This window comes from Amycolatopsis vastitatis (assembly GCF_002234595.1).
Classification (GTDB): Bacteria; Actinomycetota; Actinomycetes; order Mycobacteriales; family Pseudonocardiaceae; genus Amycolatopsis; species Amycolatopsis vastitatis.
The window spans coordinates 57,672-102,491 of the sequence record NZ_NMUL01000011.1 but is presented as its reverse complement, the minus strand read 5'-3'; the positions used below and the strand labels follow the sequence as shown (position 1 = coordinate 102,491).

The 44,820-nt window shown below is 65.9% G+C and carries 42 protein-coding genes and 7 pseudogenes; 18 read left to right on the top strand and 31 right to left on the bottom strand.

The window, feature by feature from the left end:
• The 4 genes and pseudogenes from CF165_RS52060 to CF165_RS14150 form a co-directional block, all read right to left on the bottom strand.
• Nucleotides 1-223: pseudogene (locus CF165_RS52060) on the bottom strand (hypothetical protein); the annotation flags it as partial.
• A 639-nt stretch (nucleotides 224-862) separates the two neighbouring features.
• Nucleotides 863-1,501: a hypothetical protein gene (locus tag CF165_RS14160; protein WP_093947962.1), complete on the bottom strand. Its 639-nt coding sequence runs from the start codon at nucleotides 1,499-1,501 to the stop codon at nucleotides 863-865.
• Nucleotides 1,502-1,589: 88 nt separating this feature from the next.
• A protein-coding gene (locus CF165_RS14155) for an IS5 family transposase (protein WP_093947961.1) occupies nucleotides 1,590-2,392 on the bottom strand; the annotation gives its coding sequence in 2 pieces (ribosomal slippage) (nucleotides 1,590-2,056 and nucleotides 2,056-2,392; 804 coding nt in all).
• A 351-nt stretch (nucleotides 2,393-2,743) separates the two neighbouring features.
• Nucleotides 2,744-5,020, bottom strand: a complete 2,277-nt coding sequence (locus tag CF165_RS14150; protein ID WP_093947960.1) for a tetratricopeptide repeat protein — start codon at nucleotides 5,018-5,020, stop codon at nucleotides 2,744-2,746.
• A 125-nt stretch (nucleotides 5,021-5,145) separates the two neighbouring features.
• Here CF165_RS14150 and CF165_RS14145 point away from each other — a divergent pair, with 125 nt between their 5' ends.
• A complete protein-coding gene (locus CF165_RS14145) occupies nucleotides 5,146-5,604 on the top strand; it encodes a DUF2690 domain-containing protein (RefSeq protein ID WP_093947959.1) in 459 nt (152 codons plus the stop codon).
• A gap of 424 nt (nucleotides 5,605-6,028) precedes the next feature.
• Here CF165_RS14145 and CF165_RS14140 read toward each other — a convergent pair.
• From CF165_RS14140 to CF165_RS14090, 9 genes and pseudogenes are all read right to left on the bottom strand, one after another.
• Nucleotides 6,029-6,442 (bottom strand): annotated as a pseudogene (locus CF165_RS14140) (dual-specificity RNA methyltransferase RlmN); the annotation flags it as partial.
• Between the two features lie 84 nt (nucleotides 6,443-6,526).
• Nucleotides 6,527-7,024: a hypothetical protein gene (locus tag CF165_RS14135; RefSeq protein WP_093947958.1), complete on the bottom strand. Its 498-nt coding sequence runs from the start codon at nucleotides 7,022-7,024 to the stop codon at nucleotides 6,527-6,529.
• 822 nt (nucleotides 7,025-7,846) lie between these two features.
• On the bottom strand, nucleotides 7,847-8,101 hold the full coding sequence (locus CF165_RS52625) for a hypothetical protein (RefSeq protein ID WP_240521588.1): 255 nt from the start codon (nucleotides 8,099-8,101) through the stop codon (nucleotides 7,847-7,849).
• Between the two features lie 699 nt (nucleotides 8,102-8,800).
• Nucleotides 8,801-9,646 carry a recombinase family protein gene (locus tag CF165_RS14115; protein WP_240521587.1) on the bottom strand — a complete coding sequence of 282 codons (846 nt, stop codon included), beginning with the start codon at nucleotides 9,644-9,646 and terminating at the stop codon, nucleotides 8,801-8,803.
• Nucleotides 9,647-9,797: 151 nt separating this feature from the next.
• Entirely contained in the window at nucleotides 9,798-11,921 is a 2,124-nt protein-coding gene (locus CF165_RS51740; protein ID WP_093947957.1) for an FtsK/SpoIIIE domain-containing protein, read from the bottom strand.
• Nucleotides 11,914-12,606 carry a hypothetical protein gene (locus CF165_RS14105; protein ID WP_093947956.1) on the bottom strand — a complete coding sequence of 231 codons (693 nt, stop codon included), beginning with the start codon at nucleotides 12,604-12,606 and terminating at the stop codon, nucleotides 11,914-11,916. The genes CF165_RS51740 and CF165_RS14105 overlap by 8 nt, the downstream gene beginning before the upstream one ends.
• A complete protein-coding gene (locus CF165_RS14100; RefSeq protein ID WP_093947955.1) occupies nucleotides 12,603-12,932 on the bottom strand; it encodes a hypothetical protein in 330 nt (109 codons plus the stop codon). The genes CF165_RS14105 and CF165_RS14100 overlap by 4 nt, the downstream gene beginning before the upstream one ends.
• Nucleotides 12,929-13,261 carry a WhiB family transcriptional regulator gene (locus CF165_RS14095; protein ID WP_093947954.1) on the bottom strand — a complete coding sequence of 111 codons (333 nt, stop codon included), beginning with the start codon at nucleotides 13,259-13,261 and terminating at the stop codon, nucleotides 12,929-12,931. The genes CF165_RS14100 and CF165_RS14095 overlap by 4 nt, the downstream gene beginning before the upstream one ends.
• Nucleotides 13,237-13,437 (bottom strand): helix-turn-helix domain-containing protein, encoded by a 201-nt coding sequence (locus CF165_RS14090; RefSeq protein ID WP_093947953.1) that lies wholly within the window; start codon nucleotides 13,435-13,437, stop codon nucleotides 13,237-13,239. Before CF165_RS14090 ends, CF165_RS14095 begins: the two co-directional genes overlap by 25 nt.
• Before the next feature lie 155 nt (nucleotides 13,438-13,592).
• On the opposite strand from CF165_RS14090, the gene CF165_RS14085 reads away from it, so the two are divergent.
• The 3 genes from CF165_RS14085 to CF165_RS14075 all read left to right on the top strand — a co-directional run bounded on the left by CF165_RS14085 (nucleotide 13,593) and on the right by CF165_RS14075 (nucleotide 15,991).
• On the top strand, nucleotides 13,593-13,973 hold the full coding sequence (locus CF165_RS14085; RefSeq protein ID WP_093947952.1) for a helix-turn-helix domain-containing protein: 381 nt from the start codon (nucleotides 13,593-13,595) through the stop codon (nucleotides 13,971-13,973).
• A gap of 123 nt (nucleotides 13,974-14,096) precedes the next feature.
• Nucleotides 14,097-15,644, top strand: coding sequence for a helix-turn-helix domain-containing protein (locus CF165_RS14080; RefSeq protein WP_093947951.1), 1,548 nt, complete (start codon nucleotides 14,097-14,099; stop codon nucleotides 15,642-15,644).
• Nucleotides 15,641-15,991: a cupin domain-containing protein gene (locus tag CF165_RS14075; RefSeq protein ID WP_093947950.1), complete on the top strand. Its 351-nt coding sequence runs from the start codon at nucleotides 15,641-15,643 to the stop codon at nucleotides 15,989-15,991. Before CF165_RS14080 ends, CF165_RS14075 begins: the two co-directional genes overlap by 4 nt.
• Here CF165_RS14075 and CF165_RS14070 read toward each other — a convergent pair.
• The gene (locus tag CF165_RS14070) at nucleotides 15,980-17,368 is read right to left on the bottom strand and encodes a helix-turn-helix domain-containing protein (RefSeq protein WP_240521591.1); all 1,389 of its coding nucleotides are present in this window, start codon (nucleotides 17,366-17,368) and stop codon (nucleotides 15,980-15,982) included. The genes CF165_RS14075 and CF165_RS14070 overlap by 12 nt on opposite strands.
• Before the next feature lie 249 nt (nucleotides 17,369-17,617).
• Here CF165_RS14070 and CF165_RS14065 point away from each other — a divergent pair, with 249 nt between their 5' ends.
• The 9 genes and pseudogenes from CF165_RS14065 (at nucleotide 17,618) to CF165_RS50210 (ending at nucleotide 27,333) form a co-directional block, all read left to right on the top strand.
• A complete protein-coding gene (locus tag CF165_RS14065) occupies nucleotides 17,618-18,067 on the top strand; it encodes a hypothetical protein (RefSeq protein ID WP_093947948.1) in 450 nt (149 codons plus the stop codon).
• A gap of 238 nt (nucleotides 18,068-18,305) precedes the next feature.
• A complete protein-coding gene (locus tag CF165_RS14055; RefSeq protein WP_093947947.1) occupies nucleotides 18,306-18,671 on the top strand; it encodes a helix-turn-helix domain-containing protein in 366 nt (121 codons plus the stop codon).
• A gap of 1,238 nt (nucleotides 18,672-19,909) precedes the next feature.
• Nucleotides 19,910-20,287, top strand: a complete 378-nt coding sequence (locus CF165_RS14050; protein WP_205660855.1) for a TIR domain-containing protein — start codon at nucleotides 19,910-19,912, stop codon at nucleotides 20,285-20,287.
• 2 nt (nucleotides 20,288-20,289) lie between these two features.
• A complete protein-coding gene (locus CF165_RS14045) occupies nucleotides 20,290-21,240 on the top strand; it encodes a caspase family protein (protein WP_093947968.1) in 951 nt (316 codons plus the stop codon).
• Entirely contained in the window at nucleotides 21,237-21,713 is a 477-nt protein-coding gene (locus CF165_RS14040; protein ID WP_093947946.1) for a hypothetical protein, read from the top strand. Before CF165_RS14045 ends, CF165_RS14040 begins: the two co-directional genes overlap by 4 nt.
• Nucleotides 21,710-22,360, top strand: a complete 651-nt coding sequence (locus CF165_RS14035) for a DUF6338 family protein (protein WP_093947945.1) — start codon at nucleotides 21,710-21,712, stop codon at nucleotides 22,358-22,360. The genes CF165_RS14040 and CF165_RS14035 overlap by 4 nt, the downstream gene beginning before the upstream one ends.
• A gap of 562 nt (nucleotides 22,361-22,922) precedes the next feature.
• Nucleotides 22,923-23,474, top strand: a pseudogene (locus tag CF165_RS54080) (NACHT N-terminal Helical domain 1-containing protein); the annotation flags it as partial.
• Nucleotides 23,475-23,480: 6 nt separating this feature from the next.
• The gene (locus tag CF165_RS14030; protein WP_439098505.1) at nucleotides 23,481-26,438 is read left to right on the top strand and encodes an NACHT domain-containing protein; all 2,958 of its coding nucleotides are present in this window, start codon (nucleotides 23,481-23,483) and stop codon (nucleotides 26,436-26,438) included.
• A 43-nt stretch (nucleotides 26,439-26,481) separates the two neighbouring features.
• Complete coding sequence (locus CF165_RS50210) at nucleotides 26,482-27,333, top strand: DUF4062 domain-containing protein (protein WP_143268585.1); 852 nt, start codon at nucleotides 26,482-26,484, stop codon at nucleotides 27,331-27,333.
• Between the two features lie 95 nt (nucleotides 27,334-27,428).
• Here the strand turns inward: CF165_RS50210 and CF165_RS52615 are convergent.
• Together CF165_RS52615 and CF165_RS14025 are read right to left on the bottom strand one after the other, a co-directional pair.
• Nucleotides 27,429-27,603, bottom strand: a pseudogene (locus tag CF165_RS52615) (transposase); the annotation flags it as partial.
• Nucleotides 27,604-27,801: 198 nt separating this feature from the next.
• Nucleotides 27,802-28,329: a hypothetical protein gene (locus tag CF165_RS14025; RefSeq protein ID WP_093947944.1), complete on the bottom strand. Its 528-nt coding sequence runs from the start codon at nucleotides 28,327-28,329 to the stop codon at nucleotides 27,802-27,804.
• Between the two features lie 34 nt (nucleotides 28,330-28,363).
• On the opposite strand from CF165_RS14025, the gene CF165_RS14020 reads away from it, so the two are divergent.
• Both CF165_RS14020 and CF165_RS50205 read left to right on the top strand, forming a co-directional pair.
• Nucleotides 28,364-28,924 carry a hypothetical protein gene (locus CF165_RS14020; protein WP_240521586.1) on the top strand — a complete coding sequence of 187 codons (561 nt, stop codon included), beginning with the start codon at nucleotides 28,364-28,366 and terminating at the stop codon, nucleotides 28,922-28,924.
• 392 nt (nucleotides 28,925-29,316) lie between these two features.
• Nucleotides 29,317-29,517 (top strand): hypothetical protein, encoded by a 201-nt coding sequence (locus tag CF165_RS50205; protein ID WP_143268583.1) that lies wholly within the window; start codon nucleotides 29,317-29,319, stop codon nucleotides 29,515-29,517.
• 158 nt (nucleotides 29,518-29,675) lie between these two features.
• Here CF165_RS50205 and CF165_RS14010 read toward each other — a convergent pair whose 3' ends face one another.
• Entirely contained in the window at nucleotides 29,676-29,924 is a 249-nt protein-coding gene (locus CF165_RS14010) for a hypothetical protein (RefSeq protein ID WP_093947941.1), read from the bottom strand.
• A gap of 825 nt (nucleotides 29,925-30,749) precedes the next feature.
• On the opposite strand from CF165_RS14010, the pseudogene CF165_RS52610 reads away from it, so the two are divergent.
• Nucleotides 30,750-31,175: pseudogene (locus CF165_RS52610) on the top strand (GGDEF domain-containing protein); the annotation flags it as partial.
• A 13-nt stretch (nucleotides 31,176-31,188) separates the two neighbouring features.
• Nucleotides 31,189-31,464: a GGDEF domain-containing protein gene (locus CF165_RS52605; protein ID WP_240521593.1), complete on the top strand. Its 276-nt coding sequence runs from the start codon at nucleotides 31,189-31,191 to the stop codon at nucleotides 31,462-31,464.
• Between the two features lie 139 nt (nucleotides 31,465-31,603).
• On the opposite strand, the gene CF165_RS14000 is transcribed toward CF165_RS52605, so the two are convergent.
• From CF165_RS14000 to CF165_RS13965, 10 genes and pseudogenes are all read right to left on the bottom strand, one after another.
• Nucleotides 31,604-32,122 (bottom strand): hypothetical protein, encoded by a 519-nt coding sequence (locus CF165_RS14000; protein WP_093947940.1) that lies wholly within the window; start codon nucleotides 32,120-32,122, stop codon nucleotides 31,604-31,606.
• Nucleotides 32,123-32,251: 129 nt separating this feature from the next.
• Entirely contained in the window at nucleotides 32,252-33,505 is a 1,254-nt protein-coding gene (locus tag CF165_RS13995; protein ID WP_205660854.1) for a sialidase family protein, read from the bottom strand.
• Nucleotides 33,506-34,017: 512 nt separating this feature from the next.
• On the bottom strand, nucleotides 34,018-34,395 hold the full coding sequence (locus CF165_RS13990; protein ID WP_143268579.1) for a hypothetical protein: 378 nt from the start codon (nucleotides 34,393-34,395) through the stop codon (nucleotides 34,018-34,020).
• A 126-nt stretch (nucleotides 34,396-34,521) separates the two neighbouring features.
• On the bottom strand, nucleotides 34,522-34,704 hold the full coding sequence (locus tag CF165_RS50200; protein ID WP_143268577.1) for a hypothetical protein: 183 nt from the start codon (nucleotides 34,702-34,704) through the stop codon (nucleotides 34,522-34,524).
• Nucleotides 34,705-35,110: 406 nt separating this feature from the next.
• Nucleotides 35,111-36,270, bottom strand: a protein-coding gene (locus CF165_RS13985) for an IS3 family transposase (RefSeq protein WP_093947937.1) whose coding sequence is annotated in 2 segments (ribosomal slippage) — nucleotides 35,111-36,001 and nucleotides 36,004-36,270 — 1,158 coding nt in all. Because the reading frame shifts where the segments join, the coding sequence is not laid out codon by codon here.
• 158 nt (nucleotides 36,271-36,428) lie between these two features.
• Complete coding sequence (locus CF165_RS50190) at nucleotides 36,429-36,584, bottom strand: hypothetical protein (RefSeq protein ID WP_205660853.1); 156 nt, start codon at nucleotides 36,582-36,584, stop codon at nucleotides 36,429-36,431.
• 165 nt (nucleotides 36,585-36,749) lie between these two features.
• Nucleotides 36,750-37,430, bottom strand: coding sequence for an AAA family ATPase (locus CF165_RS52600; protein ID WP_240521585.1), 681 nt, complete (start codon nucleotides 37,428-37,430; stop codon nucleotides 36,750-36,752).
• 185 nt (nucleotides 37,431-37,615) lie between these two features.
• Nucleotides 37,616-38,050 (bottom strand): annotated as a pseudogene (locus CF165_RS52595) (AAA family ATPase); the annotation flags it as partial.
• 35 nt (nucleotides 38,051-38,085) lie between these two features.
• Nucleotides 38,086-38,454 carry an MmcQ/YjbR family DNA-binding protein gene (locus CF165_RS13970; protein WP_093947935.1) on the bottom strand — a complete coding sequence of 123 codons (369 nt, stop codon included), beginning with the start codon at nucleotides 38,452-38,454 and terminating at the stop codon, nucleotides 38,086-38,088.
• A complete protein-coding gene (locus CF165_RS13965) occupies nucleotides 38,451-38,846 on the bottom strand; it encodes an MmcQ/YjbR family DNA-binding protein (protein WP_093947934.1) in 396 nt (131 codons plus the stop codon). The genes CF165_RS13970 and CF165_RS13965 overlap by 4 nt, the downstream gene beginning before the upstream one ends.
• A gap of 224 nt (nucleotides 38,847-39,070) precedes the next feature.
• On the opposite strand from CF165_RS13965, the gene CF165_RS13960 reads away from it, so the two are divergent.
• The gene (locus CF165_RS13960) at nucleotides 39,071-39,901 is read left to right on the top strand and encodes a helix-turn-helix domain-containing protein (RefSeq protein WP_240521584.1); all 831 of its coding nucleotides are present in this window, start codon (nucleotides 39,071-39,073) and stop codon (nucleotides 39,899-39,901) included.
• A gap of 65 nt (nucleotides 39,902-39,966) precedes the next feature.
• Here the strand turns inward: CF165_RS13960 and CF165_RS13955 are convergent, their stop codons facing one another.
• The 4 genes and pseudogenes from CF165_RS13955 to CF165_RS13940 all read right to left on the bottom strand — a co-directional run bounded on the left by CF165_RS13955 (nucleotide 39,967) and on the right by CF165_RS13940 (nucleotide 44,383).
• Nucleotides 39,967-40,971 carry an alpha/beta hydrolase fold domain-containing protein gene (locus CF165_RS13955; RefSeq protein WP_093947932.1) on the bottom strand — a complete coding sequence of 335 codons (1,005 nt, stop codon included), beginning with the start codon at nucleotides 40,969-40,971 and terminating at the stop codon, nucleotides 39,967-39,969.
• 51 nt (nucleotides 40,972-41,022) lie between these two features.
• Entirely contained in the window at nucleotides 41,023-42,045 is a 1,023-nt protein-coding gene (locus CF165_RS13950) for an alcohol dehydrogenase catalytic domain-containing protein (protein ID WP_093947931.1), read from the bottom strand.
• Nucleotides 42,046-42,104: 59 nt separating this feature from the next.
• Nucleotides 42,105-43,547, bottom strand: a pseudogene (locus CF165_RS13945) (carboxylesterase family protein); the annotation flags it as partial.
• A 263-nt stretch (nucleotides 43,548-43,810) separates the two neighbouring features.
• A complete protein-coding gene (locus CF165_RS13940) occupies nucleotides 43,811-44,383 on the bottom strand; it encodes a TetR/AcrR family transcriptional regulator (protein WP_093947929.1) in 573 nt (190 codons plus the stop codon).
• Nucleotides 44,384-44,820: the final 437 nt, after the last annotated feature.

Here is a 44,820-nt window from a genome sequence, read left to right as displayed (position 1 = left end):
TGCCCGGCAGCCAGCCGAGAGCGGCAAAGACCGCGCGATCAGCCACGCGGCCCCGGCAGTCCACAGCAGCCAGCCCGTACACGGTGCTGCACGTGCGCGGCACCGGAACGACCGGCAGTGGCAACGTCCGGCGACCTGCCACCGGGCCAGAAGGTGCGCCCGTGGCATGACCGTCGTCAGGAAGAGCCGGAAGGACCAGCGGCTTGATCACGGCGCCGGTCACAACGACCACCCCGACCGAAGACGGCGGGATGGCCAGGAAAACGCTTGATCAGCGTGTTGAAGTGCGTTCAAGCACTGATACGTCAGATGTGGCAGGCTTGCCACGAAAGTGTGTCCGAGGGGGGACTTGAACCCCCATACGTGGGATATCTCCCGTGTTTGGGGAGATCATGCACTCACTGTAGCTCAGAGTTACTACACATGCATCCCAGGAATCGAGCCACCAACGGACAAGCGGACACCCCCGTGGGCGGGGCGTCAGGTGCGTCCCGGCAACTGACCTCGACGGCTCCAGCGACGAGTTGAACACGCTCCGGACAGCCGTTCTGCCCGACCGCAATCGTCGGGTCCGAAAGTGTCGCCCACCAGGCCATTGATCCGCCAATTCGTCGCCGAGATGCGCTCTACCTGGCTAGCGCGGCGGAGGCCGGGAGCGCCCCGAGCATGTCGATCAGGCCCGGTTGCCGAGCCTGGATCGGGCATCGGCGTCGCGCGCAGGCGAGCTGATCCTGCTGGCCGAGACGTTCACGTCGGCGGAGGCGCACGCTGGGACGTCGTCGGGCGGCTCGCGCCGGCCGACGAGTCGCACGCGACGGCGCAAAAGTCGCCTCGCGACTCACGACCGGGCACGTCTTCGCTATCACCGGCTTGTAGGCGCAGCAAGCACTGAACTGCTCGGCGCTGACTCCACACGAGTCCTCAGATGATCCTTGAGCTGATCCATCAGGTAGACGGCGTCGAAAACGGCGCGCTGTTGCATGGCCAGACACCAACGGAGTTCGAGTTCGTTCCAATCCTGGTCGCCTACCAGACTGATGACCTGCATCCATTCACCACCGCCGGTCTGGTAGTCGACCCAGCTGTAGCCGACCCTCGCCGTGTCGTGGACGGCCTTGTTCCTCGCCTTGATCGCTCTAGCGATGTCGTCGAGATCGGCGTCGTGGTACTCGTGGAGGAAATCAACGGGAATCAGCAACTTCCGGAGCTTGTTCAGCAACACACCAGCCGCGACGTCGACCTTGGAGTTCGGGTCGAGCATCCGGACCATGACGCCCAGGACAGCTTCGACCTCCGCGGCCTGCGTCATCACCAGGCCACGCAACCGATTCAGCTCGGCTTCGGCCCGTTCCTCGTCGGGACCTTCATCGTAAGGGTCCTCGGCCGTTGCGTCTGCGGAGCGGTATTCGCCGTCAAGTCTGTGCCAGGCGACGACACGCTCACCGAACCGTGGATGCTGCCGTTCGTGCTTCGAGAACTGGAACTCCGCAGGATCTCCCATGCCGGCCAGTATCGCGGGACCGATGTTCTCCGCGCCACACCTTTGCCAGCCCGGTTGGGACCGCCCGTACTCAGCTGCGGCTAAGAGGTCAGTTCAGAATGAGTTTGCGGAGGCAGATCACGGAGCCGGCCAGGCTAAGGATGCCTTGGTGCACGTCGGCTCGTCGTTCTGTGCGGATGCGCAGGCGGCGGAAGTTCTTGAGCCAGGCGAAGGTGCGTTCCACTGGCCAGCGGATGGTGCCGAGGCCGGAGCCGTGGTCGGTGCCGCGGCGGGCGATGAGCGGGCTGATGCCATGAGCGCGGACCAGGCGGCGGTACTTGTCGTGGTTGTAGCCGCGGTCGGCGTAGAGCCGGCGCGGCAGCTGGAGTGGCTTGCCGACTACGCCTCGGATCGGCGGAATGGCGTCGAGCAGCGGGATCAGCTGCGTGACGTCATTGCGGTGGCCGCCGGTCAGTGTGACGGCGAGCGGGATGCCGGCGGCGCCGGTGATCAGGTGGTGCTTCGAGCCAAGCTTGCGGCGGTCGACCGGGCTGGGCCCGGTGTGGTCCCCCCTTTGAGGGCACGCAGGTGAGTGGAGTCGACCAGCGCGGCCGACAGGTCCAGCATCCCGGCAGCGCGCAGCTCGGCGAGCAGGCGTTCGTGCAGCTGCTGCCAGACGCCGGCCTCGTGCCATTCGGTCAGCCGCCGCCAGCAGGTGGCCCCGGAAGCGCCGAACAACGCGGTCGGCAGGCGGTTCCAGCCGATGCCGGTACCGATGACGTACAGAATGCCTTTCAGCGCGGCGCGGTCATCGGCACGCTTGCGGCCCGGATAGCGGAACCGCCGCGGATGCACCGGAAGGAGTGGCTCCAGCCGCTCCCACAGCTGATCGGTCAGAACCTCCTCACGCATACCAACATTCTGGAAACCCTGGCAGCGCACACAAGACGACACGCCGACTCATTCTGAACTGACCTCCAAGCCCTCAACCGAAGTCAGCGCCACCTCGGGGAGGGCATCCGTAGACGGGAACCAAATTCGGACGACGCCGGAGACGTCCGTCTCTCTGCGCGAGGTGCGCGCTTCGCGGCCGGCTGGGAGGCACCGTTCCGGCCCGGCTCGACCAGCCGTGGTGCGGAGCGACGGGCGTTGATCGCGTCGATCGTGGACAGCATGGGCGCCTCGTTTCTGTGTCAGGAGCCGTCAGAACGTGGCGGTGCGTGGCCGCCTCGAGACGTCACCCGGTCAGCGACCGGTACCGGATCAAGGCGCCCCTTGCGCCAACCGTGCATCCACCTGGGCATATTCGGCCGTGCGAGCTTGGGAACGCAGCAAATCGGCCGCCGCCTGCCAAGTCTTGCGCGCGCGGTCGGGTTGCTCCAGCGCGGCGTAGGCGTCACCCAGCTGGACCAGATTTGTCGCCTCGGCGTAGCTGTGGCCTGCTTTCCGGCACAAGTCGACAGCTTGCCGGAAGTGCTCACGCGCCTCGGTGTGTTGCCCCAAGGACTGCGAGACGTACCCGAGCGTGTGCAGGGCATCTATCTGCCCGTACTCGTCGCCCAGGCTGCGATGCGCGGTCAGCGCGGATTCAGACGCCGCCACCGCCTGCTTGTGCTGACCAAGGCGAGCATGATCCCAGCCCACCTTGGTCAGCAACCTGGCTTCCCACGTGGGATCCCCCAGATCGCGAAAGAGCCGTAGCGCGCGGGTCGAGTGCAGCAACGCGAGTTCGTCATCGCCGCCGAGTTCGAACACCCATCCCATCGAATAGTGGACATGAGCCTGTCCGTAGCGGTCTTCGGTCTGCTCCGTGTACGCCAATGCCCGGCGCAAGTGCTCGACCGCCTCGGCTGTATAGCCTGCCCGGGCCAACGCACGGCCGAAATATCGCTCGGCGACGGCGATCGCGGCAGGCTCCGCGAGGCGGCCGGCGGACTCGAGCGCTCGCCCCCAGCACGAAACGTTGCTCAGCAGGTGACCCTGGCGGTAGTGGAAACTGTCGAACGTCCAAGCCAGCTGCCAGGTCAGATCGTGCCAGCCGCGACTCTGGGCCAGACACTGTGCGGCCAGCAGGTTCCGATGTTCGGTGGTGAACCAGGTCTGCGCGTCGTTCCGGTCCGTGATCAGCAGAGCGCGATCCGGCCCCGACAAGGCGATCTGCTGCATCTGCGGATCCAGCAGGTCGTCGGCGCGATCGGCGGTATGCAGGTAGAAGCAGATCAGGCGGTACAGCGCAGCGGCGGTGTCCATCCGATCGCCGAACTCCTGCGCATAGGCCCGGACCAGGTCGTGCATCCGGTACCGCCCTGGCAGGTGCTGTTGCACGAGATGGCTGCGGTCCAGCTCGTCGAGCAGCACCTGGATCCGCTCGACGGGCGAGTCCATGAGCGCGGCCGCTGCCGGAAGGCCGATGTCGACACCGGGTGTCAGGCTCAGCAGGGTGAGCAACGTGGCCGCCTCGGCGCTCTGGTCGTCGTAGGACCACGAGAACACCGCCCGCAGGTTGACCGCCAGCTCGCCGGCGTCCAGCGTATTCAGGCGCGAAGACGCCGCCATCAGGTCGCTGCTCATCGTGGCAAGCGGGAAGCTCGGATGAGCCGCCACACGGGCGGCGATGATGACCAGCGCCAGCGGAAGTCCTCCGCAGTGTTCGAGCAGCTGCTCCGCCGCCGCGGCCTCGGTGCTCACCCGCGTGCTCCCGATGTGCCGCCCCAGCAGCACGCGTGCCTGCTCCGGGTCGAGCGCGTCGAGCACGATGGGCACCGTCTCGTGATTGGCGATCAGGTTGCTGAGCCGGTTGCGGCTGGTGACCAGCACGACGCACGAACGGTCTCCGGGCAGCAGGGGCTCAACCGTGGCCGAGTCGCGTACGTTGTCGAGAAGGATCAGCAGGCGTTTGCCTGCCACGCTGCTGCGCAGCAGGTTGAACAGCGACTGCTGATCAGTCTGCAGCGAGCGCAGGTCGACGTCGAGGGCGTCAAGCAGGCACCTCGCGGCGTCGCCTGCGGACAGCGGGGCGCCCGTCGGACCGAATCCACGCATGTCCACATACAGCTGGCCATCGGGGAAGTCGTCAACGTTCTCTTGAGCCCACCGAAGGGCAAGACTGGTCTTGCCCGTACCGGCCAACCCGGTGATCAAGAAGATCGACGAGACGGCGGTATCGATCAGACCGAGTTCCACGTCCCGATTGGTGAACAACCTCGAGGCGAGTGGCAGCTGGCAAGGCGACCGACGCACGTCACCACCGATCCGGCCTGCCGCCTCTTCATAGGCCGAACGCCAGTGCGCCAACGCCAGCATGTCCTGCGGCAGTTTCAGCCCCAGCAGCTTGGCGTGATGCAGGCAGGCCCGCACGAACGATTCCACCGTCGGCCATCGAGGCAGGCGGCTTCCGGAAACCAGATCGTGGGCCGTCGAGGTCGGAAGGTGACGTCCCAGCAGCGCGGCGTGCCTGTGCAGGATCTCCAACGCCGGCTCACCGGCAGCAGTCCTCAGACTTCTCAGCTGCGCCCGCAACCCCGGGATCGGATCCTTCATCGCCCAGCCTCCGTCCTGCCGAGCTCGGCCGTTCCATCCGATTTCCGATCCGCTGGACCGGACGGAACCGGACGAGCGACCCCGGATGGTGGGGAGACCCGAAACTCCCGACGGAAGGCCTCCCGATGTCTCGACGCTCTCTTGCCATCCTCGCCGCACTCGCCATGTCGCTGGTACCTGCAACCGTGGCACAGGCGGCGCCCGCACACGTCGAAGTCACTTGCTCCGGATACGGCTGTGACCACCTGGACCCGGTGGCGACCGGCTGCAGCGCCGGATCCACCACCGTCGCGAGCGCCGCCATCGGCAGCGTCGGCACCGTCGAACTCCGCTGGTCACCCACCTGCCAGACCAACTGGTCGCGGGTCACCGTCGCCGCCGGCGGCGCCAACCCCAGCAGCTTCTGGCGGTACGCCGACATCTACCGGCAGAGCCCGGCATCCCACGACTACTTCGACTTCAACGGCAACGGCAGCCCCGTCTACGGGAACATGCTCTACGCACCCGGCTGCGCCTGGGCGTCGGGCACGATCCAGTATTCGGGCGGCTGGAGCACCGGCACAGCAGTTCAGCCTGGCTGCTGAACAACCGGCTCCCGCGAGTCGCGGCCACTGTACCGGCCGCGACCCGCCTCGGGTGAACTACCGGCCGACCTTGCGATCAGCCCGCTCGACCACAGCCCGGAAGTAGTTCGGAGCGTTGGACGCCACACAGCAGATCCGGGCCATGCGCCCAGCTGGCGACGGTCAGACTCGCCGGTTCACTCTCGCCGACCTGATCCGCTGTGGTATCTGCGACCGCCGGCTGCACCCTGTGGCTCGGCTCCACCTGGTGGCTGCTCGTCCGCGACGCCGGCCGGACACCCGTCTGCCCGGTCGCGGTCACCGCGCCGTCGTAGGACCGCGTGTGTTGGTCCGGCCGGACCTGGCGCTGTTCAGCGCTGTCGCCGGGACCGGACTGCTGATGTTGGAATGGCCAGGGCTGGCGTCGGGCCTTGCTGTGGACGCTCTGGCCCGTCGCGCAGAACGGCCACGGCATGCCGCAGTCCGCCTGGCTCGAGATGCACAGCGTCGCGCGGTCCGGGTAGCGCATCAGGACGCTCTCCAGCAGCGTGCCGTCGTGGGCCCGCCACAGCGTCTTGCGCGTCGCGCCGTCGTCGGCCGCCAGCGCGCGGACCTCGGTCAGCAACGTCGGCATCAGGTCGGCGACCAGCCGGTCCCGCGAAGCCGCCGGGATGTCGGTCATCTCCGCCGGGTCCACCGTCAGGCGCGAGAAGTAGTGGTTCGACAGCTGCTTCGCGCGGAACGGCTTCTCCCCCAGCTCGACCACGGCGGCGGCGCGCTCGGCCACCGAGAGGTCGGCGAGGTGGCGCGGCGGCAGGCCACGCTTGGGGGCGTCGAAGACGAGCGGGAGCGCAGTCACAACCGGACCAGTCCTCCACGCGCCCGGAACCGCCGACCCGGCCGCCTGTACGTGTGTAGGCCAGGTCACGAACCTGTCGAGCCTTTACATCCCACGCGACCGGAAGAAGGCGTCTTCAGCAGCCGCGAACTGATCGATTTCGCTACGCTGCTCGGTCCCGATGCGCTCATGGAGCCAATGGTCGAGGTTGCCGGCCCGGCGCGCGTAGGCACCGAGGAGTTCGCCGATGTCGACCACGTCGCTTGGCAGCTCGGCAAGCCAGGTGATGATCTCGGTGTTCCAGTCTGTCCAGTTCAGCAAGGCGTCGCACGGGAGCACGATCGCGACGGTGGCCGAACCGGCGCTGATGGTCTCTGTGCTCGAGACGATCGGCAGCTGAGCATGCGCGAGTTCGTTGCGCATCTTTTGCAGGAAGGCTGCGGTGACGTCGCTGGCGAACAACTCGGTGACTCGTTCGCTGTACTCGGTGGCGATCGGAGAGCCGGCCTCGAAGTTGTGCTTGATGAACCGGCGGAGTTGCGCGACACGCGTCGCCACCGCGGCGAGCACGTTGTGCAACAGCCGTTGGCTCTCGTCGAGCACCTGGTCGAGAACGTCGGCGTTAGCGACATCTCTGACCGGCGGGCGGCTCCCCTGCCATTGCAGCAGCCCCTTCCACCACCCTCCCACCGGATGGCATCGCGGGCCTGGGTGGCCTTTCCTCTGGCGGTGGACTCGCCGACATGTCCTCGCCGAGGAGCACGCATGGCGTCTGGATACGCCGGGCGGCAAGGCTGCGGGCTGGAAGACACACCCGCTAACCGATCAACCGGCCGAGATGGCGGCGCCACGGCTGGCAGTGTTGTACCGATCGCTGCGGAAAGCTCTAGAGGACGGCAAGGACGAGGCCGGTGCGGGCGACTTTTACTACGGAGAGATGGAAGCCCGCCGGCACGCTGGTTCGAGGCGCGACAAGATCGTCCTCGGCTTGTACTGGCTGGTTTCTGGCTATGGTCAGCGCGCTCTGCGCGCTGTTGCGGGCCTCGCTGCACTCGTGACGGTCCTCACCGTGCTACTGCTGGGCTGGGGTCTGCCCGCCGACAGTCCTCCACAACTGGCCACCGGAACGCTCTCTGCGGCGCCAGCTCGTGCACCGCAGTCTGTCACCTTGCAGCTGAGTGATACCCCTGTCGCTCTACCGCCACCAGCGCAGCGCTGGACGGCAGCCCGAGCTGAGAAAGCAGTCCAACTGGCATTGGGGTCAGTGGTGTTCCGGGACGCTGGCCAAAAGCTCACTCCCACCGGCACGTGGACGACCATGGCTGGACGATTCCTTGGCCCGCTCCTTCTCGCCCTGGCGGTGCTGGCCGTCCGCGCCCGAGTCAAGCGGTGACGCCCGCCGCATCGACTCGGCGCAGCGCCTGCTCAGCTTGGCCTCATGTTCTCGCTGTCTTCGTCGTCGTCCAGGAGCAGGCCCAGGATGCGAGCGATCTTGCCCAGCGATTCCTCTTCGAGCCCGGCCAGGACCTTGGCGTATACCTCGTGCAGGACGGCCACCGAGTGTCCCGCCCACAGCGGCCCCGCCGTCACGGCGGCGAGTTCGTTTTCGGCGACCCGGATACCTGGGGTGAACCGGATGTCGACACCCGAACCGAGACCCGCCTCTACGGTCCGGCCCACGCCAGGGCATGGGATCGTCCGCACCCGAGACTGCCCCATCGCATCGCGTGGGCCGGCCACGCCGGGAATTTGCCGATTCTGGAAGGCACCGTGATCCGCTTGCAGGTCGAGCGGCTGCCGTCCGGGGCGACCCGAAACCGGTGTGGCTGTGGCATTCCGGCATTGGTCTCGATTCGGCGATGGTTGATCTGTTGTGGCAGGCGTTCCTGCGCCGGTTCGACATTGAGCACACCTTCCGCATGCTCAAGCAGACCCTTGGCTGGACCGCCCCGAAACTGCGGTCTCCCGAGGCCGCTGACCGGTGGACCTGGCCGCTGCTGGTCGCCTACACCCAACTGCGCCTCGCCCGCGGCCTGGCAGCCGACCTGCGACGTCCGTGGGAGAAAACCATCGCACCACAAAGGCTGTCCCCGGCCCGAGTCCGGCGAGGTTTTCGGCACCTGCGTGCGCATACCGCTCGTCCGGCCGGTGGCCCGAAACCCTCCCGGCCTGGCCCTGGCCGCCCACCCGGGACACCCAACCGACAGCCCGCATCACGCCATGACGTGCATATCGTGACCAGCCCAAACAAACGGAAACCCAGTCACGGCAAGACACCAAAGTCCAACAACCCACATCCCCGCCGAACAGGTTAAAACTCAAGTTAGGCCCCGAACAACTCGGCACGCCCGAGTTCATACCTACTTGGCGGACACCAGCTCAGCCCGCCACGCATCCGCCAGAATCAACCGGACAGGACACCAGATGCCCTGTTCGGAGCGAGTTGGCGGTGTCCGGGGAACTTGGCGGGGTCAAGTGAAGAGCGGCCGGAAGGCCGCAGCGATCGCCGACCCCTTCCAGGTACTCGGCGAAGATCCGGCGCACGACGTCGGCCGCTTCCTTGTCGATCGCCAGCACGCGCAGCCGGAAGCCCTCGGCCGCCTTTCGCGGGTTCGGGTGCGGGCCGCCGTCGACCACGACGTACCCGTACGGTGCCCGGCCGCCCTGGTGTCGCCCTTCGTTGACAACCTGCGCGTCCATCGCCGCGCGGACACGTGCCTGGACATGCTGACGCTCCGACTCGCTCATCCCACCGAGCACGCTCATGAGCATCTTGTGCGAAGGATTCCGCGGGTCGTACTTGCCGCCCAGTTCGGGCACCCAGAGATCCACGCCATAAGCCGCGAACCTTGGCGCGATCAGTGAGAACTGGTTGCCGAACCAGCATCGGGTGCCCTCGCCGACCACGACGGCGTTCCACGTCCGCCGTGGGTTCTTCAGCTCGGCGAGCAGCCGCGCGGCCTCGTTGCGCCGCTCCCAGGGGACTGACCGCGACTGACCGACGTCGAAGAACTCCTCGACGATCCGGCCGCCGAGCGGCTCGACGAACTTCCGCGCGTTCCCGAACTGCCAGCCGCGGGACGTCTCCGGATCTTGGTTGTCCTCAGTCGAGCACCGGCCGTAGCCCGCCAGTTCCCCGATCCCGTTGTCCACGGGATCGGCCACCTCAAGGCCCAGAATCTCGTCCAACGTCGACCACGGGTCGTTGCTGATTTCAGCCGTCATGGTCCACCCCCTCTGTCGGTCCGTCCAGCACCGGCACCTCGGTAAGCTCGATCAGAATGGCCAGTAAGCCACGCGCGACAGCTGGCGTCAGCTTGGGCAATTCCGCAGGTAGAAATAACCCGAATCGGTCGATATTCGGAGTGCTCGGTGCTCATGGCCGGTCCTCCTGGTCGACCAGTTCGTCGTCGCTCGTCGCGCGGTCGATGGCGCTCCTGATTTCAGCCGTCAGATACCCGCGCACCTGCCGTGTCTCGCCGTCCTCGCCGGTCACACGGTCTCGCGTCGGCCGGCATCCCCGATCGGTCATCTCCTGCGCGAACGTCTTCCGGTCGATCTCCAGGGCGCCCAGCAACTCAGCCGTGGGCACGAACTCCCTGCCATCCGGGCCCAGGTCGTCGCCCAGGTACTCGACGAGCGACGCGAGCAACTCAGGCAGCTGAACCGCGTCAACCGGCTGACCTGCACCGATCGCCTTGACTGCCGCAGCGTGGTCGAGCGCCGGCGTCGTGTCCTGGCCGGCCGCGTGTCCGGTGAGCGTCCCGGCCGCCTCGCGCAGCGCCCGGCCCTGCTCACAGATGGTCCGCCAATCCTCGTTCGGCATGTAGTAGGTCCGGACCGTCATAGCCAGCACGTCCGCCCCGGCCGCCGTGTCGCCGTCCGGCCGCAGGATGCCCACGCCCTTATGTGAGGGCAGCAGCCTGGACGAGTCGAACCCGCGCGTGTTCATCTGCTCGCCGAGCACGATGTTGGAGTCGCGCCAGTCCATCACCCGCAGGGCGAACCGCGACCCGAGGACCGCCCGCAGCCCGGACGGGATCGTCTTGGAGTCCGGTCGCTGCGTGGCGAGCACGAGCACGATCCCTGCGGCCGGTCCCTTCTTCGCCAGCCACGTCAGCAGTTCGCCGACGTACTCACCCGCGGGAAGTTTCTTTCCTTGCACGTCAACGGGTGTGCGGTCTTCCAAGGGAACTTGGACCTCATCGATGAAGATCGCCGTAATCGGCATGTCCAGCGCCTTGTCGCGGGACATCTCCGGCGTGACCTTCGACTCCGGGCACGTCAGGTCGTCCAGGTCGCGCATCCGCCGGAACCGCGTCTGAACTTCGCCTACCAGCTCGATCAGCCAGTCCACGAGCGCCAGGACGTGTTCGGGCTCGTCGCCGGACATGAAACGGTGAGCCACCAGGCCGGCCGCGTCCCAGTCTTTCCCGGCCTTGAAGTCCGCCACATACAACCGCACCCACGCGTCCAAGATGAGACCAGCCGCGGCGAGCCGTGCGGCAAACGTCTTACCCTGCCTCGGAATCGCGCCCACGAGCAGCGACGTCCACACCAGCGGAAGGTCGATCCGCCGGTCTCGCGCGTCCCGTCCGAACGGGATCGGCCGCCAGGCGTCCCACTGCGTCACGCCGAGCAGCGGCGTCCGCAACGGTGGCGAGCTGTACGGGTCTTCGTCGGCTACCCACATCGATACCCGGCCGGCGTGTCCGCCATTGCCCCGGACACGCTCCACGATGAGCTGTACTTCATCGACGGCAAGTGCCGACGCGAGCGCGTCCCTGTTCTTGACCACGTCGGCCGCCTTGCGGGTGGCAGGGAGATCGACGGTGACGGCCCAGCCATCTCCGACGCGCGTCGCACGTTCGACGAGCCGCAACGTCTCGTCCTTGCCGATCAGCTTCGCGTCACGGAACGCGTCCACCAGGACCTGCGGGTCCATCGTCCAAGCCAACGTGCGCGGACCGGCGAGCGCTGGCTTGCGGCCGGGACTGCCGTCCTTCCTGCGCCCGAGGACCGCGAGCGCTACTGAGGCAGCGGCTCCGCCGATCCACAAAGGATCGGTTCCGTACACGAGATCGGCGACAGCGACCGCCACGGCCGTACCGACCAGGACAGCACCGGTCACCTTCCACCGGAACAGCGTGAGTGCCCTGATCTCGGTGAACTTGTCGGCGAGCTTCTCCGACTCCTCGGCGGCCGTCCGGTAGTCCCGGACAGTCACCCACCCACGCCACCACCGCGCGCCGACCACGGCGCCACGCACAACCGCACCGAGGAACCGCAGCGGCGAGAGGACCAGCCACACCACGGCATCCTTAAGTGCTTGCCTCGCCTGCGGCTTGCTCTTGAGCCACAACGGAACTCGCGGCGAGTGCAGCCACCACAACACGAAGCGATTCCTCTTCGGTGCGCGCGGGCGCGGCTGCGGCAATGTGTCGTCGATCAGCTCGCCGTCGAGCACAGAATCGGCTTTGACCGGCAACGAGTCAGTCATGGGCCACCTCCGCCCGCAGCGCCCGAGCCAGCCGGGGCGACAGACCGCGCGAGCAGCCGGTAGCCCGCCGCACCCACGCCGGCGTGATCTCGACGTCCGGCGTCCACATTTCCCGAGCGATAGCGAGGTAATCGGCGAACAGCACCCGCCGCCCGCCGGTCTCCTGCTGAACGGGACGCCGTTCAGCCGCAACCAGCACAGCATCGGTCAGCTTGTCCCGCAGGTCGGTGATCGCCTCGACGGCGACAAACACGACGAGCGGCGGCACCGAATGCAGCACGATCGCCGCAGCCTCTCCGGCGGCGAACGACGTCCAGGTGTTCATGACGTACGTAGCCGCGAGCGTGAACCACTTCGCCCGTCGTACCCAGATGCCCGTCCGGACCTGGTATCGCGCGGTGACCTGCTCGGCCCGCAGGATCGCCAGCAGAACGAGCGAGACGGTCGGGTCCAGCACCCACGCGGCCAGCCACGGCAGCGACCCCGGCCGCGTCCCGGACGCCGCGAAGCCCTGGACGTTCGTCATCGTGAAGGCCAGCCCGAGCACGATCCCGGACCAGCACATCCAGTCGACCTGCCGCCGCACCCGCTCGATCCGCAGAGCGACGACGTCCGGATCGGTCTGGTAGGCGCGTACCTCCGCGGCTTCGGCCGCGTCCTGCGCAAGCCGTTGCGCCCGGTTCATCGCCGACCACCCCGCTTCGACGTGTCGACGGTGGTCACGGTCATCGCGCGAGTCAGCGCGTAGGACGCGAACAGGGCTGGCAACCCGAGCACGGCGAGCAGCAGCCACGGGCTGCCCGGATGAGCGATCACGACCCACTGAACAGCGACGATCAGCCCAGCATTGAACAGCACCCGCCCGGCGAGCGACACGAACCGTGCCCCGCTCCGGGCAGCTTCGGCAGCGGCTTTCGCCCGACGGGAACCCGCCCGCCAGACCCAGAACAACACGAGCAGCACGCCGACACCGGCGAGAATCTGCGTGGGCGTCACGGTGAGTCCGTTCATCGCGCACCCCGATCGGTCCGCTCGCCGCGGCGCAGCCAGTGCGGGTGCAGCGCGCGCCGGTCATCGTCGGTCATCGCGCCCCAGACGCCGACCGTGTCGACGCCGGCCGTCCGAAGCTCCAGTTCAAGGCACTCGTCCTGGACCGGGCAGCCGCCGCACAACAGCTTGGCGAACTCGCGGTCATCGCGAGCGTCCGGCGGGCCGGCCTCCGACGGCGTCATACAGGCTCCATCGCTGGTCACGACGTCGCGCAGGACATCGGTGGGCACCCACCGCAGGCGATCGAGTCGCCATGCGATGCCGATCAGCCAGAGGTCGTCGGCTTCCATGCCGCCCCTCCGTCCTGAAGGGCCCTGATCAGTTCGGCGGACGACACGCGCAGCCCGGAGCGGCAGAGGGTGGCGCGGAGCATGCCAGTCCGGATTGCCCGGCTGACGGTGTTGCGGGAGACGCCGAGAATCCACGCGGACTCGGGAATGGTGTGAAAGGTCGTTTTGGCGTTCATGGGAGAACCATTCTGTTGATTTCAAGACTATGTTGTTGATTTCAGCTCTTCGTCGGACGTGTTTGTCCGACGCGCCGCAGGCAATGCGCTAGGCGGCGCGGAGAAAGCTCAACGAACCGCTAATCTCGGCGCTGAGGCGGAGCGCGGAGGAATACGTGACGGAGGACTGGGCGGCAGTCGCCAAGGCGATCAACATGCGCGTGAACGAACTCGGCTGGCGACAACGCGAGCTGGCCGAGCGGTCGCACGTGTCGCAGGCGATCGTCCGCGAGCTCCAGCACCACACGGTGGAACGTCGCCGAAGCGCGCGGACGCTCGAAGCCTTGTCCACGACCTTGGGCTGGCACCCGCAACATCTGCTGGCCGTGCTGCAGAACCGCACGCCGCCGCACCCGGACGAGCCGGCAGACGACGGTCATGAACTGTGGTCTCGGTTGGACGCACTCGAACAGCGCCTGGCCGAGATCACCGACCGGCTGGAGGACGTCCAAACGAGCCTTGCGACCGTGGTCGAGCACGTGAAGCCGAAGGGTTAGCGACTTGGTGAGTGAGGTGTTTTCCATGCCTCTAATTCAAGGCTGGAACGGCCTCGCATCCCATGCACAAGCACCGCAGGACCACTGCACAACCACCGCAGGTCAGCGACATTCGGGAGCGCAATGAGTCCGGCCGGGGGATGGACGGGACGAACAGCGGTCGCATTGCAGTCGGCATTACGGCTCAGCCAGGAGCGGTTCGCCGAACACCTCGGAATCAGCGCGCGTACGGTCGCGTCCTGGCACAAGAAACCGGATCTCCGCCCGCAGTCGGAGATGCAACAGGTCCTGGACACCGCCCATGAACGGGCATCGGAAGCCGAGCGCGCCCGCTTCGCCGAGCTGATCGGCGAGGGGCCGGCCGTCGACACGACGGACGCCGACGGGCGGCTCGCCGCGGACCCCCACATCGGCGCGGCTCTCGAATGGCTCGACCGGCACGCCCACTGGACGCCCGGCACCGCGCGCCGCGCCGTCGCCGAGCGAGTCGCGAGCGTCGACGTCCAAGACCTCCACGACCGCGGCACGCGACGCGGTTGGGTCAGCCAGCGCGACGTCGCGGAAGCACTGGCCACCTACTACGGCAGCCGACTCGACGACCACGGCCTGTACACCGCGCGGTGCGGCGAGCTGGCCATGAACACCAGCGTCCTGACATGCGCAGACTGGCTGGACCTGGACTGCGAACTGCGCCCGCCGCACGACCGGTTCCGCGTTCCGAGCGCGCAGCCTGAAGCCGACTTGGACCTGGACGACCACGCCGCCGGCCGCGCTGTTCAGCGGCTCGCCGAGACGCTGTCCATGAACACCCGGCTGACGGATAGCCCGATCTACCGGCTGACGAGCACGGACATCCGTGAACACCAGCTTGGCGGGACGTTCGGCATGTCCCAGTTCGTGCACTACGCGCTGACGGTCGACCTGCTCGAAGGCGAGCTGGTGGACGCCGTCGCCACCGGCTCGACCGCCATGCCGCTCCGAGACCGCTACTTGCCGGATCTCCGGTCGGTGCTCGATGTCGGCGACCGCCTGTGCGCGGGTGGCGTGCTCGCGCTCACCGCGATTGCCCGGCCTGCCGACCCGTACCGCGGCGAGGCGGACTACCTGCTCCTGGTCCTGGAGCGGTCCGGCCACGTACTCAACGCCGCGCGTCGGCTCGCGGTGATCCCGAAGGGTTTCCACCAACCGTTCACCGACATCCGCCGGGACGCCCAGGTCGGCATGACGCTCCGCCGCGAGATGGAAGAGGAGCTGTTCGGTCGCCCGGACATCGACAACACCCTGGGCGACATGCTGGCGGCCGACCCACTCCACCCAACCAAGCTCACCGAGCCGATGAGCTGGCTCATGGCGGAGGCAGGCCGCTTGCGGATGGAGTGCACCGGGTTCGGCCTGAACCTCGTGAGCGGGAACTACGAGTTCGCCAGCCTGATCGTCATCGACGACGAAGAATTCTGGGCACGGTACGGAGGAGTGGTGGAAGCAAACTGGGAATCCGCGACTCTTCGTCAGTATTCGACTACCGACGCGGAACTCGTCACCGAGTTGCTGGGTGATGTAGCGTGGAGCAACGAAGGATTGTTCGCCATGACGCAAGGGCTCCGGCGCCTCGCGGAAATCGGCGGAGAGCGTGTGAAACTGCCCGAGATCGAATGGGAGATCAGCCAGTGAGCGACGGTTGGACCGCCGGCAACGCCAACGACGACGCGGCCGAGACGCGCGGCTGGCTGGTTGGCCACTTCATCGACCCATCACAGGGTGTTCGCGCCTCCAAGAACGTAGAAGTCAAGTGGGCAAACCACCCTGCCGGCGATAAGCGTCCTGAGTGGACGTCCGACGATCAACGGACCACACTGGTGATGCTCGTCTCCGGGGAATTCCGCGTCGAGGTCACCGGCGGCGGCAAGGTCATGAATCGACAGGGCGATTACGTGATGTGGGGTCCAGGGGTCGACCATTCCTGGGAAGCATTGGCGGATTCGGTAGTCCTCACCGTCCGCTGGCCGTCAGCAACCTAATTCAACGCCGGGAATCCTCACTCGATCGCCGTCGATCTCGGCGAGCCGCCGCAAGCCCTGGAGAAATGCGAACAACCCCTCATTGCTCCAGGTTTCGTCGCCGATCAGCTCGCTGATCAAGTCGCCGTCGAGCGTCGAGTACTGCCGCAGCCCGGCGGCCTCCCAGTTCGCTTCGACGTCGCCACCGAACCGCGGCCAGAACTCCTCATCCTCGATCACGACCAGGCTGGCGAACTCGTAGTTCCCGCTGACTAGGTTGAATCCGAACCCTGTGCACTCCATCCGCAGCCGGCCAGGCTGCTCGCTCAGCCACCGCATCGGAGCAGACAGCCTGCTCGGGTGCATCGGGTCGGCGGCGCGCTGTGTTCCGGCCGTTCGGTCGACGTCGAGCCGTCCGAACAGCTCCTCTTCCAGTTCGCGCCGCAGCGTGGCACCGATCCGCGCGTCGGCACGGTGATTGGCAAGGGGTGCGTGGAAGCTCTTCGGGATCACGGCTAGCCTGTGCGCAGCGTTCAGTACGTGTCCCGACCGCTCCTGGATCAACAGGAGGTAGTCCGCCTCACCGCGGTACGGGTCGGCCGGCCGGGCGATCGCCATCAATGCGAGGACTCCACCGGCGCAAAGCCTTCCCTGAAGGTCGAGCACAGCAGGTAGATCGGGCAGGTACCGGTCCCGGAGGGGCATCCGGTTGCGACCGGCCGCCAGGCTCTCGTGCAGCTCGCGTTCGAGAAGGTCAACGCTCAGCGCGTACTCGACGAACGGCACCACGCTGACCTTGCCGCCGACCGTCCCTGGTCGAACCTGCACGTCCGTGAGCCGGTAGAGCGGCACGTCGGCGATACGGACGTCGTGGGTAGCGGCTTCAGCCAGCCTGCGAACCGCGGCGGCTGCGTCGACCTGCTCGCGCGACGCCTCGCCGTCGGTCGACAACGCCAGCTGGTCGCCTTCAAACGTCAAGGGGCAACCCAAATCCAGCCACTCCGGCCGTGTCAGGACGCTGGTCGCTATCCGAACTGGACCGCACCGCGCGGAGTACTGCGCGTGACCAGGAACCGAATCGCCGTAGTAGCTTGCCAGGGCCTCAGCCACGAGACTTCGCCCGGCTGTAGCTCCACCATGCGATCTCGCCGGCGCCGCCGCTGTGACTCGCGTGCGCGTAGTTCCCGGGGGCCACCCGACGTGCCGATCCAGCCAACCGAACGCGGGTTCAAGCCCCGACCGGAGCACCGGCGCTTCCTGCGGCAGACGGAGGCCGATCAGCTCGCGCAGCTCGTCGGCTGAGCGGCCGAGCACCTTGGCCAGCTTCGGCCACTGGTAGGGCAGGGGCGCGTACTCGCCGGCTTCCCACCGGATGACGGTTGATCGGTCGACGCACATTACTTCGGCGAGCTTCTCCTGAGTCAGCCCGGCCGCCTTGCGAGCTGAAACAAGCTCTTTGCGCCGACGAACGCCGACCACCCGACCACCTCGCTTTGCTGACAGTGATCACATCCTAGCAGGCATATCACCTGGTAGAATTGGTGACTGCCGCATCTCCGCCCCGAAACTCCGACGTTTGCGCTATGGGCTCAGCCGAGCACTCGGGCTTGGATGATTTCAACACATCCGGCGACCAGGGGAGCGAACGTGACCAGCGGCGAAAGCGGCTCGCGGCCTTCGCGCTTGTACGTGACCTGGCACCGCAGCGTGGCCGACAACCTGGACCACGCTGTCACCGACGAAGACCTTGCCGACAGCATCGCGCTCCAGACGGGCCGCTACGACTCGCTGTGCGGCCGCGAAGTGCCGTTCGACTCGTGCCTGGTGCCTCCGGGCCGTCGGTGCGGCGCGTGCAACGTGCTGGTCCGGCTTCGCTCGACCCCGCCGACGACCGAACGCACGTGCCACAGGAAGCCGTCGCGCTGGCGTCGCCTGTTCGGCCGCCTCCAGTCTCCGGCCGCCCTGCCGCCGCGCCCGCCGCAGCGCGTGCGGCTCATTCCTGAGCAGGGCGGCCGGACCACGACGTCGGCGGGAACGGGCGGCGCCCCGACCGCGCCCGCTCCCGCCGATCACCAGGTCCGGCGGTGCGCCCGATGACGGTTCGCCTAGTCATCGCGCGCCCGTTGCCCGGCACTGTTGGCGAATCCCGCCGGGTCGTCCACGTCTTCCCGGTGCCGGCGGAGGAGACTACGCCGGAGCGGCTGACCGCGTACTGCGGCGCTGCGTTCGGGCCCGGCGAGCTTGAGTTGCTGGAGCGTCCAGTCGGGATGCCCTGCGTGACCTGCCTCCACCGTGCACCCACCCCGGGAAGCGCCGATTATCCGGCGATCGACCAATGACGTGGGATCCGCGGCCGATCATGCCGGCTTTCCAACGCGAGCTTGACCCGCTGCTGCTCCTGCCGGTGCGGCTGTTCATCGCGTGCCTGCTGGCCGACATGCGCTGGTGCGATGACGTCACTGTCCAGGGTGTGTTGCGTCTGAGCGAGCGAAAGTTCGCCCCGCATGTCGAGCGACTGCGCGCCGCTGGGTATCTGGAGACTCGTACCGAAGGACGTCGCGTAAAGCTCCGTCTTACGGTGCTGGGGATCGACCGGCTGACCGAGCACGTGAAGGCGCTCGACAGGGTCGCGAACACGGCTGCTGAGATCGTCATCGCACAGCGCGCGGCACTCCGGCCATCGATGGGTCCGGAATCATGAGCGTCGCTGTCGTCTTCGCGCTGCTGGCGGTGCTCGGTGGTCGACGTGAGCGAACCAGTTACGTCGGCGTTGCCACGGACATGGATCAGCTGGTCGGGACGGCGCTGAGCCGGTGACCGATGACGATCGAGACGTGCGTCCGCCTGATCCCGTGCCCACCGAGATCCCCGTCGACGTTGTGCGGACGCGCGTGGCCAGCTACACCGCCGGGGAGAGAATCTCGAAAGCCTGGTTGCGCGCTATTCCTACAGCTATCGCAAGATCTGCGCCAGCCTGATCGACGCTGGTGTAACTCGGCGTCCTCCACGGAGACTGCTGCCGCCAACTCCACCCGGGCTTGTAAACGCGTGCCTCGACGGGCGCTCGATCCGCCAACTCGCGGCCACCCATGACATGTCCTACAACCAGACCCGCAACATCCTGCTCGCCGAAGGCGTCGAACTCCGCCCGCCGCGGCCGGCCATGACCGAGCATGGCGCCGTGGCCACACTGCTTGGTGGAGTTTCCGTCACTGTATTAGCACACGAATAGCTGTCACAACCCGTCCTGCGAGGCGTCCAGCTGTCACATTGTCCGTGACGGCCGCGAACGTCTGTCAACCTCCGAAAACATCGGCTGTGACGGCTGTGACGGGTCAGCTGAGACCCGTCACAGCCGTCACGAGGCACCCTTGCTGAACGGGGTTAAGGCGTCAGTAGGCCACACGCGACAGTAAGTCAAGCGCAGAGAATGGAGCCGGAGTGAAGCCCGCGGGTGCCGATCGGGTCGGCGGTGCGGCGCGGCGGCCGGGTCACCTCCAGCTTCTCGGTCGACCGGGTAGCACTCGCCCGGACGAGCGGCCGCTGCGCTGATCCAACCAGCAGGGCCCGGTCGGCAGTGAATCCGTGCACGGTGACCGGTGCTCACGGGTCTCGGTGTCGTGCTGGACAGCTTCGAGGTTTTGACGACGGGATCGCCTTGTAGCGTCGAAGTTCTTCGGGGTGGCAACCTCCACTTGAACACGGTCGATTTGTCACGACTTCGTGGTCACCGAACAGCTCCTCACGGGTATGGGTTGCAGGCGACGAAGTTCAACGGCGTCGTTGCCCGGTTGGTTCCCCTGCCGGGCAACGACGCCCCAGTCGGGTGTTCACGGTCCGAATTTGTCGGTTCCCTCGGGTACGGTGTCTCTCCATCGGAGTCGCCGCGCGGCGTGGGGATGTCGGCGCCTCGCGGGAAGGGCATGAGAGGGGTTCGCGATGGTGGATCAAAAGACGGTGTTCATCGCCTTCGCCAAGGAGGACGAGGCGAGCCGGAACCTGTTCAACGGGCAGCGGTTGTTGGTGCGGTCGCCCTACGGGTACACGGACATGTCGGTGAAGGAGCCCTACAAGACCGAGTGGAAGACCAAAGTCCGAACCCGGATCCGCCGCTCAGACGGGGTAATTGCACTGATCAGCTCGAGCACGCCGAAGGCAGACGGGCAGCTGTGGGAGATCAAGTGCGCGGTAGAGGAGGACAAACCGCTGCTGGGCATCTGGCTGGGACAGTATCGGGTCAAGCCGACGGAGATGGGGTCCGCGCGGTGCACGGCGTGGGCGTGGGACACGATCGGCGCGTTCATCGATGGGCTGTGACCGTGCGGCGCGCTCTGTTGGTCGGGATCGACGACTACGAGCACCAGCGGTCGCTGGCCGGGTGCGTCAACGACGCGACGGCGCTGCAGCCGCTGCTGGTCCGCAATGAGGACTCCACCAAGAACCTCGACTGTCGGCTGCTGACCGGTACGGTGACCCGCAACGACCTGATGAGCGGCGTGCGGGCCCTGCTGGCAGGCGGTGCGGATTTCGCGCTGCTGTACTTCGCCGGCCACGGCACTCCCGTCGACGGCGACGTCGCCCTGGTCACCAGCGACGGCCAGGGTGAGACGCCCGGGGTCCTGTTCGCCGAGGTTCTGACGATCGCCCGGAAATCGGAGGTCAAGGAGATCGTGGTGATCCTGGACTGCTGCTTCTCTGGCGGCGCCGGAACCGTCGCCGCGCTCACCGACGCGGCCGTGCTGCGCAGCGGGATGTCCATCCTGACCGCCAGCCGCGGCGACCAGTACTCCGCCGAGGCCGGCGGCCGCGGCCTGTTCTCCGCCCACCTGGAGGGCGCGCTCGACGGCGGCGCCGCGGACGTCCTGGGCCACGTCACCGTCGCTGGTCTCTACGCCTACCTGTCGGAATGTTTCGACGCCTGGGAGCAGCGGCCGACGTTCAAGGCCAACGTCGACCGGCTGCACGACCTGCGCAGCTGCGCCCCGTCGGTGCCGCTGCCCACGCTGCACAACCTGCTGAAGTGGTTCCCCGAGCCGGGGCATCACTACCAGCTCGATCCCAGTTACGAGCCGGACAAGTCGCAGTCCGGTCTGGACGCGCATCCCGAGCACGAGGAGATTTTCGACCAGTTGCAGAAGTGTCGAGCGAACAAGCTGGTCGAACCGGTGGATCATCAGCACATGTACTTCGCAGCGATGGAGAGCGGCAGCTGTCGGCTGACCCCGCTCGGGCGGCACTATTGGCAGATGGCCAAGCGAGGGACCCTGTGACGACGATCGGGATCAGCGGGCACCAAAACCTGCCCGACATCGCCCGACGTCAAGCCAAACGCGACATCCGCGCGCTCCTCGCCACGCAAGCCAGCCCGGTGACCGGACTGTCCAGCCTCGCCGCCGGCGCGGACCACCTGTTCGCGCAGCTGCTACTCGCAGCAGGACACCGACTACACGCGGTGATCCCATGCCGCGGCTACGCCGACACCTTCAATCCCAGCGACCTCGCGACCTACCAGAAACTGCGGGCCGCGGCCGCCGAGGTCACCGAGCTGGACTTCGCCGAGCCCAGCGAGACCGCGTTTGACGCCGCCGGCAAGTACGTGGTCGAGCACTGCGACCTGCTGGTCGCGGTGTGGGATGGGCAGCCCGCCCACGGCCTCGGCGGCACCGGCGACGCAGTCAACCACGCCCGCGAGCTCGGCCGCGACGTGTTGATCTCCTGGCCCGAGGGGGTCCGGCGGACGTGATCGCCACCTTCCAGGGACTGCTGGTGGCCGTGCTAGCCCTGTTGCCCGGCGCGGCCTACACCTTCGCGCTGGAACGGGTCACCACCGGCTACGGGGTTAGCTTCTCCGACCGGCTCGTGCGGTTCCTCGCTGCCTCCGCGCTGATGCACGCAGTCCTGGCGGTCGGTGAGTACTGGGTCTACCGGTACTTGATTGTCGAGCGGCGGCTGGTCAACGGCACAGCCAGCCCGTGGCTGCTGGAGATCTTGGCGATCGGGTACGTCTTGGCGCCGATTGCAGTCGGCAGTGTCATCGGCTGGGGGCACAGGAACCACAAGCGGTGGGGGAAGTTGCTGGTCGGCGCGGCCGTCGAGCCACGGGCGTGGGACTACCTGTGGCGACACGCTGACCGCGCGATTGTCCGGATCAAGCTCAAATCCGGGATCTGGTTGGCTGGCTATTACGGGACCAGCCGCGACGGACGGTCGGCCTACGCGTCGTCCCACCCCGAGGAAGGCGACCTTTACCTGCCGCTCAGCTACACCATCGATCCCGACAGCGGCATGCTATCGCGGGACGAGAAGAACCTGCCGGTACCTGTGCCCGGTGAAACCGGACTGCTGGTGCGGTGGACCGAAATCGAATACATCGACATCAAGGAACCCTAATGACTGAACGCGTTACCCGCCAAGGTGAGGTTCACTACCGAGTGGTCCCTGACGGATCTGACCACACCATCGAAAAGCGCGGCGGCTATGAGGCGCCGAAGACGCCGTACGCGCCGCCACAAGCGCCGTCCGGTCCTGCTCAGGGGGCGGCATCGGGCGGCTCGGGTACGGCGACCACATCGACCAGCGACGACTGACCCGCGCATCCCACCTCCCTCGCGGTGGCCAGGCGACGCTGGCCACCGCGAGCGAGCTCCGCGGAGGACCACTGGCAAGATATTCGGGAGGACGGCTCCACCCACGCTCATGAGAATCAGGATTCCGACAGCGCTGCTGCCGACCATGATGACCTCGATCATGCGTTCGCATCGACGGCCGCTGTCTATAGGCCTCATCCAGCCATCGAAGCTGTGATCTTCTTACCCACGACACGCCGGTATCCCACAGTGGACGACGACCCGTCAAAAGATCACATTCGGGCAACGATCACGGATACGGTGCAAGCTCAGGTAACATCAGTCAAGATCGCATCGATCTCAAGCTAAACTTGCGTTCCACCGTTGTGAGGCAGGCATCTGTGACCGCTCCCCACGTGCTGGCGACCGCAACATTGCGCCTTGCGATATGCTGGGTTTACGGCAGTCTCGCCGACACTCTTGGCGATGACGTTTCAACATGGTCGGGTGCCATTTTGCCCGGCGCCGACGGCACGCTCGCGGGTCGGGAACTACAACGACAGATCGAAAGCATAGTAGATCGCGTAGCCGACGAGTTAACGTTAATTCACGCTAGCGGTGCAGACGGTCTGCCTGAAGACAAGTACTTTGAGGCAATCGACATCATGTCCAGCGTACTTGAGGGGAGTATGTACACTCTCGTCACTGACCGGGACATTGAAGAAAAGCCTCCAAGTGATATCCATCGTGATTTTTTGAAAAAAATTGAGCCGGAATGGGAAGCAGATGATATCGGCGAGTTGGCGCGAGGCTACGGGAGGTCAGCGCTGACATTATGCTGTCACGCACTCTCTGCCTGGGTTCGCATCTTCCCTTCCGAGCGAGCTCCGGCAGCGTGGACCTCACTTGTCAACTCAACTCGTTTAATCGATAGCTGCAGAAGTATGCTCCTGGCGGTGCGCAAGGCAGGGGTGCCGGGCTCAATCGGGGCAATGCGGGTTGTTGGCACGCAGCGGCGAGATATATCTTCCTGCCTCAGTCATATGGAACTATTCGGACTTCCTGTCGAGAAACGGTTTCGTCGAGTCCCAATTGCAGTGTCGTATCTGGCTGGCAAACTAAGCTCTCAAGCCAATCTGGAACACGGCAGATCGATCGCGATTAACAAGTTGATCATTTCGCTGGCCAACGAACAGACGCGCAGCAAATCAAATAAGGGAATTCGGCTAATTATCACCGGCAAGGCCGGATGTGGAAAAACAACCGCAGTGCAATGGTTAGCTTTCACTGCATCTCAGCAAGGATTACAAGGACTCGCCCTACCAAATCGACCACTTCTCCCGTTGTTCGTCAGACTGCGCGAGACGATCATGTCTAACCGCGCACCGAGCGACCGGATGCTGTTGTACTCGGCACAACTGCAGGACGAAGTTGCGTCAGGATGGCTGCAGGACTGCCACGCTTCGGTCACTCCTCTCATTTTGCTCGACGGCTGGGACGAGATTTCACCTAGCAAGAGATCTGGCGCCGAAGAATGGGTAGGCTCACTAACGGAGAGGTTTCCTGACGCACACATCATCGCAACCTCACGTCCGGAGGGAATCAATAATACCCGCTTTGACCTTCTGCAGTTCAAGCAGGTGTCTATTCTTCCCCTGCGGCGAAACGACTCGGCCGAACTTGCAGAGCGTTGGTTCAATGGCCTATTAGACCAACACTACGCAAGCGCAGAACTCAAACACACAGAAGTCGAACGCGCAAGGCGAGATCTGCTCAGCGACTTAGGTACCCCTGCGATCAGCGATATGGCAGATAGCCCCTTGCTCGTATCCATGCTTTGCTGCCTCTATGCGACAGGAAAGACCACTGCACCAGATAAGCGTGGAAAACTTTACGACCTCGTAGTATCGACACTCCTAGACACTCGTGAACGTGACAGAGGGTCCAATTCTTCGGATTGGAACAATCTCGATCTTGGAAAAAAGGAAACCCTCGTCGGCGCGATTGCCATGGAAATGACTAAGCTTGGCGCCATGACCCTGCCAATCACCGGCAGAAAATATTCTCGAGTATCTAGCCTGACGCAGATCATTTCGGACGTGCTAGTCAAAATAGGTCGCTCCTCGGCGGAGACACCACGGTGGGTCGAAACCGTGCTTTCTCGCAGCATCGTTCTCCAGAGGGTCGCGAACAACGAGGCCGAATTCGCGCACCGCAGCATTCAAGACTATTTGGCTGCGAAGTCTCTTCGTCAATCAGGACAGCTCGGAGTCATATATGACCTCGCCGACGCCGGACAATGGGCGACGCTGCCTTTTGCTTGCTATTCAGCTGATCTCGAAACCGCCGACAAGACAATCAACTGGATCTTGGACCGCCTTTCGGCTTGCCTCGACTCGGAGCGGCGAATCTTACTTACAACTCTTGTAGAATGCCTTGGAGCATCTACTGTTGTATCGCCCAAAATCCGCAGGCAAGCCGAAGCTGCGATTTCGGAGATCCTTCCGCCGGCCGACGAAACCGAGTCCAAAGCTTTAGCTAGCCTAGGAAACGCAGCGATCCCCTACCTGGCAAGCTCCAGAGTCATAGATGAGCAGTCGCGGCGCCTATCGATCAATGTGCTAGCCCGAATAGGCACCGTCGAAGCCATGAATGAACTAACCAACTACGCGCGAGATGCGCGCGATAGCGACCTAAAAGCATTGACGACAGCCCTTGAGCGATTTGACCCAGAAGCATACAGTAAGCGAGTACTTGCGGAAATTAATGCAGACTTTGGTATCACGCTCACTGAGACGAATAGAATCAGTGCGATAAGTGATATTGAAAGGCTAACGCGACTCACGGTACAAAATGCGCGACTGGATGACGGCGCACTTAATAGTGCCCGCCACATACCAAGACTTAGACAGTTAGATATTAGGGACTCTGAGAATATTGGATCAATCGAATGGACGGCAAGCGTCCGCTCCTTGAGGTCTTTGTCGATATCAAGAAGCTCTGGCTTATCGCCTTTGAAGTCAGTGGGACCCCCAGAATTGTGGGCCCTTCACTTGGCTGATGTCGAAATAGAAATTACAGACTGGAAAGAAATCCTGCAAGACAAACAAGATCTTCGGATTTTGTCTTTGAAACAAATAACTGGACAAATTGCCGTTCTTGGCGCCCAAGACTTGAGAACATTGAAGAATCTTACAACTCTGGCAGTTGCAGGCGACCTCCGTATCGATTCACTTGATTTTGTAGGCAGTCTTACTATGCTCTCCCGCTTGGTGCTCGAGAGAAGAATCTCTAATCAGGACCTCAAAATGCTGTCCGAATGTGCGAATATCCGCAACCTGGACATCAGCTTCGAAGAGCATCTAAAGCCGATTAGCCTCACTGCTCGATTCAATCGACTGCAAAGTCTAACCGTTCATTCCGCGCCGGCGGTACTGTTGGATGCAGTGCCAGCTATGCCCAATCTGACATCCCTGTCAATTGAGGATAGCAACCTAGGTTCTGACGAGTTCTTCTCGGTTGGGCCAGAAGTTAAGAAACTCACGCTCGTGCGGTGTACGTTGGAAAATAATTACGAGACTCTCAGTCATAGCTCGAATACCGATAGATTTCCGGCAGTACGGGAACTTATCTGGCGTGATGGCCATGTCGCCGACCTCAGGTTCCTGCGTGACATGCCAACCCTGCGCTCTTTGGAAATTGAAGATAACGGCTCCATTCAGTCGCTGGACGGACTTGAATATTTGAAGGCGGGCTGCAAGGTTCGCATTGCGGGTACGCGTTGGGGGCTAGATGACGAGCCAGTCCAGAAACTTCGACGTCGCTGCGAGGTCGTCTATGAGCCAGAATACGACTCGGAATCATTTACGAAAAACTTCTGGGTGGACTACGGTGGTTCATGAGTCTGCGTTAACCTAGCTCGTCAAGTCCCAGAGGGATGTAACCGTGACGTTCAATGCCACTGCTGTTGCAGTATTTATTGCCTCGCCCGACGACGCGGCAGAGGCGCGAGATGCCGTGGAAAGAGTTATCCGGAGGTGGAATTCCGATCACGCCGTATCTCGCGGAGTAGTTCTCCTGCCCATTCGCTGGGAATACGACTCGGTCGCCGTGCTAGGGCGAGATCCTCAAATTATTACAAACCAGCAGTTGGTCAGTCAGGCTGACATTATGATTGGCATTTTCAATGCGCGGCTCGGCACGAGAACGCCACGATCGATCTCAGGAACCGCCGAGGAGTTGAGATTAGGGGCATCGAGGGGAATACCCGTTCATGTTTACTTCTCGAGCGGTCCTCTCGATCGCCGCCTGGATATCGATCAACTTCGCTCATTGCTCGAGTATAAGGCGAGCCTTCAATCGAACGGCATACTCGGCGAGTACGGGTCGATATCCGAACTAGAGACACAAGTTCGGTCAGCTCTAGAAAAAGATGTACGGGAATTGTTGACACTAGACATCGACCGCCAAGGGGAGCAGCCCTTGGCGAGTATAAGAGTTACGACTGAATTCGACCAGGTGTCGGCTGGAGAAAAAATCCCAGGAAAAATTCTGCTAGAGGCGGTAAATATTGGATCTGTCACGGCTGAAGACCTCCGACTCGATCTTGAAGCAATCGACGGTGGAGAGGTGCCTATCAGTCGACTTGACGAGATCGATTCGATCTCACTTGCGCCGACGGAAGTGTTCCGATTTCCCGTTTATTCGGTCACGGGCATGTCGAAAATATGGAAGGTTACGGCTCGCTGGCGGGAAGGTGAAAGTGAATTCAGTGGAACCTACAATCTAAATATTTGATACTTGAAAGCTCGACTTATGTGGCATGTTGGCGGAGTTTCTTATGGAAGGTGGGCGGCTTCGAAGATGAGAAAAGAGGGAGTGGCGACTTTACGTTTGAGCGCATAGGAATCATTCGCGTTCGCAGCGGAGATCGCGACGGCGAGCGGAAGCTCGGCGCGATCGGACAGGGTGTGGATCTTCGAGCCAGGCTTGCCGCGGTCGATAGAGTTGGGATCGGTCAGAGATCCCCTTGGCTCGCACGCAGGTTCCGTCTACGATCGCGTGGCTTCAGCCGAGAGTGATCGATTGGAAGCTGAAGCTTCCTTGACGACGTTGTTCAGGTCCGTGTGGGGCGATGGTTACGTTGCGGGTCGATGATCGGATCATCCGACCTGGGACAAGTCGGGATTGGCCTTTTGGCCCTTCCGGTCGCGGCGCAATTCGGCAACTGGGCACGACTGGGTGCGGCCCCTCGGGACGGTCTGATCAGCTGAGTGTGAGCGTTGTGGTTAGCGAGCAAGATCGTCCTCGGACACACACGTTACCCACACGGGGAGAGGCAGTCACAGCGACTGCCTCTTTTTTGTTGTCGTAGACCACCTGCAGGCCCAGGTCGCGGTAGACCTGCGTGATCCTCTCCGGGTTCCGCGAGTTGAGGTGCCTCGCGACGTCGCCGAGCGAGTCGAGCATGGCGTAGACCTCGGCAACGTCGACTGTCTGTGCTTCCGGCAGGTGCTGAAGCTCTTCCTTGGCGGCTTGCCGCTCAGCCTGCGCGATGTTCATCGCGTCGACCAGCGCCGCCGGGTCTACCCCTGCCTCGATCGCCGCCTGATGCCTCCGCAACCGCGCCTCGGCGTCCTTCAACCGCCTCTCGACCGCCTCCCGGCCTGTGCCCGGCTGGCCAGTCTGTGTCCCGATCAGCGCAGCCACCGTCTCGTCCCGGTTAGCCGGGTCGAAGACCTGGCACAGCCATTCGTTAATCGGCGGGGTCACAACGTCCTCGCGAAGGTTCACCGTCTTCGGTTGTGGACTGCTTATGCTCGGTGTTGTGAAGCATGGACAGCTTCCGCGCGGCGGGAAGCCAGCCGTCGCCCTGGACGAGATCGAGGCCGGCATCGAGGCTGCCTGGCAGGCGTTCCAGGCGGGCTTTGACGTCGTGGCCGGCAGCTCGGACGAGACATCACTGGCCGAGGCGGTGCTGCTAGACCCATCGGAGTTCGAGTGGCGTGTCGTGGATGGCGCCTTGAACCGTCTCACCTGCCAGGATTGTCACAGCACCCTGGGCGCCGGTCCGGTGGGATGTCATCGATGCGACCAAGCGAACGGGTACCGGTTTGCCGCCAAGGAGATCGACCGCCCGCACGTACCCCCGGGCAATGAGCACGCGCTCCGCGTCGCATCCGCAGTAGCGCGAACCAGACACCGATACAGCCCTCAGGCGCGGTGCGGCTATGAACTGGCCCTCCCGAGCCTGCTCGACGGGGACCTGCCGACGACCGCCGAGGCTCAAGCGAGCAAGGCCGCGATCAACAAACTCACTGACGCCGAACTGGACTCGGTCACGTCGCTATCCGACGTAGTGGCCCGGAGCACCACCGCGACAGGATGACCGGCGAACCCGACTAACACCTCGTTCAACGCCGACACCACGACCACTCTCGCCTGAGAAGCAGTCCTCGGCGACGCCGCTGCGCAGCCACCGGACATGGAAGGGTCGGCTACCACCCACCGGCGAACGACCAGCCCTGTCACACGAGCGACCACGCAGGCGCTACACGAGAACGGCTACGCTCGACGAAGCGCCAACACCACCGCGAAGCCCGGAACCGGACCCACCCCCACGGAATCCGCCAACTAGGTCCGGACATCGCAACCCACCGTCGTTCGCACCTAGTTGGCGGACCGCAGGTCAGCAGCCTCGTTCTCCGCCAACTTCACCCGGACGGGACACCAGCAAACGTACTGGCGATCGATGACCGCGTCCAGGCACTGCAGTGCTTGGTGGCCGAGCGAGCTAATCTGCTTTCCGCGCTGCAACAGGCCGTACTGCATGAATTCTGGAATCTTGCCATTCATCTCGCCGACAGCACCGCTTTCCTTAGCGCTCGCGGCAGCCGAATTGAGTGGCTCAAGGCAATCCTGGCAGACCTGACCGCGGCATGCTCGGTCCAAATTGTCGCGTTGAGTTCTTCAGATGAATAGTACTCAGACATGCAGTCAAACTCGGGGGTCCCCTAACCTTCAGGAGGCACGTCGCCTCGTCTCGGTCCATTAGGCAGACGACGGCGCACTTTTGCCTGACAACATTCGACGCCGAATCCACTGGCTATTTGCGCCACACCTCGCCCGCCACCGAAACCTCATTCAAGTTTCTCGTCGACGCTCGCGCTCGTTGACGAGGTGGAGACCGGACTCCGTGCCGCGACACAGGAACTGCGGGAGCTGGCGACGGTCAACACGGCCTCACCAGTGGCGCCGTCCCCGATCAGGCAGGTGACGGCGACGGGATCCGCGTCGAGCACGACCAGCCAGCCGCCGGTGACGTCGAAGTCGACCCGGACCTCGGTGGCGCGGGCGTGGCGGATCGTGTTGGTGAGGGACTCGCTCACCGCGAAGTAGGCGGTCCTGAACCTTTCTTGGGAGAAGACTATGAACTGCGAACTTCCCGTTTTAGCACGGCGCTACAGCACCTTGGGTGCCCACTGGACACCAGCCTGGGTGTTCTCGCAACCATTTCTGTCGAGCTGATTCGACGCTGTTCTTCGTCAAACCACGGGCAGCGTTGACACAGCCGCCGGTCTGGCACTTGATGTTCGTACCGGGCTCGTAGCACTGGTTCTCATCTTTCAAACAGGCCGCTCTGCTGTGCACTTTCGGAGTGATCTTCGGCTTGGATGTTGTGGTCGCCGCCGTGGCTATTGACGTAGGCGTGGTCTGGGTCGGGCCGGGAGGAGAGGTTGTCGATGGCTGCGCAACCGTTGTTACGGCTGTAGTGGTCGAAACCACCAACGGAGCAGGTTGGTTTGCAACAGGTGAGGCGCAAGCTGTCGACATGGCCAGCAGAAAGGCCGAGGAGATCAGCAGCGAAGTGCGCGACATTAGTCCTCCTCGGATGAAGCTCATGGGCTGTCTCGTCAGCAACGTAGTCGTGGAATCGTTGTTGAGCGTTACGCTACCGTTGGATAGCCACACTGCGCAGGTCGCCCACCTGGAGTTCACCCGGGGAATCGAGCGGATCCGCGAGCTGCCCGAGGGCACGCCCTGCACCCACCTGCAGGCCACCTGGTACATCGCCAGACTCCTCCTACTGCCCCGGCCACTGCAGGTCATCACCATCACCTACGAGTGGTTCGGCGGTTCGCCCGCCGCGCATCGCGCTGGCCGGGGCGATCTACCGGCTGGCCAACTACGGCCTGGTCGTCATCGCGATCATCATGGACCACCCCGACCTGCCCGCCCACCGCGCGCTCGGCCCGGCCAGCGACCAGCTGATCATCGCCGCCGCGATCGGCCTCGGCTACGTCTACGCCCTCGTCACTGTCACCCGGCCGTGGACGCTGGTGTTCGTGCTCGTCCTCGTCATCGGCCTCCACCTGGGCCTGCTGCTGCCCCAATTCCAGCACGCCGCGCGCACCGACCGGCGAACCCAGCTCGCCGATGCCACCTGGTGGCACGAGGTGGCCGAACGGGAACTCGACCGCGCCCGCCGCCTCGGCGACCACGTCGGAATCCTGCTGCTGGACCTGGACCACTTCAAGCAGATCAACGACCGGTTCGGGCACCTCGCCGGCGACGCCGTGCTGCGCGCCGTGGCCGACGCGCTCCGCCACTGCGTCCGGGGCCACGGCCGGGACCTGGTCGGCCGCTGGGGCGGTGAGGAGTTCGTCGTTCTGCTGCCGGGGGCTCGACCCCGCCGCGCTGACCACGGTCGCCGAGCGGATCCGGGCCACGATCGCCGCGGTCACCGTGGATGCCACCGACCGCCGCACCGGCGAGCATGCAGTGATCACCCTGACTGCATCGATCGGCGCCGCGGTGTTCCCCGACCACGGCGGCAACCTCACCGACCTGCTGTTGGCCGTCGACGGCGCCGTCTACCGCGCGAAGGACAGCGGCCGCGACCGGACCGTCACCGCCGGGTCCCAGTGAGGAAGCAGTCTGTTGCGGCGTAGACCGCGATCATCATCCAGCGGACGCGGGACCGCTACCGCGACGGCGGGCTGCGCGGCCTGGTCGGCGAGCGGTCACGCTGACGAGCGCGTCGTCGAACGGCATCGAACGCCGGTGCCTACCGGACCACCAAGATACGGACACACGGTTGGTGGTCCTGCCAAGGTTGGAGCCGGACATAGCCTGTGACAGCGCGCTGGTTAGTCACACCGGCGACGTCGACTTCTATCACGGGGTCGCGGAAGCGCACCTCGCCCTGCGTCGGAATCGCAAGCTGCGTGGGCGGCGCTACGGCGAGCAGTGTGCCGCCGAGCAGGGACTCCGAACCGGGGCACCCCATGGCCTTCGCGCCGCCCGGGCCGTCGATCGCGTTGGCATTAAGGCAACACAGGAACTCCTCGGTTACCTGCCGAGCAGCCTGCAGCTGCCCGGGGTCGCTCCGGGAGAACGGTGTCCTCGACGTCGTCGGCCCGCCGGTGGACGGGACCTGCGAGCTCGCCGCCGCAGTGCCGGGCGACCGATCGTGACGCAGGAAGAAGCCCGGCACCACGAAACCGGTCACCAGCACCACCGCCACGGACACCCCGGCCGCGACCAGCGAAACCCAGAGCGCGGTGCGCCGCCGCCGCGGTGACACCGGGCCACCACCTGGATACGGCGAACCGTATCCCGGGCCGACAGCGCCGGGCCAACGGCCGGGTCCACCGGCCGCAGATGCGGTTGGGGGGTGCTGAGCAGGCCGCGATCGACTTAGCAGGCGGTATCGCTATTGCCGTCGGTGGCCCGCGTTCTCGCAGCCGCCTACCGAGATGATGCCCGCCTCGACTGGGGCGGACTTTCCGTACTGTGCTCCCGTGATGACGAAGACCAGGCCACGCTTCAGAGGGCTCCCGGGACCACCGAGGGGAATGGTGAACCGGCTGTACCCAGCCGGCATCGGCGAGGACAGCCGCGTCCACTTCTTGGCGTTGCCAAGGTCGCGGTTGATGAAGAAATCCTGATCGTCGTTATCCGTGACGATGATCGTTCCGTTCGGCCCACCCGAGTCCGTCCACGACACCACGGGCGCTCCGTTCGGCGCATAACCGTTCTGGTCGAGGAGCGGGGTGTCCCTGGAGAACCGAAACGACTCCGGGTCCTTCGCGATCCGGTAGTGCACGTGGTAGGTGTAGTTGTTTTGGTCGGGGTTACCGGGGTCGTCGGGCGCCCCGAATTCGTAGGTCATGATCCACAGGTCCCTTTTCAGCCTGGCTACGGTGGTCATGCCCGGCCGTTCGGCGTACGTCGTTCCGGTCGCATCGTCGACCACGGGACCCCACGTGCGCAGGTCCGTGCTGGTCTGGTGGGCGAGCTTCTGACCGAAGTTCGGGTCCCGCTGGTCGGAGTAGTAGCAGATCAGCCTGTTGTTGTGCAGCAGCAGGAAAGGCTCCCACACCGGCGTCGCGCCGTTCGTCGTGTTGGGCGGTCCGCCCTGGGCAACCGTACTCAGGAACTGCCAGGTGAGGCCGCCATCTGTGCTGGCATAAAGCTGGATGTTGGTGCTGGTGAAGCTGTCCAGCCAGTTGCAGGCGAAGAGCAATGCGCCCTTGGGCAGGCCCGCGAACGCCCGAGGCAGTTCGTAGAGGAACGGCTGAAGAGAGAATCCGGTGGCCTCATCGGCGTTGGGCACACTGCCCTGCTTGTCCCAGGTGCGGCCATCGTCGTCGCTCCGGTACAGCGGGAAACCCGGACCGCCCCCACCTTGAAACGTTGCGAGCAGAGTCCGCGACGTCCCAGCAGGCTGCCCGGCGGTAAGACGCGCGGCCCGGGCGTAGGACGTACGTCCGCCCGGGTTCGCCACAACAACGGGCCCGAACGGAGTTTCTCCACTCAGCTTGCCCGTGTCCGCGAACGCCGGCCCGGCCAGTCCCAACGTCGCCCCAGCAGCAACGACTGCGCCTGCGCCGAGGAACGTCCGGCGTGAGAACTGCGAACGGCGAACGATCGGATCATCTGCGTGGGATGGGTGGCGATCCTGCACGATTGCCTCCTCAGTGACGCCCCGCCCACCACACACACCCGTGTGCATGACCTCATTTGGGGAGAAGGTGCGGGTTCGGCAGCGCCTCGCTGGACCACTTCGTCTAGATAGTGAACTAAACTCGCCGGCCTGGCCACAGTCAAGGGCAGGGCACCGTATCTACGGCGCGTCCGGTCCGGGGCGGCGATGCAACTGCAGAACGCGTTGGGCAGTGAGGCGGACCTCGCGTTCCTGCAACAGAGCCTCGCGGCCGCCATCGCGGGCCGGCGTAGGCGCAGAGCGGGCGGCGGTGGCTGATCGGAGCAGGGGTCGTCGGATGCCCAGCGGGTGGGGTCGGCCGGTCTCTGGGGGCGGGTCGCAGGGGTTGCGGAGGTAGGCGGAGATCATGTTGACCACCGTCTGCCGCTGAGGCGGGTTGTCCTGCGCGACCCGTTCGAGGGCGTAGAGGCCGCCATGGCGGATCGCGGCCTGCGGCGAGCCGGGCTGCTCCACGGCCTTGAGATACAGCTCGGTCAGCCGCCGCTCAGCCGCGTCGTGCTCCTGGTGGGCGAGGGCGCGCGTTCGCGGTTGTCCAGGTCAGCCTCGGTGGAGTGCTGGCGTCGCCAGGACAGGTACAGCGCGACCACACCGCCACTGCCGACCGCGACGCTCAAGCCGACCTTCAGCGCATCCAACCGTGCGGACACCACCTCGGCGCCGTTGAGCCCGGCCGTCGCCGGCCACCACAACACCACCACCGCGGCCGCTGTCAGCACCGCGATCACGACTGCGGTCAGCCACATCGTCCTCGGCGACAGCTCCCGCAGCCGCGGCCGCGCCACCGCAGGAGGAGAGGGAGGCGTGGTGGGCACACCGGTTCCCGGCTGTGATGGTGTGTCGTCGTCGGTCATGCTCACCTATGTCGTCAGGGCGGCCCAAGTTGTTGCAGACCGCCTTGGTGGCATGGACTGCTGCTCGATCTGCACGTCGAGCCTCGTCACCGTCGCAGCGATCTACGGTGGTCTGCCCTGCACGCGTCACGGGGTGTGGGCCACCGTCAGCACGCAGATGGGGTCAAGGCCCACGACGTCGTACTCGTCGTCGTTGTCCAGGTCGCAGCCGACCAGGTCGACGCGCTCGTGCCGCGGGACGGCGTAGACGGCGATCGGTGAGCCGGCATCGGTGTAGTGCGGGCACACCGCGGTGGTGAAGCTCCTCAAGTCCGCTTCTGCGTCAGAAGACCCCTGGACGGCTTCCGAGGCCGCCAGCACGCTTGCGCGGCTAAATGCGAGTTCACGCAGCCGGCGCGACCAGCCGCCGCCCCCGAAAAGCACTAGCGTCCCCTGAATCGCGCCAGCGGAGTTCGGCGTGGACGGACCGCTCGAGCTCCGACGTTGGCATCATGCGGCTGCTCGGGCGCAGGTAGCGGTCGGTGAACTCGGCAGGACCGCACTGGTCGACCCGCTGCCAGCCGTATTCGGTGAGGAACGCGCCGAATACCTCCGAGGCGGGCCCGAAAACGCCAGCGGCGGCGCTCTTCGACGCTGCCGTGGCCGAACCCTTGATCGCCCTGCACGACAGATGGGTCTGCCCAGACTTCGGTTGACACCGGGGGCTGACTGTTTCTCAGGCCGCTGTTGCGGTGGTGTAGATGGTCTCAACCTCGACTGGGGTGAGCTTGCCCAGGGCGCGTTGGCGGCGTTTGCGGTGGTACTTCGTCTCGATCCAGGACACGATCGCCAACCGCAGTTCCTCCCGGGTACGCCACCGTCGGGTGTCGAGAACATTCTTTTGCAGCAACGAGAAGAACGATTCCATCGCGGCGTTGTCCCCGCACGCGCCGCCCCGGCCCATCGACCCGTTCAGCCCGTGAGCGCCCAGCAGGCGACGGTAGGTGGCCGACCGGAACTGGGCGCCGCGATCGGAGTGGACCACGACACCGGCTGGGTTGCGCAGTGCGATCGCGTTGCGCAGCGCGCTGACGGCGAGTGAGGCCCGCATGTGCGAGGCGATGGAGTATCCGACGATCTTGTTGGAGTAGCAGTCCTCGACCGCACACAAGTACAGCTTGCCCTCGCCGATGGGATGTTCGGTGATATCGGTCAACCACTTGGTATCCGGCGCGGTAGCGGTGAAGTCGCGGCGCACGAGGTCGTCGTGCACCGGTGGCCCGGCCTTACGGAAACAGCCTTTCTTCTTGGCGTGCAACGAGAAGATCTGCTGCGTGGAGCAGATCCGCCACACCCGGTTCTCCGGGGCGGTGAAGCCGCGGCAGGCGAGTTCCTCGGCGATGAACCGGTATCCGTCGGCCGGGTCGTCGGCGTGGATCTCGAGCGCAGCGTCGATCAGATGCGCGTCGCCCCAGTCCCGCTGCGAGACCGGGGACGAACGCCACTGGCAGTAGGCCTGCTGGGAGATCCCCAGCACCCTGCACGTCACCGCCACCGGCACCCGCACGGAGGCGCCGGCCGCGGCCAGTTCACGGACGAGCGGGAACGCTATTTTCCCAGCAGGTTGCCCTGCGCCAAATAGGCCGCGGCTTCGCGCAGGACCTCCTTCTCCTGCTCCAGCAGCCGGTTGCGTTTGCGCAATTCTCGCAGCTCAGTGGACTCGTCCCGCGTTACTCCGGGGCGGGCGCCGTCCTCGACATCGGCGCCGCGCAGCCAGTTGGCCAGACACGACTCGGAGATCCCGAAATCCTTCGCGACCCGCTTCAACGGGGCCTCACCACGACGGGCCACAGCGATCACGACGTCACGGAACTCACGGGGATAGGGCTTGGGCACGATGGCATCCTCTCAAGCAAGGCCGAAGGCCTCACACGTGAGGTGTCAACCAGACCCTGATTTCGGATGCGGCTTCGGTAATTCTCCTCGGTGTGGACCTCCACATCAAGGGCGTCCGCCCGCAACACCGTCCGGGCCGAGACGCTGATCTTGGCCGCTTACGGATCCAACCAGGTACCACGGCGCTGGTCAGTCTCGACCGGTCGCCGGCCGGTGGCGACGACCCGGCGGCCGGCCGCGAGGGCCTCGCGGGCGATGTCCGTGCCCAGGCAGCGGCCGGCACCGGTGATGAACCAAACCTTCTTCTCAGTCATGCCACCAGGCAACCAGTCGAGGTCGCCGTTGGCCGTCATGGCGCGGGTTGGGGACAGCTTTGGCGCGGTGCGGTCCCCAGTGGGAGCCGGTGATGTGATGTCGAGGTGGTCGGCGATCAGGTGTCGGCGGGCCTATTCGACCCGCTCCGGCGGCAGTCGGCCCGGTCATTCGTGTTGTCGGCGAGCACGCGAGGCAGCCCAGTGGCGCAGGCGCTCGGCGATCTCGATCTCGTAGCCGTTTTGGGTGGGCTGGTAATACGTCTCGCGGTCCATGCCGCCGGGGAAGTAGTCGGCACCGGAGAAGCCGTCGGCGGTGTCCGGGTCGTACTGGTAGTCCTTGCCGTAGCCGAGGTCCTTCATCAGCCGGGTCGGGGCGTTGAGGATGTGGGCGGGCGGCATGAGCGAGCCGGTGCGTCGGGCGGCGCGGTGTGCCGCGTTGAAGCCGCGGTAGACGGCGATGGACTTCGGCGCGGTGGCGAGGTAGACGACGGCCTGGGCGATCGCCAATTCGCCCTCGGGGGAGCCGAGCCGCTCGTACACGTCCCAGGCGGCGAGCGTCTGCTGGACCGCCTGCGGGTCGGCCATGCCGATGTCCTCGCTGGCGAAGCGGACCAGGCGGCGAGCCACGTACAGCGGATCCTCGCCACCGTCGAGCATGCGGGCGAACCAGTACAGAGCCGCGTCCGGGTCGGAGCCGCGCATCGACTTGTGCAGTGCGGAGATCAGGTTGTAGTGGCTCTCCTGCGCCTTGTCGTAGAGCGGGGCGCGCTGCTGGATGTGGTGGGCGAGCGCGGTGGTGTCCAGGGGTGTCTCGCTGTCCGGGAGGGCCTGGAGCTGTTCGGCCATGTTGAGGAGGTAGCGGCCGTCGCCATCAGGGCGCGGCGGGCGTCGTCGTCCAGGGGCAGCCGGTGGCCGGTGAGCTGCTCGGCGCGGTCGAGCAGCGTGGACAGCGCGGCTTCGTCGAGGCGTTTGAGGACGAAGACCTGGGTGCGGGAGAGGAGGGCGCCGTTGAGTTCGAAGCTCGGGTTCTCCGTGGTGGCGCCGATCAGGGCGATCGTGCCGTCCTCGACGTAGGGAAGGAAGCTGTCCTGCTGGGCGCGGTTGAAGCGGTGGATCTCGTCGACGAACAGCAGGGTGCCCTGGCCGACACTGCGCCGGTTTCGTGCGGCGGCGAAGACCTTCCGCAGATCGGCCACGCCGGAGAAGGTGGCCGACACCGACTCGAAGGTCAGGTTGCTGCCGTCCGCGAGGAGCCGGGCGATGGTCGTTTTCCCGACGCCGGGCGGCCCCCACAGGATGGCGGAGCCGAGGCGCTGCTGGGCGACCATGCGGCCCAGCGGGGCGTCCGGGGCCAGGAGGTGGTCCTGCCCGACGACATCGTTCAGCTGCGTCGGGCGCAGGCGGTCGGCGAGTGGCCGGGCGGGCTCCTCGTCGAAGAGCGGCAGGGGCGGTTCGATCGGTTCCATCGGACTCTCGGGTCGAAGGCGGGAACTCGCGGCGCTCATCGAGCACCAGGGCGGTCGCGTCGAGGCAGCCGCTCGACGACCAGGTCGTAGGAATTCTCGACGGCGTCAGTGATCAGTCGCTTGGTGATGCCCGGGCCGGGCCCCAGTGAGATCCAATGCCGTTTGTCGAGATAGCGGCCCGGGGTGATCGAGGCGTGGTCACGTTCTTGCGCGCGGGCGTGTTCGGGTTCGCACTTGACCGTGATGATCTGGTCGTCCGGGTCGTCGGTGACGATCAGGAACACCTTGCCTGCCACTTTGTACACGTCCAGGTGCTCGGTGAACGGGTAACCGTGGTCCGTCCCGGGCAGCGCGAGCGCCGTGGCGCGCGCGGTGTCTTGGAGCCGGTCTCCGGCCGCGCTCACCGGGTCGCCCGCGTGGCGCTGCCGTAGATGTGCGGGTCGACGGGCTGCTCGGCTTTGGGCAGGTGGGAGACCACGAGCAAGTAGGAGTCGGTGACGAGTTCCTCGACCAGCTTTTCGTCGACGTCTTCCCCGTCCTCCAGTGTGATCCAGTGCTTTTTGTTCATGTGGTAGCCGGGGGTGATGTGGCTGTTGCGCTCCCGCAAGGCGAGGGCCTCGCCGGGGTCCGCCTTGAGGATCACGACGGGGCGCCCCGGAACCTCGGTCATCAGCATGAAGACCTTGCCGCGGACCTTGAAGACCTCCCAGTCGGGGCCGAAGGGATGCTCCAACTGCGCTCCGGGAAGTTCCTCCGCGCAGTCGGCGGCGGTCTTCTGCAGGGTCGATCCGTTCATGGGTGGTGGACCTCCTCAGGTGGTGACGGGCTGTGGCAGCGAAGGACGCGGAGGCGCGACACGCGGTCGCAGCGGCAGGTCCCATCCTTCCCTCGAAATCGGCAAACAGAGCAGTAGACTGCGGACACGTGATGGTCGATAAGCGACACCTCAGGCCGAGCGAACCGGTCGCGGTTCCGTTGTACGGTTTCCAGCCCCGGGTCGGTACTCCGTACGGCCTTGAGGTGAGTACCGTCGAGGATTTTTTCGCCCAGCACGACGGCTGGCCGTGGAATCCACCCCGTCCGGTCCGCGTCACCTTCTACTACCTGATCCTGGTCACCGAGGGTGAGTTGCGGCACGACGTCGACCACGTCACGCGAATCATCGCGCCCGGCCAGTGGCTGTGGGTGCGTCCCGGGCACGCACTGTGCTTCCATCCGCCCGGCACGGCCCGCGGCCCGTTCATCCTGTTCGAACCGGACGTGCTGACGCCCGGCACCGCCGGTCTCCTGGCCCCGCTCATCGCGCACGAGGCGCCTGCCGTGCTCAGCCCGCACCCCGATGACACCGTCTGGCTCCAGCAGACGGCGTTCCAGCTCCTGGATGAACACCGCGCGCTGGGGCGCCGCCCCCTCGCCATCCACCACGCCCTGCGGCGCAGCCTGCTCGAATCGCTGCTGCTGCGCCTGGCCAACTCCCCCGGCATCGCCCCCATCGGCACGGCCACGGCCGGCAGGGGCCGCGCCGACTGGTACGGACGCTTCCTGGACGCCCTGGAGCTGCACTTTCGCGAACTGCACCACGCCGCCGACTACGCTGAGTTGCTAGGCTGCTCGGTCCGCACCCTCAGCCGCGCCGCCCAGGACGTCACCGGCAAGGGAGTACGCGAACTCATCGACGAGCGGCGCCTCCTCGAAGCCCGGCGCCTGCTGGGAGATGCCCGGTGGGACGCCAGGGTTGTGGCCGTCCACCTCGGCTTCACCGACCCCGCGAACTTCGGCCGCTTCTTCCGCGACCGCACCGGCCTCACCCCGGCCGCCTTCGCGGCCCGCGACACCACGACCGATCCGTGAGCAGAGCGCGGCGGCGGCCCGCGGCCCTTGACCGTACGGGACAGCCAATCGATTCGGAGCTCCGCTCAAGGAGCGAGAGCCCGCCGGATGAACTCCTCACGGGTCGCATTGGAAGCGCGCGACACAGCCGCCTGATCCACGGTCAGGTCGGACGAGTGGAAGCCGCCGCCCCACATGTGGAGATCGACGCTCACGCCCGCCTCGCACAGGCGGCCGGCGTAGCTCAGGATCTCGTCGCGGAACCCCTCGGCCGAGCCGGTGTCGATGTAGGTGCGCGGCAGCCGGCTGAGGTCCTCGGCGCGGGCCGGCGCGGCGTACTGCGACACGTCCGGGCCGCCGCGCCGCTCGCCCAGCACGGAGGTCCACGCGTACAGGTTGCTGTAGCGGTCCCATACGCCTTCGCGGTCCACCATGCGACTGCTGTGCGTCTCGAAGCGGTCGTCGAGCATGGGGCAGATCAGAATCTGATGGCTGAGCTCGGGAAAGGCACGGTCGCGGGCGAGCAGCGCGGTCCCCGCCGCGAGGCCGCCACCGCCACTGACTCCGGCGATCAGGAGCCGCTCGGGGTCGATACCGAGCTCGGCCGCGTTCTTCGCCATCCACACCAGCCCCGCGTAGCAGTCCTCGACCGGCGCGGGATCGGGGTGATCCGGCGCCAGCCGGTACTCGACCGACACGACGACCGCACTCCCCTCGATCACATGGGGCAGGAGATGACTCACGTGGTCCCGGCGTCCCCCCATGATCATCCCGCCACCGTGGAGGCTGAGGATGCCTCCCTTGCGGCCTCGGTCCTCGACGGGGCTGAGGATCAGCAGAGTGATGTCCGGCGCGCCTTCCGGCCCCGGTACCCGGCGCTCCTCCACCCGCACTCTGCCGCCCGCCGTCAGAGCCTCCGAATCCAACCCGGGAGAACCCTTCGCGATCTGCCGTCGGATCTCTGGCAGGGTCTCATCCGACAGGGCCGGAAAAACTGCGCCCCGCGCCTCCTCGACGGGCGCGAGCTCCGGGTCCAACGGGGGCCGAGTGGTCGTGGCACCGAAGAAGTCTGCTGCTGTCTGGTCTGGCATCTGTTCTCTCCTTCGGAAACGACGGGGTGGTTGGTTGCCGTTGCTCAGGTCTCAGTCGTCCAGGACGACGACGTGCTTGCCCGGCGTGGTGCCGGACTCGAGGTCGGCCTGGGCGTCACGGACCTTTTCCAGGCCGTGGTAGACCTTCGCGATCGGGACGTTGAGGCGTCCTGCGGCGATGGCCTGGAGCTGGTGGGCGAGGACGTCGGCGGGGAGGTCGGCGGCCTGACCGCCGTAGGACGTCAGCCGCACCCCGAAGGGGATCATGAACGGGGAGAAGTCGGGGATCGTCCACTGGCCCGCAAGGGCTCCGGTGAAGCAGACGGTGCCGTCCCGGCGGACGGTGCGGAGGGTGTCGGCGAGGACCGAGCAGCCCACCAGTTCCAGCGCGGCGTCGACGCCGTCCGGCACCAGCTCGCGCGCTTGTTCGGCGATAGTGCCGTTGTCGATGAGGGGATGGTCGACGCCCGCGGCCCGCAGTTCCCCGGCCCTCTCCGGGCTGCGGGTGGTGGACAGCACGGTGGCTCCGAGGTCCTTCGCGATCGTGGCCGCGCTCAGCCCGACCGTGGAGGTGCCGCCGCGGATCAGCAGCGTCTGCCCCGCCTGCAGGCCGAGGCCGGTGGTGAGGGAGCCGTACGCGGTCTGGAACATCTCCGGAAGCGCACCGACGACCTCCCACGGCAGGCCGGTCTCGAACGGGATGACCTGCTCCGCGGGGACGGTCACGTACTGGGCGTACGCGCCGTCGTACGAGCGGCCCATGCCGCCCATCATCGTGGCCACCTGCTGTCCCGGCCGCAGCCCGCCGGCCTCGTCGGCCTCATCGACCACGCCGACGCCCTCGATGCCGGGGACGCGCGGGTAGGTGACGTCCGGGCTCGACTCGCCCTTGCGGGTGGTGACCTCGGACTCGTTGACGCCGAACGCTTTTACCTTGATCCGCACCCAGCCGGGCTCGCGTACGGGCACCGGCACATCCTTGATCTCCAGTGCGTCGAGGCCGCCGGTCCTGGTCACGACGACCGCCCGCATCGTCGCCGGTACGGCGTCACCGGCCGCTGTCGATTGGCTCATTTGAGTTCCTCCCTCTGTTTGTCCCCCTTGGCGCGCTGCTCGGTATCCCCAGCCGGCCGTCAGGGCCGGGCGACGCCCTCCCACAGGTCGAGGGACTGCTGGTAGTGGGCGGTGGCCTCGAAGGGCGGGTGGCCGACGCTTTCCGAGGTGGGCCGGTCCGTGACGGCGGGCCACAGACGGGTCTGCTCGCCGGTGGCGAAGTCGAGCACGAGGTCGCGGATACGCGTGTCGCGCTCGGCCTGATCCGCGCTGCGGCCCGGCTGTTCCTGGCCGACCAGGGCGTACATCTCGGTGCCGTGCACGGCGGGCGCGCCCTCGGCGGGCCCGATCAGGAGGAGATGGGCGTTGCCGCCCGCGGCGGCATGAGCCAGGGCGCCGCGGGCGGCCGGGAGCGCGAAGAGGTAGTCCGCCATGACCGCGGCGCGGACCTCGGCAGGGGTGCGTCCGTCCTGGTCGTAGGCATCGACGATCTTCTTCGCGCGGGAGCGGGAAATACGCCACCCCGCGACCTCGTCGACGATGCGGTCGACGGTGCCCGGGTCGAACCGGTCGAAGTCGTTCGCCACCCACCAGCCCATGTCGTCGCTGGCCATGCTCAGCAGCACGTCGACATCGCGGTGCGCCCCCGAGGCCAGGACGTCCATGGGGTGGGCGTGCACCACCGCGCCGGGCTGCCCGAGGTCCAGGACGACCCCGGTGGCCTGGTTGTCCACCCCGCCCCGGACTCCGAGATCCGTCGGGGCGACCTTGCTCAAGGCGTCCCTCAGGGAGGTCGTGTCGAGGTCGAGCAGTTTCTCCGGGTTGCCCGCGACGCCGAGTTCGGTGACGAACCGGTGCGCGAGCTCCTCGGCCCACCAGGCCGGAATGCTGCGGGCGGGCCCGCCGGAGAACCCGCCCAGCCGCCGGTACAGGCCGTCGGCGGAGGAGGCCCCGAGCAGCCCGAAGGTGGTATAGGCGCCGGCACTGTGGCCGTAGACGGTGACGTTGTCGGGATCGCCGCCGAAGTGGGCGATGTTCCGCTGGATCCAGGTGAGCGCGGCGATGACGTCCTGGAGGAAGAGGTTGCTGGCCTCAGCCAGGGCGCCGCCATACTGCGAGAGCGAGAGCGCACCCAGCGCGCCGAGCCGGTAGTTGATCGACACCCCCACCACCCGCCCTGTCGTGGCGAGGCCGGCGGCGTTCGAGGTGATCTGTGTGTTCGCGCCGTACTCGAATCCGCCGCCATGGATGTACACGGCCACCGGCAGTGCCTTGCCGGCCGGCTTCTCGGGGGCCCACACGTTCAGGTTCAGGCAGTCCTCGCCCGTTCCGCTGTCCGCTTCGAGCCAGTCGCCGCTGTCGGGCTGGACGGGGGCGACACCCTTGCGGTCATAGGGGCGGTCCGGAGCGAAATCCACGACCACGGGACGGCGGTATCGCTCGGCCGTGGCGTACGGGATTCCCCACCAGGACCGCACCCCAGGTGCAGTAGGGGCCGTGGGTGCGGTGGCGGTCATGACGTGTCCTTCCGGCGCGGTTCGGGTGTTCGCGCGGCGTGTCGGCGGCTGGTTGCTTGTTCTCGATCATTTCCTGGGTTCCAGCAAATGGCCCTGCCGGCATCGGTCATCTGGTGGTCATCAGGTGACACTCTTCGCTGCCCCTCTTCTTCTCGTAGCCCGAGCTCGGTGGGTTCACTCGTTCGAGCTGTTGATCTCTGCGCACGACCTGCCCGGCACCGGCGAATCCCGACGACGGCCGCGTCGCCGACACCGGCCCACGAACCCCTTCAGGGCTTCTTGCCCATACCGCACCAGAGCAGATCGGTCAGCGCGGCGGTCTGCTCCCGCCAGTCCTCGCCGGGGTTGAGGTAGAGCAGCCCAGCCAGCCCTCGCAGGACCGTCTCCGGGCTCAGGCCGTCGCGGACGGTCCCGGCGTCGGCGTTCGCCTTCAGCAGGGTCGAGACCGCGCCGACCATCGCGTGGTACGCGCTCGCGGGCAGTTCCCCGCGGACGGACGTCTCGACACGCAGGGCGTCGGCCAGGCCGCGCTTGGTCATCATGCAGTGCGCGAGGTGGTCGGTGGTCCAGACCCGGAACGCCACCTCGGGCGGGTGCGCGGCGAGCAGGCGCGGCACGACGTCCACCAGGTGCCGGACTTCGCGCTGGTAGACCGCCAGGATGAGCGCTTCGGGAGTCGGGAAATGGCGGTAGACCGTGCCGACCCCGACTTCGGCTTGCTTCGCGATGGCGTTGAACGACAGCTCGGCCGAGCGAGCCAGCGATTCCGCCGCCACGGCCAGGATGCGCTCATGGTTACGCCGGGTGTCCGCCCGCCGTGGGCTGACCGATCCCGTCGTCATCGTGCCTCCGGTCGTCGAGGGAACCGCACCCCTGGTGCAGTGGGTGCCGTGGCGGTCATGACGTGTCCTTCCGGCGCAGTCCGGGGCTTCGCGACGGGCCGACGGCCGGTTGCTCACGGTGACGCTTCCCCATCATTTCCCGGGATTCGACAAATGGCCCTGCACGCATCGGTCATCTGGTGGTCATCAGGTGACACTCCCCGCTGGGAACGCAACCTCGGCACGGGCGAGGACCCGGCCATGTCGACGACAGTCAGGTCCTCGCATCGCACGATCGACCTTGGTTCGTCCAGCCTCCACCTGCCGGTGCGGGACTGAACTCCCGATGTCCCGGCCGGCCATCGTGCGACGTCCACCGTGGACCATCCGCTGAGACCTGCCAGATCGCGGAGCAAGTGGCGGCCACCCACGACAACGGCCTGCTCCATCGGGTGATT

Coding starts and splice junctions, on each gene's coding strand:
- CF165_RS14160 (WP_093947962.1), bottom strand. CDS start 1,501: ATGGGAGATCCTGCGGAGTTCCAGTTCTCGAAGCACGAACGGCAGCAT.
- CF165_RS14150 (WP_093947960.1), bottom strand. CDS start 5,020: ATGAAGGATCCGATCCCGGGGTTGCGGGCGCAGCTGAGAAGTCTGAGG.
- CF165_RS14145 (WP_093947959.1), top strand. CDS start 5,146: ATGTCTCGACGCTCTCTTGCCATCCTCGCCGCACTCGCCATGTCGCTG.
- CF165_RS14115 (WP_240521587.1), bottom strand. CDS start 9,646: ATGACGGCTGAAATCAGCAACGACCCGTGGTCGACGTTGGACGAGATT.
- CF165_RS51740 (WP_093947957.1), bottom strand. CDS start 11,921: ATGACTGACTCGTTGCCGGTCAAAGCCGATTCTGTGCTCGACGGCGAG.
- CF165_RS14105 (WP_093947956.1), bottom strand. CDS start 12,606: ATGAACCGGGCGCAACGGCTTGCGCAGGACGCGGCCGAAGCCGCGGAG.
- CF165_RS14100 (WP_093947955.1), bottom strand. CDS start 12,932: ATGAACGGACTCACCGTGACGCCCACGCAGATTCTCGCCGGTGTCGGC.
- CF165_RS14095 (WP_093947954.1), bottom strand. CDS start 13,261: ATGGAAGCCGACGACCTCTGGCTGATCGGCATCGCATGGCGACTCGAT.
- CF165_RS14090 (WP_093947953.1), bottom strand. CDS start 13,437: ATGAACGCCAAAACGACCTTTCACACCATTCCCGAGTCCGCGTGGATT.
- CF165_RS14080 (WP_093947951.1), top strand. CDS start 14,097: ATGAGTCCGGCCGGGGGATGGACGGGACGAACAGCGGTCGCATTGCAG.
- CF165_RS14070 (WP_240521591.1), bottom strand. CDS start 17,368: ATGTGCGTCGACCGATCAACCGTCATCCGGTGGGAAGCCGGCGAGTAC.
- CF165_RS14055 (WP_093947947.1), top strand. CDS start 18,306: ATGACGTGGGATCCGCGGCCGATCATGCCGGCTTTCCAACGCGAGCTT.
- CF165_RS14050 (WP_205660855.1), top strand. CDS start 19,910: ATGGTGGATCAAAAGACGGTGTTCATCGCCTTCGCCAAGGAGGACGAG.
- CF165_RS14030 (WP_439098505.1), top strand. CDS start 23,481: ATGCTCCTGGCGGTGCGCAAGGCAGGGGTGCCGGGCTCAATCGGGGCA.
- CF165_RS13990 (WP_143268579.1), bottom strand. CDS start 34,395: ATGACCGACGACGACACACCATCACAGCCGGGAACCGGTGTGCCCACC.
- CF165_RS50190 (WP_205660853.1), bottom strand. CDS start 36,584: ATGACTGAGAAGAAGGTTTGGTTCATCACCGGTGCCGGCCGCTGCCTG.
- CF165_RS52600 (WP_240521585.1), bottom strand. CDS start 37,430: ATGGCCGAACAGCTCCAGGCCCTCCCGGACAGCGAGACACCCCTGGAC.
- CF165_RS13965 (WP_093947934.1), bottom strand. CDS start 38,846: ATGAACGGATCGACCCTGCAGAAGACCGCCGCCGACTGCGCGGAGGAA.
- CF165_RS13955 (WP_093947932.1), bottom strand. CDS start 40,971: ATGCCAGACCAGACAGCAGCAGACTTCTTCGGTGCCACGACCACTCGG.
- CF165_RS13950 (WP_093947931.1), bottom strand. CDS start 42,045: ATGAGCCAATCGACAGCGGCCGGTGACGCCGTACCGGCGACGATGCGG.
- CF165_RS13940 (WP_093947929.1), bottom strand. CDS start 44,383: ATGACGACGGGATCGGTCAGCCCACGGCGGGCGGACACCCGGCGTAAC.